The sequence below is a fragment of the Cohnella xylanilytica genome, from assembly GCF_014212175.1.
Lineage (GTDB): Bacteria > Bacillota > Bacilli > Paenibacillales > Paenibacillaceae > Cohnella > Cohnella xylanilytica.
The window spans coordinates 1-57,671 of sequence record NZ_JACJVR010000129.1; the positions used below are offsets into that span (position 1 = coordinate 1).

At 62.7% G+C, this 57,671-nt stretch carries 40 protein-coding genes, 3 tRNA genes and 1 rRNA gene (1 of these 44 running past the window's edge); 35 read left to right on the forward strand and 9 right to left on the reverse strand.

Annotation, left to right across the window (positions count from 1 at the left end; all coding sequences use genetic code 11):
* The first annotated feature begins 90 nt into the window (after positions 1 to 90).
* From rrf to H7B90_RS29305, 4 genes are all read left to right on the forward strand, one after another.
* Positions 91 to 207 (forward strand): 5S ribosomal RNA (gene rrf, locus H7B90_RS29290).
* Positions 208 to 235: 28 nt separating this feature from the next.
* Positions 236 to 309, forward strand: a tRNA-Asn gene (locus tag H7B90_RS29295).
* A 32-nt stretch (positions 310 to 341) separates the two neighbouring features.
* Positions 342 to 427, forward strand: a tRNA-Leu gene (locus H7B90_RS29300).
* A gap of 6 nt (positions 428 to 433) precedes the next feature.
* A tRNA-Gly gene (locus H7B90_RS29305) sits at positions 434 to 508 on the forward strand.
* A gap of 145 nt (positions 509 to 653) precedes the next feature.
* On the opposite strand, the gene arfA is transcribed toward H7B90_RS29305, so the two are convergent.
* Complete coding sequence (arfA, locus tag H7B90_RS29310) at positions 654 to 2,171, reverse strand: arabinosylfuranosidase ArfA (RefSeq protein WP_185139448.1); 1,518 nt, start codon at positions 2,169 to 2,171, stop codon at positions 654 to 656.
* Positions 2,172 to 2,301: 130 nt separating this feature from the next.
* On the opposite strand from arfA, the gene H7B90_RS29315 reads away from it, so the two are divergent.
* Positions 2,302 to 3,207, forward strand: coding sequence for an ArsR/SmtB family transcription factor (locus tag H7B90_RS29315; protein ID WP_185139449.1), 906 nt, complete (start codon positions 2,302 to 2,304; stop codon positions 3,205 to 3,207).
* A gap of 13 nt (positions 3,208 to 3,220) precedes the next feature.
* Here the strand turns inward: H7B90_RS29315 and H7B90_RS33530 are convergent, their stop codons facing one another.
* Both H7B90_RS33530 and H7B90_RS29325 read right to left on the reverse strand, forming a co-directional pair.
* Positions 3,221 to 5,809, reverse strand: coding sequence for a winged helix-turn-helix domain-containing protein (locus H7B90_RS33530; protein WP_185139450.1), 2,589 nt, complete (start codon positions 5,807 to 5,809; stop codon positions 3,221 to 3,223).
* A gap of 172 nt (positions 5,810 to 5,981) precedes the next feature.
* The gene (locus H7B90_RS29325) at positions 5,982 to 7,244 is read right to left on the reverse strand and encodes a WD40/YVTN/BNR-like repeat-containing protein (RefSeq protein ID WP_185139451.1); all 1,263 of its coding nucleotides are present in this window, start codon (positions 7,242 to 7,244) and stop codon (positions 5,982 to 5,984) included.
* Between the two features lie 301 nt (positions 7,245 to 7,545).
* Here H7B90_RS29325 and H7B90_RS29330 point away from each other — a divergent pair, with 301 nt between their 5' ends.
* Positions 7,546 to 8,229: a queuosine precursor transporter gene (locus H7B90_RS29330; RefSeq protein ID WP_185139452.1), complete on the forward strand. Its 684-nt coding sequence runs from the start codon at positions 7,546 to 7,548 to the stop codon at positions 8,227 to 8,229.
* A 165-nt stretch (positions 8,230 to 8,394) separates the two neighbouring features.
* On the opposite strand, the gene H7B90_RS29335 is transcribed toward H7B90_RS29330, so the two are convergent.
* Positions 8,395 to 9,393, reverse strand: a complete 999-nt coding sequence (locus H7B90_RS29335; protein WP_185139453.1) for an acrylyl-CoA reductase family protein — start codon at positions 9,391 to 9,393, stop codon at positions 8,395 to 8,397.
* Between the two features lie 284 nt (positions 9,394 to 9,677).
* Here H7B90_RS29335 and H7B90_RS29340 point away from each other — a divergent pair, with 284 nt between their 5' ends.
* Genes H7B90_RS29340 through H7B90_RS29355 form a run of 4 tightly spaced genes read left to right on the forward strand, consistent with a single transcriptional unit; the run spans position 9,678 to position 12,262 of the window.
* Positions 9,678 to 10,682: an ABC transporter permease gene (locus tag H7B90_RS29340; RefSeq protein WP_185139454.1), complete on the forward strand. Its 1,005-nt coding sequence runs from the start codon at positions 9,678 to 9,680 to the stop codon at positions 10,680 to 10,682.
* Positions 10,676 to 11,467 (forward strand): ABC transporter ATP-binding protein, encoded by a 792-nt coding sequence (locus H7B90_RS29345; RefSeq protein WP_185139455.1) that lies wholly within the window; start codon positions 10,676 to 10,678, stop codon positions 11,465 to 11,467. Before H7B90_RS29340 ends, H7B90_RS29345 begins: the two co-directional genes overlap by 7 nt.
* A 13-nt stretch (positions 11,468 to 11,480) precedes the next feature.
* Positions 11,481 to 11,903, forward strand: a complete 423-nt coding sequence (locus tag H7B90_RS29350) for a FixH family protein (RefSeq protein ID WP_185139456.1) — start codon at positions 11,481 to 11,483, stop codon at positions 11,901 to 11,903.
* 14 nt (positions 11,904 to 11,917) lie between these two features.
* Complete coding sequence (locus tag H7B90_RS29355; RefSeq protein WP_185139457.1) at positions 11,918 to 12,262, forward strand: hypothetical protein; 345 nt, start codon at positions 11,918 to 11,920, stop codon at positions 12,260 to 12,262.
* Positions 12,263 to 12,285: 23 nt separating this feature from the next.
* Here H7B90_RS29355 and H7B90_RS29360 read toward each other — a convergent pair whose 3' ends face one another.
* Positions 12,286 to 12,858, reverse strand: coding sequence for a TlpA family protein disulfide reductase (locus H7B90_RS29360; RefSeq protein WP_185139458.1), 573 nt, complete (start codon positions 12,856 to 12,858; stop codon positions 12,286 to 12,288).
* A 312-nt stretch (positions 12,859 to 13,170) separates the two neighbouring features.
* Between H7B90_RS29360 and H7B90_RS29365 the strand changes: the two genes are divergently transcribed.
* From H7B90_RS29365 to H7B90_RS29385, 5 genes are all read left to right on the forward strand, one after another.
* The gene (locus H7B90_RS29365) at positions 13,171 to 14,478 is read left to right on the forward strand and encodes an O-acetylhomoserine aminocarboxypropyltransferase/cysteine synthase family protein (RefSeq protein WP_185139459.1); all 1,308 of its coding nucleotides are present in this window, start codon (positions 13,171 to 13,173) and stop codon (positions 14,476 to 14,478) included.
* A 146-nt stretch (positions 14,479 to 14,624) separates the two neighbouring features.
* Entirely contained in the window at positions 14,625 to 15,698 is a 1,074-nt protein-coding gene (locus H7B90_RS29370) for an ABC transporter substrate-binding protein (protein WP_185139460.1), read from the forward strand.
* A 161-nt stretch (positions 15,699 to 15,859) separates the two neighbouring features.
* Positions 15,860 to 17,089, forward strand: coding sequence for an MFS transporter (locus tag H7B90_RS29375; protein WP_246578637.1), 1,230 nt, complete (start codon positions 15,860 to 15,862; stop codon positions 17,087 to 17,089).
* A 590-nt stretch (positions 17,090 to 17,679) separates the two neighbouring features.
* A complete protein-coding gene (locus H7B90_RS29380; RefSeq protein ID WP_185139462.1) occupies positions 17,680 to 18,135 on the forward strand; it encodes an RrF2 family transcriptional regulator in 456 nt (151 codons plus the stop codon).
* 158 nt (positions 18,136 to 18,293) lie between these two features.
* Positions 18,294 to 18,920 carry an FMN-dependent NADH-azoreductase gene (locus tag H7B90_RS29385; protein ID WP_185139463.1) on the forward strand — a complete coding sequence of 209 codons (627 nt, stop codon included), beginning with the start codon at positions 18,294 to 18,296 and terminating at the stop codon, positions 18,918 to 18,920.
* 105 nt (positions 18,921 to 19,025) lie between these two features.
* On the opposite strand, the gene H7B90_RS33260 is transcribed toward H7B90_RS29385, so the two are convergent.
* On the reverse strand, positions 19,026 to 21,935 hold the full coding sequence (locus H7B90_RS33260) for an alpha-mannosidase (RefSeq protein ID WP_246578636.1): 2,910 nt from the start codon (positions 21,933 to 21,935) through the stop codon (positions 19,026 to 19,028).
* 258 nt (positions 21,936 to 22,193) lie between these two features.
* Here H7B90_RS33260 and H7B90_RS29395 point away from each other — a divergent pair, with 258 nt between their 5' ends.
* The 6 genes from H7B90_RS29395 to H7B90_RS29420 all read left to right on the forward strand — a co-directional run bounded on the left by H7B90_RS29395 (position 22,194) and on the right by H7B90_RS29420 (position 33,859).
* A complete protein-coding gene (locus tag H7B90_RS29395) occupies positions 22,194 to 23,828 on the forward strand; it encodes a response regulator (RefSeq protein ID WP_185139464.1) in 1,635 nt (544 codons plus the stop codon).
* Entirely contained in the window at positions 23,821 to 25,623 is a 1,803-nt protein-coding gene (locus H7B90_RS29400; protein ID WP_185139465.1) for a cache domain-containing sensor histidine kinase, read from the forward strand. Before H7B90_RS29395 ends, H7B90_RS29400 begins: the two co-directional genes overlap by 8 nt.
* A gap of 143 nt (positions 25,624 to 25,766) precedes the next feature.
* Positions 25,767 to 26,693 carry an ABC transporter permease gene (locus H7B90_RS29405; RefSeq protein ID WP_185139466.1) on the forward strand — a complete coding sequence of 309 codons (927 nt, stop codon included), beginning with the start codon at positions 25,767 to 25,769 and terminating at the stop codon, positions 26,691 to 26,693.
* 222 nt (positions 26,694 to 26,915) lie between these two features.
* A complete protein-coding gene (locus H7B90_RS29410; protein ID WP_185139467.1) occupies positions 26,916 to 27,803 on the forward strand; it encodes a carbohydrate ABC transporter permease in 888 nt (295 codons plus the stop codon).
* A 74-nt stretch (positions 27,804 to 27,877) separates the two neighbouring features.
* Positions 27,878 to 29,458, forward strand: a complete 1,581-nt coding sequence (locus tag H7B90_RS29415) for a DUF3502 domain-containing protein (RefSeq protein WP_185139468.1) — start codon at positions 27,878 to 27,880, stop codon at positions 29,456 to 29,458.
* A 117-nt stretch (positions 29,459 to 29,575) separates the two neighbouring features.
* Positions 29,576 to 33,859, forward strand: a complete 4,284-nt coding sequence (locus H7B90_RS29420; protein ID WP_311772834.1) for a glycosyl hydrolase family 28-related protein — start codon at positions 29,576 to 29,578, stop codon at positions 33,857 to 33,859.
* Between the two features lie 79 nt (positions 33,860 to 33,938).
* On the opposite strand, the gene H7B90_RS29425 is transcribed toward H7B90_RS29420, so the two are convergent.
* Positions 33,939 to 34,268, reverse strand: coding sequence for a hypothetical protein (locus H7B90_RS29425; protein WP_185139470.1), 330 nt, complete (start codon positions 34,266 to 34,268; stop codon positions 33,939 to 33,941).
* Between the two features lie 507 nt (positions 34,269 to 34,775).
* Here H7B90_RS29425 and H7B90_RS29430 point away from each other — a divergent pair.
* The 3 genes from H7B90_RS29430 to fucU all read left to right on the forward strand — a co-directional run bounded on the left by H7B90_RS29430 (position 34,776) and on the right by fucU (position 37,441).
* Complete coding sequence (locus H7B90_RS29430) at positions 34,776 to 35,999, forward strand: enolase C-terminal domain-like protein (RefSeq protein ID WP_185139471.1); 1,224 nt, start codon at positions 34,776 to 34,778, stop codon at positions 35,997 to 35,999.
* A 32-nt stretch (positions 36,000 to 36,031) separates the two neighbouring features.
* Positions 36,032 to 36,880, forward strand: a complete 849-nt coding sequence (locus H7B90_RS29435; protein ID WP_185139472.1) for an NAD-dependent epimerase/dehydratase family protein — start codon at positions 36,032 to 36,034, stop codon at positions 36,878 to 36,880.
* A 129-nt stretch (positions 36,881 to 37,009) separates the two neighbouring features.
* Positions 37,010 to 37,441, forward strand: a complete 432-nt coding sequence (fucU, locus tag H7B90_RS29440) for an L-fucose mutarotase (protein ID WP_185139473.1) — start codon at positions 37,010 to 37,012, stop codon at positions 37,439 to 37,441.
* A 385-nt stretch (positions 37,442 to 37,826) separates the two neighbouring features.
* Here fucU and H7B90_RS29445 read toward each other — a convergent pair whose 3' ends face one another.
* Positions 37,827 to 38,990 (reverse strand): ROK family transcriptional regulator, encoded by a 1,164-nt coding sequence (locus tag H7B90_RS29445; protein ID WP_185139474.1) that lies wholly within the window; start codon positions 38,988 to 38,990, stop codon positions 37,827 to 37,829.
* A gap of 166 nt (positions 38,991 to 39,156) precedes the next feature.
* Here H7B90_RS29445 and xylA point away from each other — a divergent pair, with 166 nt between their 5' ends.
* From xylA to H7B90_RS29460, 3 genes are all read left to right on the forward strand, one after another.
* The gene (gene xylA, locus H7B90_RS29450; RefSeq protein ID WP_185139475.1) at positions 39,157 to 40,476 is read left to right on the forward strand and encodes a xylose isomerase; all 1,320 of its coding nucleotides are present in this window, start codon (positions 39,157 to 39,159) and stop codon (positions 40,474 to 40,476) included.
* A 97-nt stretch (positions 40,477 to 40,573) separates the two neighbouring features.
* Positions 40,574 to 42,070, forward strand: coding sequence for a xylulokinase (gene xylB, locus H7B90_RS29455; protein ID WP_185139476.1), 1,497 nt, complete (start codon positions 40,574 to 40,576; stop codon positions 42,068 to 42,070).
* A gap of 262 nt (positions 42,071 to 42,332) precedes the next feature.
* Entirely contained in the window at positions 42,333 to 42,743 is a 411-nt protein-coding gene (locus H7B90_RS29460) for a hypothetical protein (protein WP_185139477.1), read from the forward strand.
* A 70-nt stretch (positions 42,744 to 42,813) separates the two neighbouring features.
* Here H7B90_RS29460 and H7B90_RS29465 read toward each other — a convergent pair whose 3' ends face one another.
* Positions 42,814 to 43,386 (reverse strand): TetR/AcrR family transcriptional regulator, encoded by a 573-nt coding sequence (locus tag H7B90_RS29465; RefSeq protein ID WP_185139478.1) that lies wholly within the window; start codon positions 43,384 to 43,386, stop codon positions 42,814 to 42,816.
* A 194-nt stretch (positions 43,387 to 43,580) separates the two neighbouring features.
* Here H7B90_RS29465 and H7B90_RS29470 point away from each other — a divergent pair, with 194 nt between their 5' ends.
* The 8 genes from H7B90_RS29470 to H7B90_RS29505 all read left to right on the forward strand — a co-directional run.
* A complete protein-coding gene (locus H7B90_RS29470; protein ID WP_185139479.1) occupies positions 43,581 to 45,053 on the forward strand; it encodes an MFS transporter in 1,473 nt (490 codons plus the stop codon).
* Positions 45,054 to 45,208: 155 nt separating this feature from the next.
* The gene (locus tag H7B90_RS29475) at positions 45,209 to 47,518 is read left to right on the forward strand and encodes an FAD-dependent oxidoreductase (protein ID WP_185139480.1); all 2,310 of its coding nucleotides are present in this window, start codon (positions 45,209 to 45,211) and stop codon (positions 47,516 to 47,518) included.
* 138 nt (positions 47,519 to 47,656) lie between these two features.
* Positions 47,657 to 49,471 carry a cache domain-containing sensor histidine kinase gene (locus H7B90_RS29480; RefSeq protein WP_185139481.1) on the forward strand — a complete coding sequence of 605 codons (1,815 nt, stop codon included), beginning with the start codon at positions 47,657 to 47,659 and terminating at the stop codon, positions 49,469 to 49,471.
* On the forward strand, positions 49,449 to 50,930 hold the full coding sequence (locus H7B90_RS29485) for a helix-turn-helix domain-containing protein (RefSeq protein ID WP_185139482.1): 1,482 nt from the start codon (positions 49,449 to 49,451) through the stop codon (positions 50,928 to 50,930). Before H7B90_RS29480 ends, H7B90_RS29485 begins: the two co-directional genes overlap by 23 nt.
* A gap of 223 nt (positions 50,931 to 51,153) precedes the next feature.
* Entirely contained in the window at positions 51,154 to 54,744 is a 3,591-nt protein-coding gene (locus H7B90_RS29490; protein ID WP_185139483.1) for a golvesin C-terminal-like domain-containing protein, read from the forward strand.
* 93 nt (positions 54,745 to 54,837) lie between these two features.
* The gene (locus tag H7B90_RS29495) at positions 54,838 to 55,794 is read left to right on the forward strand and encodes an ABC transporter permease (RefSeq protein ID WP_185139484.1); all 957 of its coding nucleotides are present in this window, start codon (positions 54,838 to 54,840) and stop codon (positions 55,792 to 55,794) included.
* Positions 55,788 to 56,648, forward strand: coding sequence for a carbohydrate ABC transporter permease (locus H7B90_RS29500; protein ID WP_185139485.1), 861 nt, complete (start codon positions 55,788 to 55,790; stop codon positions 56,646 to 56,648). The genes H7B90_RS29495 and H7B90_RS29500 overlap by 7 nt, the downstream gene beginning before the upstream one ends.
* 75 nt (positions 56,649 to 56,723) lie before the next feature.
* Positions 56,724 to 57,671, forward strand: partial view of an extracellular solute-binding protein gene (locus H7B90_RS29505; RefSeq protein WP_185139486.1) — the 5' portion only. The gene runs 597 nt beyond the window's last position; the window shows 948 of its 1,545 coding nt (coding positions 1-948); its start codon is at positions 56,724 to 56,726; its stop codon lies beyond the right edge, outside the window.

A 57,671-nucleotide genomic window follows, 5' to 3' on the forward strand; every position in this document is an offset into this window, starting at 1 on the left:
ACGTTTCGTATCCGGTTATCAGGGTGTAAGCAACAACCGTACCCTAGCGACGTTCGTCGCGGTCGGTTGTCGGCAAACCTTGAATCCTTGTCCGGTGATGATGGCAGAGGGGTTCCACGCGTTCCCATCTCGAACACGACCGTTAAGCCCTCTAACGCCGATGGTACTTGGACCGCAGGGTCCTGGGAGAGTAGGAAGTCGCCGGGCAAGCTACAAGCTACAATTCAGTTTCCATTCCCTGATCAGCTCAATCTGTAGAGCGCTCGGTTATTCATCGAGAGGAAGCAGGTTCGAGTTCTGTTCGGGGAGCCGTTTGGTTATCGGGGGATCATCTCGAATGCGCGGTCGTGGCGGAATGGCAGACGCACCAGCTTGAGGGGCTGGCGGTAGCAATACCGTGGAGGTTCGAGTCCTCTCGACCGCACCATCATTCGCGGAAATAGCTCAGTGGTAGAGCATCTCGTTGCCAACGAGAAGGTCGCGGGTTCGAATCCCGTTTTCCGCTCCATACTTCCCGATACCAATCCGAGAAGCCCATAAAGGGCTTCTTTTTGCATGTCTTTGCCTAAACGAAGGCGGCCAAGGGATATCCCTTGGCCGCCTTGTTTGATAGCTTGCCGCTTGCTGCGCGCGCGAGAGAGAAGCAGCCTTCGTTACAACTTGAACCGGATCACGTTCCAGGAGGCCTTCGGCAGCTGCGCCGAGAACGAGGTGCCGTCCGCCGCCACGCTGCCTTCGCTCCGGCGAGGCTTCACCCGGTCCGGCTGGTCCGCCGTATTGGCGGCTTCCAGATCGTCGCTCTCCATGACGAGATGCTCGATCAGGCTCGCGTTCCCGAAGCTTCTCAGGTCGATGTCGAAGCCGAGCGTATCCGTCAGGTGACGGTTGACGGCGAACACCGTCAGCTCGCCGGCGGCTTCGTTATGGACGGCGACCGCTTCGACGTAAGGAACGTCCGTGTAGTCTTGAACGTCGTACTTCGGAGACTGGACGAGCGGGACGAGGACGGTGCCGCGTCCGAATACGCTGGCGTGCAGGTACGGATAATAAATCGTCTGCTTCCAGGCGCGTCCGCCGTTCTCCGTCATGATCGGGGCGATGACGTTGACGAGCTGCGCCATGCAAGCCATTTTCACCCGGTCCGCCCTCTTGAGCATGCTGATCAGCATGCAGCCGACGACGAGCGCGTCCTGATGGTTGTAGACGTCTTCCAGCTGGGGAGGCGCGATCTGCCAAGGCTCCAGCTTCCGGTCCGCCTCGTTCGAGTGGTACCAGACGTTCCATTCGTCGAACGAGAGATTCACCGTTTTCTTGCTGCGCTTCTTCGCCTTGATATAGTCGCAGGTCGCGACGACCGTCTTGATGAAGTCGTCCATGTCGAGCGAGCGGGCCAGGAACGTCGGCGTGTCCCGCTTATGGTTGTCGTAATAGCGGTGGAGCGAGATGTATTCGACATGCTCGTACGTGTGGTCGAGCACGGTCGCTTCCCATTCCGGGTAGGTCGGCATATACGTGCTGGAGCTGCCGCAAGCGACAAGCTCGATCGTCGGGTCGACCCACTTCATCACCTTGGCGCTCTCCGCCGCGATTCGTCCGTATTCCGCCGCCGTCTTGGCTCCGATCTGCCACGGGCCGTCCATCTCGTTGCCCAGGCACCACGTCTTGATGCGATGAGGCTCCTTGTAGCCGTGGGAGATGCGAAGGTCGCTCAAGTACGTGCCGGACGGATGGTTCGCGTATTCCACCAGCTCGCGCGCCTCGTTCGGGCCGCGGGTGCCGAGGTTGACCGCCATCATCGCCGTCGTGTTCGCCTTCCGGCACCAGTCCATGAATTCGTTCAAGCCGAACGTGTTCGGCTCGATCGTGCGCCAGGCGAGCTCCAGTCGTCTCTTACGGTTCTCGGCGGGCCCGACGCTGTCCTCCCAATTGAAGCCCGATACGAAGTTGCCTCCCGGATACCGGACGATCGGGACGTTCAGCGATTTGACGAGCTCCAGCACGTCGGTGCGGAACCCTTGCTCGTCGGCCGACGGATGTCCCGGTTCGAAGATGCCGCCGTACACGGCCCGGCCCAAATGCTCGATAAACGACCCGTACAAGCGGGGATCGACTTCGCCTACTTGGAAATCCTTCTCCACCTTCATCTTAGCGTTAACGGCAGCGCTTGACATGCGATCACCTCATGAAATAATATAAATATTAATCGAATTACAAAAATGTTATCTAACTTATATTTAACATAGGCGAAGGCCGTTTGGCAACGTCTTTTTTGCAAGCGTTATATAGAGGGGGACTACAGGAATGATCCGCGCGAACACGGGGCGCAAGTGGCTGCCGACGTATGAAGCGCTGGCGAGCGAGGTGCGGCTGTCGGTGCTTGAGCTGCTCGCCGAGCGAGAGATGAACGTCAAGGAACTGGCGAAGGCGCTGGAGCTGAGCGGGCCCATCATGACGATGCATATCCGCAAGCTGGAGGAAGGGGGGCTTATCCGGACGCAGATGGTCCGCAGGGACGGAGGAACGCACAAGATGTGTTCGCTCGCGACGGACGGAGTGGAGATCGCCTTCCCGAACTCGGAGCCGCGCCATCGCCGTCCGATTCAGGAAGCGTCGGTGCCGGTCGGGCACTATACAAGGTACGAGGTTCATCCGACGTGCGGTCTCGCGACGCGGGAGAAGCTGATCGGGCAATTCGACGATCCCCGGTACTTCCTGGAGCCGGAGCGGATGAACGCGCAGATTCTATGGTTCGGGAGAGGGTACGTGGAGTATCAGATTCCGAATTACCTGCTGCCCGGACAGCAGGCGCGCGAGATCGAGATCTCCGTCGAGATCGGTTCCGAGGCGCCCGGCGTGAGCAAGAGCTGGCCCTCGGACATTCATTTCTATCTGAACGGAGTCTTGCTCGGCGTCTGGACGAGCCCCGGCGACAGCGGAGAAGGGCGGGGTCAATTGACGCCCGCCTGGTGGCATGATGGATTGAATCAATACGGGTGGTTGAAAATCATCCGAATCGACGACAACGGAACTTACGTCGACGGACAGCGGGTATCCGACGTCCGCCTCGCGGACGTCCCGTTGTCCCGGAACGACTGGACGATCCGGTTCGCGGTTCCCGCGGACGCCGAACGCGTCGGAGGATTGACGCTGTACGGGGAAGCGTTCGGCAACTACGAGCAGGACATCGCGTTCCGGGTGTACGGGTAAGCCTCGCGTCCCCCTATTCGAGCTCGAATAGACGAAGCTCCTCCGCCCGGTGCAGCGCCTGGATGCGAGAGGACACTCCCAGCTTCGCGTAAACGCGGCTTAGATACACCTTGACCGTGCCCTCCGTCAGATGAAGCCTCTCGGCGATCTCCCGGTTGACGGCGCCGCGCACCGCTTCGAGCAGCACGGCTCTCTCCTTGGCCGTCAGCGGCTCCGGCACATTGGGACGGGCGATCGGCTGCTCCTTCGGCGCGAACCGGGTCAGCAGATCGGACACATAGCCGAGCGCGGCTTCCTCCGGCTCGCAGACGAGGCCGGTCCGCTGCTTGAGCCGGTAATCCCGGAATTGGCGAAGCAGGGACAACATCGGGTCCCCTTCGTCCAAGAAGGTCCGAATGTAGCCGTTCGGGTGCCCGATGTCGAGCGCCTGCTCCAGATAACCGAACGCTGCGCTCCGGTACCCGCGCTGAGCTTCGATCAACGCCCGGAGGGCTGCGACCTCGGCCATGCCGATCAAGCTGCCCTCCCGCTTGTTCAGGCGCATAAGCGTCTCCAGCAGCTGGAGGGCTTCCTTCTCCTTGCGCCTGGCTCCGAGCAGGCGGGCAAGGGTCGTATACTCCATCACCCGGAACAAGGACGGCTTCTCGGGCTGCAGACGGAGCCGGTTCAGCTCCTTTTCCGCTTGCGCCAGATTCCCTTCCCGGATAAGGAGATGTGCCCGGGCGGCACCAAGGACGCTTAGCCAATGGTCGGCGTCGGGGTAATCGCGGACTTCTACGGCGGCCTCCTCCAGCGCTTCGAACGCGGCATCCCGGCTGCCCTCGGCCCATCGCAGCCGGGAGAGCACGATCCGGTTCGGAACGAGCAGTCCGCCGATCCGCTGCCGCCGGGCGACGGGTTCGACCCGGCGCAGCAGCTCTTCGCCGTCCCGCAGCCGGTCCCATTCGTAGTAGCCTTCCGCCACCGACTGAACGATATATTGGGCGAACAGCGAATGTCCCCAGCCGCGGGAATCCAGAATCGAGATGATGCGATGGCTAAGCGCTTCGATCCCGGGGGGCTGCTCTCCGCGCAGGCCGAATACCGTTCGTCTCACGAGCGGTTCGTTCGTGTTGTAGTTCAGGTAGTAGAACATCGGGCTCTTCGGAAGCATGTCGGGCAGCCGTTCGGCATAAGCGTACCACTGGTCGTAATCGCCGGCGGAGAAGGCCAGATTGATCTTCACGAAGAATAATCCGCTCTGAATCTCCCGCGCTTCGTCTCCTTCCAGCCCCTCCGCCACTCTCTCCAGGCGACTCAGCTCCGCGCGGGCCCGTTCGAACTGTCCGGTCACGATCAAGACGAACGAGTGAAGCAGCGCGAGCGGATGCGGGACCGCTTCCGGCGGGAGCTGCCCCATCCAGCGAAGCAGCGTCGCCAGTTCCCCGTTGCGCAGCACCGTCTGGACGTGGCCGGCCAGCAGGCCGGCCGCCATCGCGGAATCCCCCGCGGCCAAGGCGTGCTCGATCGCTTCGTCCATCAAGCCGCGGCCTGCGAAATGAAGCGCCGCGAGCCGGTTCAGCTCGGGCCAGAGTCCGGGCTCCTCCGCCTGCAGCCGGTTGCGGAGGAACAGCGACAGCAGATGGTGGTACCGGTACCAGGTGCCCGCGTCGTCGAGCGGAGACAGCAGCAGATTGCGCTTCCGCAGTTCCTCGAGCACCCGCCCGGCGTTCCCGGTCAGCGCCAGAGCGTCGCAGGCCGGAGCGTCGAACCGCGACAGCGCCGAAGTCCGAAGCAGGAAGGTCCGCAATTCGTCGGGCAGATGGCCGAAAACTTCCTCGAACAGGTACTGCATCAGGTTCCGGTCGTCGCCCCGGTATTGATCGAAGAAGCGTTCCGGATCGTCGTGCTCGCTCAGCCTTAGCGAGATCAGCTGCAGGCTGGCCGCCCAGCCCTCCGTCCACCGCATCAACTGCCCGATCCTCTCGTCCGACAACGCCAGCCCCGCCGAATCCCGGCAGAACCGCCCCGTCTCTTCGGGGGTGAACGACAGCTGCTTCGCCGACAGATCGAGCCGTTGCCCCCTCGCGTTCCACTTGGCCGTGGATACGGGAGGCTCCGTCCGACTCGAGATCGTCAGATGGACCCGGTCCGGCAGATGGTCGATCGCGTAAGCGAGGCTGTCGTGGATCGAGGCGTCCGATAGGGTGTGGTAATCGTCCAGCACGATCGCCAGCCGATCGGGAGCCTTCTCTTCCAATTCGCTAAGCAGGATGTCCAGAATCGAACGGATCGTCGCGTTCGGATACGCCAGAAGCAGCGGCTCGAGCCGTTCCGGAAGCGCGGGGGAGACGAACGGCGCGACGGAGCGGACGAACGTTCGCCAGAACTTCATCAAGTCGTCGTCGGTCTCGTCGATCGAGAACCAGGCGACGGGAGCCGGGGATTGACGCGCCCACTGGCTGAGCAGCGTCGTCTTGCCGAAGCCGGCGGGAGCGCATACCAAGGTCAGCCGCCCGTTCAAGGCCTCCGTCAGACGCCGGGCGAGCCGGTCGCGCGCGATGCCGTTGTCCCTCGGGAGGGGCGGACGTATTTTCGTCTGGAGGATCACATCTTGCCGCACGGATTTTCCCCGCTTTCCTCGACTATTCTCTCTTCCATCATAGCCTACTTGCGGCGAACGGGGCGATTATTTTGTCGAACGGCGGCGGTCGAACGAGGATGGCGGCATCCAAAAAACGAAAAGAAGCTGCTCCCGAGCCGCATTCGCGGCCGTTGGAGCAGCTTCTTCTCGTTTACGTTCCGGACGAGGACTTCGCGAACGTATGAGCCTTCTTCCAGCTCTTGCCCCCATCGGAGGAAGTGTACAGGACCGAAGGCTTCTCGCTGTCCGTCGCGACGAACCAGAGATGGCTTGCATCCGCCGCCGCGAGATATGGTTCGCCGAAGCCGTCGAATTCGCTCTTGCGGGCCGCCCAGCTCTTGCCGCCGTCGGTCGTCTCCATGATCGAATTCGGCTTGTCGCAGGCAGGGCATTCGCCGCCGAGGAACGCCGTCTGCGGGTTGACGACGTACAGCGCTCCGGGCTTGGAGCCGGAGGCCTTCGGATACTTGTCGTCGTCCATCGAGAAGCCCGGGGCGGGACCGGCTCCCGCGGTGTTGTTGACGATAGCCGGCAGCCAGCTCTTGCCGCCGTCTGTCGTGTGGAACAGCGCGTAGGACGTCTGCGACATGCCCGATCCGCCGACGACTTCGATCCAGGCGTCGTTCTTGCCGGCCGAGCGGATAAGGGTTCCGGTCACGCCGTTGCCGTCCTGGATCTTGCGCGTCATGACCGTCTTCCAGGTCTTGCCCGCGTCGGCGGAATGGAGGAAGCTGTACTTGTCCGAGCTCGCCTGCACCGCCCAGCCGTTGGCCGCGTCGTGGAAGTAGACGTCCCCGACGACGCCCTTCGGCACGTTCAGCGTCTTCCACGTCCGGCCGCCGTCTGTCGTCGTCGCGTTGCCGCTGAACGCGGTCTTGTCGTCCGTGAAGTGGAGGAATGCCCGGTTGGGCACCGTTCCGACGGCTTCCCAATGCTTGCCGCCGTCCGTCGAGCGGACGAGGCGGGCAGTCTTCGCGTCTTTGCCTTCTGCGAGCGTCGCCCACACTTTGTTCCCGTTCAGCGCGAACAGCTGGTTCACGGTGAACGACCCGGTATATTGCTTCGTCCAATGAACGCCGCCGTCGTCGGTCCGGGCGATCCAGCCCTTGCCGCCGGCCCAGCCGCTCTTGGCGTCGGCCAGACGCAGCGCCGTGACGGTTCCCGCCGGTTCGGTCGACGGCTTCGTACCCGTCCCGACGGGAGACGCCGAAGCTCCGCCGCCGCTCGGCTCGGCCGAAGGCGAAGCCGAAGGGGATTCGGAGCCGGCCGGCGAGGAGGACGGGGAGGCCGAAGGGGAGGCCGACGGCGAGACGGAGGGGCTCGCCGAACCGCTGTCCGTGGCCTGCGGAGACCCTGCGGGCGTATTGCCGGAGCCGGAACATCCGGACAGGGCCAGCGACATCGCGACGGTCATCAATAAAATTCCTTTACCTAACGCCCGTTGCTTCAACAAGGCGTCCACCACCTTTTTTCTCATGATGTTTAAAAGCTTAACCGTTCAGTCGTTAGACGAACCGGGGTGGAGAAGAGTTGCAGGCGGGCCGATACGTAATGTTGCCAGCAGCATCTCTCGTTCTCGAGCGAGCCGGTTGTGGCGCGTTTGGATCGCCGCCCCCTCTATGGACGTTCTGTGCTATAATGATAGGCATTGTCCCGGGACACGGGGCCGCGGTTCGAGACCTCCCGCGTTATCAAAACTAGGAGTGATAAGCTTTATGTACAATTTTCTATGGGGCGTCTTCTTCGTGGCCGTCAACTTCGCCCTCTTCCTGGCCTGCTATCGCCTGCTCGGCAAGAACGGTCTGTACGCCTGGATCGGAGCGGCGACGGTGCTCGCCAACATCCAGGTGGTCAAGACGATCGAGATGTTCGGCGTCGTCATGACGCTCGGCAACACGATCTACGCGACGATCTATCTCACCACGGACTTGCTCAACGAGAAGTACGGGGAGAAGGAAGCGCGCAAGGCGGTCTGGTTCGGCTTCTTCAGCATGATCATGGCGCTGATCCTGATGCAGATGGTGCTCGCGTTCAAGCCCGGCTCGGACGATATTTCGCAGGAGGCGCTCGAGACGATATTCGGACTTACGCCGCGAATCGCGCTCGGCAGCCTGTGCGCCTACTTCGTCAGCCAATTCCTCGACGTTCGTATTTTCAGCCGCCTGAAGGTCGCTTATCCGAACCGCTCGCAGCTGTGGATTCGCAACAACGGAAGCACGGGCCTTAGCCAGCTCGTCGATACGCTGGTGTTCTGCTCGATCGCGTTCATCGGCATCTACCCGTGGGACGTCTGGTGGCAGATCGCGTTGACGACGTACGTGCTCAAGTTCGTCATCTCCGTCGCGTCGACGCCGGTTATCTATATCGCCAGAAGCTTCAAGTTCAAGGAAGAAGGTTGACGTCATGCCCCGGACCGCCGCGCGCGGTTGCGGGGCTTTAATGTTTGTTGGGGGGCGAAGAGAGGAACTGGATTGCGTACATAGGCAGGGAAAAGGGGCCGCATGAAAAGCCCCGGCGGAGTCCATCTGTCATGGACCCCGTCGGGGCTTCGCGCCTAGCGGCGATCAATCGCCGAGCGCGACGACGGCGCGGCCTCGCATCTGGCCGCGCAGCACTTGGCCGAGCGCTTCCGGCAGCTCGGCCAGCGCAATGACGCGGGCGATGGCGCCGACGAGCGCCTCGCCCGGCTTCCATTCCGCCGCGAGCCGGTCCCACACCGCGCGGCGGACGTCCATCGGGCAGAAGACGGAGTCGATGCCCAGCAGGTTCACGCCGCGCAGGATGAACGGATACACCGTCGCGGCGAAGTCCGCGCCGCCCGTCAAGCCGCTCAGCGCGACGGAGCCGCCGTACCGCACGGAGGCGAGCACGTGCGGCAAGGTCGGGCCGCCGACCGGGTCGACCGCGGCCGCCCATCGCTCGCGCCCGAGCGAGCGGCCCGCCGGCACCTCCAGCTCCGCAGGCGTCACGATCTCGCTCGCCCCGAGCTCGCGCAAGTACCCGCTCTCGCCGGCTTTCCGGCTGCTCGCGGTCACCTCGTAGCCCGAGCGCGCGAGCAGCGCCACGGCCCAACTGCCGACGCCGCCCGTCGCTCCGCTCACGAGCGCGGGTCCCCGGCCCGGAGACAATCCGTTCTCCTCCAGCCGGTGCACCGACAGCGCCGCCGTGAACCCGGCGGTGCCCAGAGCCATCGCCTCCAGCGCCGTCAGCCCCTTCGGCAGCGGCACGACCCAATCCGCCGGCACGCGCGCGGCTTGGCTGAAGCCCCCGAACCGGGATACGCCGAGCCCGTATCCCGTCACGAGCACCTCGTCCCCTTCGCGGAAGTCCGGGGACGAGGAAGCGAGAACCGTGCCCGCCAGGTCGATGCCGGGCACGTGCGGATAGCTTCGCACGATTTTCCCGTCCGGAATGGAGGCCAGTCCGTCCTTGTAATTGACGCCCGAGTAGGCGACGCGAATCGTCACGTCCCCTTCCGGCAGCTGATCGATCGCGTACTCGCGCACCTCCGCGGCCAGCTCCGACCCCTGCCCGTCCACCGTCAACGCCAGAAACTTCTCCATCTCCGCATCCTCCCGTCTCGCCTCGTTCGTTCTTGCCATCCGATTCCCGAATACAACCCCATCATAGCACTCCGCGCCGGCCGGTTAAAGCGGCGTTCCGATTAGGTGTTGACAGCGGCGAACGGTCGGTGCTATTGTTAAACCATTCCAAATTACCTACTAATACAATCGGAATTATACAAGAAAGTCGACCGGACTGCCGGAGACCCTCCCTCATCCCGAGGCAGGGTCTTTTTCTATGATTCCGAGGAAGAGAGACGAATGGAGAGGAAGTGCTTCGAACGATGGAATTAACCCGACCCGTCAAGCTGTCCGCCGCCCCCGGCGGAAGAACCGCCCTGTCGGCCGCCTCGGTCGCGGTCATTCTGCTGCCGGCCGCCCTGCTCGCCCTCGCGCTGACCGCGCACGAGGTGCTGCCGAACAAGCAGCCGGTGCTGCATTCGGCGCAGTACGGCTATTTGCTCATTGTCCTATTCGGGGCGTACGCCCTGTGGGCCATCTTCGCCTTCGCTTCGGAAGGAGCCTTCCGCAGGCTGAGGACGCAGGCGCCCATAACCGCGCTGATTATCGGGATCGTCGGCGTCTGGGAGCTGCTGACGCTGAAGCTGGACTCGCTGCCGCTGCCGTACTTCCCTTCCCCGGTCAAAATCGCCGACGCTCTCATCGACGACCGCGAGAAACTGCTGATCTGCACGCTCTACTCGCTTCGCCTGCTGTTCCTCGGCTACCTGATCGGCGCCTTCTTCGGGCTCGTCACGGGCCTTCTGATGGGCTGGTATAAGCAGTTCCAATACTGGATCAACCCGTTCCTGCGGTTCATCGGGCCGATTCCGGCCACCGCGTGGATCCCGGTCGTCCTGCTCGTCTTCCCGTCCAGCTTCACGGCGAGCCTCTTCCTCATCGCGCTCGGCACGTGGTTCCCCGTGGCGGTCATGACCTGGTCGGGCATCGCTGGCGTGAACAAATCGTTCTTCGAAGTCGCCAAAACGCTCGGAGCGAGCGAGAGGTATCTCGTCTTCAAAGTAGCCTTCCCCGCGGCGTTCCCTCTCGTCTTCATCGGCTTGTTCATGGGGCTCGGCACCTCGTTCGTCACGCTTGTCGTGGCCGAGATGCTCGGGGTGAAGGCCGGCCTCGGCTTCTACATCACGTGGGCCCAGGGCTGGGCGGAGTATTACAAGGTGTACGCGGCGCTGCTCATCATGGCCGTGCTGTTCTCGACGATCATGACGCTGCTGTTCAAGGCGCGCGACCGCGTCCTGATCTGGCAGAAGGGGTTGATCAAATGGTGACCAGAGCGCAGGGAGGCCGCATCGTCATCCAAGACGTCTCCCGAACGTTCGAGGACCGCGGCAGCCAGGTCGTCGCCCTCGGCAACGTCAACCTGGACATCGAGCCGGGAGAGTTCATCTCCCTCATCGGCCCGAGCGGCTGCGGCAAGTCGACGCTGCTGCGCCTCGTGACCGGGCTCGACCGCCCCTCCTCCGGCGAGATCCGGCTGGACGGCGAGGTCGTTCGCGACTCGCACTATTCGCGCGGGCTCGTGTTCCAAGATCCGACCTTATTCCCGTGGAAATCGATCTGGGGCAACGTGGCGACCGGACTGGAAGCGCGCGGGGTTCTGAAGGAGCGGAAGGGGGAGGTGGACAAGTTCCTCGAGCTCGTCGGCTTGAAGGGCTTCGAGCGGGCGTATCCGCACCAGCTGTCCGGAGGAATGGCGCAGAGAGCCGCCCTGGCCCGCGCGCTCGTCAACCATCCGAAGGTGCTGCTTCTCGACGAGCCGCTCGGCGCCTTGGACGCGTTCACGCGGATGAACCTGCAGGACGAGATTCTCCGCATCTGGCAGGAGCGGAGGACGACGATGATCTTCGTCACGCACGACATCGACGAGGCGGTCTACCTGAGCGACCGGGTCGTCATCATGACGCCGCGGCCGGCCAAGATCAAGGAGATCGTGAAGATCGACCTGCCTCGTCCCCGCGCCCGCAACGGAGGAACGTTCTTCGAATACCGGTCGCGCATTCTCGAATCGCTGCAGCTCGCGCCCGAGGCCGTGCAGCCCGAATACATCGTGTGAGGCGGGGGAAGACATGAACGGATCGAGACAAGGGAGTCTATGGGCCCTCATAGCCGCGCTGTTGGCTATGGCGCTGCTCTCCGCCTGCTCGGCCGACGCCGGCGCTTCTTCCGGAGGCGGGGACGACGGGCGGTACGGCATCGCGTTCTCGGCATCGCCGGAGACGCCGAAGCTCGGCGAGAGCGTGTCCCTGACCGTCGACGTGACGCAGGGCGGCAAACCCGTGAAGGGCGCGGAGGTCGTCCTGGAGCTGTGGCCCCAAGGCGCGGAGCCGGACGGACACGCCCAATTGGCGGCGAAGGAGACCGGCGAAGGCTCGTACGTGCTGAAGGGCGAGTTCTCTCAAGCCGGCAAGTATTACGTCATTACGCACGTCACTCCGAAGGAGACGGGGCAGATGACGATGGCCAGCTTCGAATTCGAGATCGAGGATTGAAGGAGGGGACGATATTGGCGCAGAAAAGACGAAAAATAGGGCTGCGGCTGTCCGCGGCCCTGCTCCTTGCGTTGTCGGCGGCGTCTTGGCACGCGCACGGGGCGGAGGCTTCGGCCGCGGAGCCGGAGCCTTCTCCGACGCTGCCCGCCTGCCACTACCTGCCGCCGGACGACGGGCAGCCGATCCGGGTGGCCGCGACGGCGAAGACGGCGAAGGCGGAGACGGCCGGGAAGCAGCCGAGCGAGGAGGAGGGCGGCTCCTCCGTCTTGAAGAGCGGCGTCGGCGCGGCCGGAGCCGTCTCCGCGCTCGTCCTGATCGCGGCGGCGGCGGCCGTATACCGGCGCAAGAGGAGGACGTAGCGGGGCGCGCTGCGGCTTGCGGCTCAGGACGAGGCCGGACGGAGCAGCCGCTCCGTTCTCTCGCTGAGATCGTCCCAGGACAGCGCGCCGAGCACGCCGTCCTGGATGACTCCGTTGGCGTCGATGAAGAAGGTGGTCGGGATCGGACGGATGCGGTAGCGATCCGCCGCCGCGCTCTTGTCGTCGAGCGGAACCGGGAAGTCGAAGCCGTACTTCGCGGCGAATGCTCGTGCCGACTTCTCGCTGTCCCCCGCGGTCAGGTTGACGGCGACGATCTGCACCCGCGAGCCGAGTTCCTTCTGCAGCTTGACGAAGTTCGGGGCTTCTTCCTTGCAGGGGCCGCACCAGGACGCCCAGAAGTTCAGAACGACCGGCTTGCCCCGGAACTGATGCAGGCTGTATGCTTGGCCGTCCATGCCCGTCAGGGCGAAGTCGGGGGCGTAGGCGCCGATCTCCGGCGCTTCCCGCACCGTCTTGGCCGCGGCGGCAGAGTCGGCGCTCGCGGCAGTCGGGGATTCCGCGGCGTACGAATAGACGACGACGCCGATCAAGGCGGCGGCGCCGAGGGAGACGATCCAGGCTCTCATTCTGTTCATGAAGGGGCCACGCTCTCTTCCGGATTTATTCCGATAAACATCATCGGCTTAGTTGAAGTTAACAACGAACCTTTATAAATGTCAATATCAACCTCTTCATCAAAAATAAAACATTTCGTTGACAAACCCGGATTCCCGGCCTAATATAAAGACGTAAATTCCGGGACGATTACTAGAATATTAGGGGCTGTCGCCCGATCCAAGTTGACCAGACCGCTGGAGACTGAATCCATCCGATCGACGGATGCGTTCGGTCTCTTTTTTTGTGGACTGCGGACGACGCTTCAGAAGCCGAGAAGGAGACGATTCAGAATGAGCGACGAGAACAAGAAGCCATGGAGATTCGACACGCTGCAGGTGCATGCCGGGCAACGGCCGGACCCGACGACGGGAGCGAGAGCCGTCCCGATCTATCAGACGACTTCGTTCGTGTTCGAGAGCGTCGAGCAGGGCCAGCGCCTCGCCAGCTTCGAGGAGGAAGGGCACCTGTACTCGAGAATCGGCAACCCGACGAACGACGTGCTCGAGCAGCGCATCGCCGCGCTCGAAGGCGGAGCCGGGGCGCTCGCGGTCGCGTCCGGTTCCGCGGCGGTCACCTACTCGATCCTGAACATCGCAGGAGCCGGCGACGAGATTGTGGCGGCCCGCACGCTGTACGGTGGCACGTTCAACCTGTTCGACGTCACGCTGCCGAAGATCGGCATTACGACCCGGTTCGTAAACCCGGACGATCCCGAGAACTTCCGCAGGGCGATCACGGCCAAGACGAAGGCGGTATTCCTGGAATCGATCGGCAACCCGGGCATCAACCTCGTCGACATCGCGGCCATCGCCGACATCGCGCACGAACGCGGAATCCCGCTGATCGTCGACAACACGTTCGGCACCCCGTACCTGATCCGGCCGATCGAGCACGGAGCGGACATCGTCGTCCATTCGGCGACGAAGTACATAGGCGGCCACGGGACGTCCATCGGAGGGCTTATCGTGGACGGCGGCCGCTTCGACTGGGCGAACGGGAACTTCCCGGCGTTCACCGAGCCGGACAAGAGCTACAACGGCATCCGGTTCGCCGAGAAGTTCGGCGAGCTCGCCTACATCACGAAGGCGCGCGTCCAATGGCTCCGGGACACGGGCGCTTCGATCAGCCCGTTCAATTCGTTCCTGCTGCTGCAGGGACTCGAGACGCTGTCGCTGCGGGTCGAGAAGCACCTGAGCAACGCGAGGAAGGTCGCGGAGTACTTGAACAATCACCCGGACGTCGCGTGGGTGAACTACCCGGGGCTGGAGGGGAACCCGTATTACGCCCTCTCCCAGAAGTATTTCCCGAAAGGGCCGGGTTCTATCTTCACCTTCGGGCTGAAGGGCGGATTCGAGGCGGCGAAGCGGGCGATCAACGGGCTGAAGCTGTTCTCCCTGCTGGCCAACGTGGCGGACGCGAAGTCGCTCGTCATCCACCCGGCGAGCACGACCCACGCGCAGCTGACCGAAGAGGAGCAGGCGAACGCGGGCGTTACGCCGGACCTGATCCGGCTGTCGATCGGAATCGAGGACCCGGACGACCTGATCGAGGATCTGGAACAGGCGATCCGCCAGGCGGCCGCGGTGGCGGCCGGATAACGGCGTTTACCGGGGCGCAAGGCCGGAGCCGGAGAATGCCGACCGAGACTGAGAGAGGGGGGCGAAGCCGGGGAACGTGAACGTTGTTGGCAAGCCGCCGGGTTAAAGAGGTTCATTGGAAGGGAATCGGAGGGAGAGAGGTCCACATGTACAATGTTTTCGCGAAAAAGAGATGGTGGCTGTCATCCGCCGCGGTCGTGATGGCCGTCGGGGTTCTGTCGGGCTGCGGCGGGAAGAACGAGAATGCCGCATCCGGCCCGTCCGCGGGCGCTTCTTCGTCGCCGGAAGGATCGGCTTCCGCGACGGCCGCCGGAGGGAAGGCGCTGAAGAAGGTCACGTTCGCCTACGCGGGCGGCACCTGCGAAGCGCCGATCTACACGGCGATCGAGAAGGGCTTCTTCAAGGAAGAAGGACTGGACGTCGAGCTGATCCAGCAGGACTTCGAGACGCTCAAGTCCGGCATCGCGTCCGGGAAGGTCGACGGCACGGTCGGCAACTTCGCCTGGTTCAAGCCGATCGAGCAAGGGCTCGACGTGAAGCTGACCGGCGGCCTGCACGCCGGCTGCATCCAGCTCGTGACGCCGAGCGATTCGGGCATTGCGTCGGTCAAGGATCTGAAGGGCAAGACGATCGGCGTCGACGTCATCGGCGGCGGGCCGCAGATCACGCTGTCCATCGCGCTCAAGCAGAACGGCCTCGACCCGCAGGCGGACGTGCAGTGGCGCGCCTATCCGTCGCAGCAGCTGTCCACCGCCGCGGACAAGGGCGAGATCCAGGCGTTCATCGTCTGGGATCCGGCCGCGCAGCAGGCGATCGACGAGAAGAAGTACGTCCGTCTGCTCAGCAACGGGCACGACGAGCCGTTCAAATCCGGCTACTGCTGCTACTCGGTCATCAGCGGCAAGGTGACGGAGGAGGATCCGGAGAAGGCGGCGGCCATCACCCGGGCGCTGCTCAGGGCGGCCGAGTGGGTCGGCAACAATACGCGCGAGACGGCCGAGATCGAGACGAACAAGAAGTACGTGCCGGCCGACGTCGCCACGAACGAAGCGCTCTTGGCCGATTACCATTGGAAGCCGGGCGTGAAGACGGCGGAGGAGAGCGCGAAGTTCTTCATCAAGTATCAGAAGGAGCTGGGCATTCTCGACTCGTCGACGGACGAGAGCGAGCTGCTCGAGCGGGCGTTCTTCAAAGCCATTCCGGACTTCAACGGAAGATAAGCGGTTGAACGCGAACGAAGCGCCAAGGCGGGCTTGCCTTGGGCTTCTTGCTTTTTTTTGGCCGAATATGGCTGTTGACTCCGCGGGACGCCGCTCCTACACTTGATTACCATACGACTAAGTGGATGCTTCTCCCAGATCCGCCTCAAGAGGTGACGCAAGTGTCTTCTCCGGCAACCGAAGCCCGAGGCTCCGCGGCCGCGGCTTCCCTGACCGTCCTGCCCGTGCTGCTGGCGATCAGCTTCGTGCACATGATGAACGATTCGATGCAGGCGGTCGTGCCCGCTCTGTACACCGTGCTGGAGAAGTCGCTCGACCTCTCGTACGCCCAGCTCGGCTGGATCTCGTTCGCGCTCAACATGACGTCCTCCGTCCTGCAGCCCGTCGTGGGGACGTATACCGACCGGACGTCGAAGCCTTATATGCTGCCGTTCGGCATGGGCTTAAGCCTGCTCGGCATGGTCGGCATCGCGCTGGCCCCGTCGTTCTGGGTCGTGCTGATCGCCGTTCTGTTCATCGGCTTCGGCTCGGCGATTTTCCATCCGGAAGGGTCGCGGGTCGTCTACTTCGCGGCGGGCGGGAAGCGCGGCTTCGCCCAGTCCGTGTACCAGGTCGGCGGCAACGCGGGCAGCTCGCTGGCTCCGCTAATGACGCTGTTCGTGTTCGTGCCGCTCGGCCAGATCGGCGCCCTGTGGGGCACGCTGTTCGCGCTGGCCGCCATCGGCGCCTTGCTGTGGGTAGCGCCTTGGTACAAGAGGCAGCTCGCCGATTGGAAGGCGAAGGGCGCCGTCAAGAAGGGCGGCCGGAGCGTCGCTTCTTCGCTGACGCTGAGCCGCGGGCGGGTCGCGATGGCGATGGGCCTGCTCGTGTTTATCGTGTTCGGGCGTTCCTGGTACCATGCGGGGATCGGCAATTATTATCAGTTTTTCCTGATCGAGCATTACGGCCTGACCGCCAAGCAAGCGCAGGTTCCTCTGTTCCTGTTCCTGCTGTCGGGCGTTCTCGGCACTTTCTTCGGGGGCGTTATGGCGGACCGGATCGGGTTGAAAAAAATGATCGTGCTGTCGATCGCGGGCGCCGTCCCGTTCTCGCTGGCGCTTCCGTACCTGCCGCTTGAGTGGGTGTATCCGGTCATCTTCGTGCTCGGCTTTATCCTGCTGTCCGGCTTCTCGGTCGCCGTCGTGTACGCGCAGCACCTGATGCCGACGAAGGTCGGGATGGCGTCCGGGCTGACGACCGGCCTCGCCTTCGGCATGGGCGCTCTCGGCGCCGTCGTGCTCGGGAAGGCCGCCGACGTGTTCGGCATGGTCGACGTCATGCGGAGCATCGCGTTCCTGCCGCTGATCGGGCTGCTGGCGCTGCTGCTGCCTTCCGACCGAAGGAAGGCATAAGGAAGGCATAAGGAAGGCATAAGGAAGGCATAAGGAAGGCATAGGGGAGCGTGCAGGGGAGGCTGGGATGGAGCCATGGCTTCGTCCCGGCCTCTTTGCGCTACCGTGTGCACTCACGGCCGGCAAAGAGCGCAATCCAGTTGCTGTCTTTCGCCTAAATCGCCTCTTTCCCACTCATGTGAGTAATCCAGTTACTCTCATTCGTCCCCACCGCCGCTTTCCCGCTCATGTGAGTAATCCGGTTACTCTCTTTCGCCCCCATCGCCGCTTTCCTGCTCATGTGAGTAATCCAGTTACTCTCTTTCGCTCACATCGCCGCTTTTCCGCCCATGTGAGTAATCCAGTTACTCTCATTCGTCCACATCGCCGCTTTCCTGTTCATGTGAGTAATCCAGTTACTCTCTTTCGTCTTCACCGCCGCTTTCCCGCCCATGTGAGTAATCCATCTTCCGCGCATTCGCCCGGAACCTATGCAGCCGCAGCGACTTTTCCCTTTGTGAATGATTTGGGAATATCCTCGAGGCGCGATTTGAGCTATACTATAAGGAACGACGCGCCGGGAAGCGGCTGCGGGAACGGGGGAGAGTCCGGTGAAGAACGAGAAATGCGGAGGCGCGGCGACGCCGAGATGGTTCGGATACGCTCTGCAGTCGCTTGTCTATCTGGCGCACCATGCCGAGAACGACGTTCGTTGCCCGAGCGGCGAGATCGCGACGAAGGTATGCACGGAAGCCACGCTGATGCGGCGCATCCTCGCCCGTCTGGCCCGAGCCAACATCGTGGAGGCCAGGGAAGGCCGCGACGGAGGTTATTTCCTGCGCAAACCGCCGGAAACGATTACACTGGCGGAAGTGTATCGCGCCCTCGAGATGACGGAGCCGCTGTGCACCGGCCTGATGGATACGGCGAGCGACGGCATGATCGGGATGGAGATCAAGGGCGCCTTCTCCGGAATTATGAAGGAGACCGAGCAGCTCATGATGACGTTGCTGGAGAAGCGGACGGTGGCCGATCTGGTCAAGGAAGTTTACGAGGTAAAAAAGTAAGTAACTGCAATTGACATAGGGGCTTAACTTGTTTTATACTGTGTTCAGTTGCCACACAGTAATTGGCTTCACGCAGGGCTCGCCAGCCAAGGCATGGAAGCGACTGTAACTGTGACAATAATTAGCATAATTACATTCATCAGGAGGAATGAACGACTATGGCTAACGTCCTTTTCGTCAAAGCGAACGGCCGTCCGTCCGACCAAGCCGTCAGCGTAAAGCTGTACGATGCATTCGTGAGCGCGTACCGGGAGAAGAACCCGGGCGACACGATCACGGAATTGAACCTGTTCGAAGAGAACCTGCCTTACTTCGATAACAATATGATGACGGGGCTGTACAAGCTGAACAACGGCATCGAAGCGACGGCCGAAGAGAAGCAAGCCGCCGAGATCGCCAACGGCTACCTGGATCAGTTCCTGGCCGCCGACAAAGTCGTGTTCGCGTTCCCGCTCTGGAACTTCACGATCCCGGCTCAGCTGCTGACCTACCTGTTCTATCTGAACCAAGCGGGCAAGACGTTCAAATACACGGCGGAAGGCCCGGTCGGCCTGGCCGGCGGCAAGAAGGTCGTGCTGCTGAACGCTCGCGGCGGCGTGTACTCCGAAGGCCCGATGGCTTCCTTGGAGATGTCCGTCAACTACGTGCGCAACACGCTGGGCTTCTGGGGAATTACGGACGTGGAGACGGTTATCGTCGAAGGCCACAACCAATTCCAAGACCGCGCCGAGCAAATCATCCAAGCGGGGATCGCCGAAGCGGCCAAGGTCGCTTCCGGATTCTAATCCGCCGCTGAATAGTCATAAGCCCTCGGGAGCGTCCGGCTCCCGAGGGCTTTTTTTGGCTTATGCGATTTACCGGCGGCGGCATGAATCGCGCTCCCGCGCGTTCTAGCTCTCCCAGCCGAGGGTTACGATTTTGTGGCCGCCGACCGGAATCGGCCCCGTCGGCAGAATGTCGCCTTTAGCTTCCAGAATCGTGCTGGCATAGACGGAGCCGCCCGCATCCGAATCGTCGAGCGAGACTTCGAGCGAAGTGCCGTCGCCCGCAAGATTGTACCACCGGGCTACCCAGTCGCCGCGCTCCTCGTTCGCCTTCAAGCTGGAGAAGGCGAGGCCATCTCCCTGCCACTCCAGGAACCGGCGCGCGGGAGGAAGCTCCCCGGCATGCAGGCCGGTCTGCACGACCGTGTTCGGAACGGGGAAGCGGTAGGCTTCCCGGTAAGCGGCGAAGCGGGAAGAGCCGCCGGCGTGCGGAACGATCATCCATTCCGCCTCGTTCGGGCCGAGACACTGCGCTTCGGGCGTCGGGAAGACGCCCCAGTCCCCGAGCTCCCCGACCGAGCGAAGCAGCGTTACCGCGATCGTGTTCCGGCCGTCCTCCAGCACCTCGTACTCGTTCAAGCCGAGCCCGGCCACGGTCAACCCGCGGCCTTCGGTATCGGAGTGGACGTCGACGAAGCTCTGCATGTGCTGGCAGTTGCTCGGATTCTTCCATTCCGGGAACGGACGCGTCGCTCTCTCGGCGACTTCGAAGATGGAATCGGCGAAGTGGGTGTCCGCGCGGACGTCCGTCGGCAGCAGAACCCGAAGCCGGTGGTCGAGGGCGGCATTGTCGAACGTCGCCCGAACCCTCACTCCCCGGCCGGAACGGTCGAGGCTCACCCGCGTCGCGATGACGAGCGGTACGGTGTCGGACGAACGCCCCGCCCGGCGCTCCATGAACGGCACCATCGTCGCGACTTCCCGCGCCAGCCGTTCGTCCGCGCTCTTCGGCACGTCCAGCCGGCGGACGATCTCGATCGTCGCCCGATGCGGAAGGTCCTCGACCAGGCGAACGTCCGCCGGCCGGCCCTTCGTCGTGATCGGCACATCACCCTTAGGCTGGAAAAAAATATATTCGTTGCCGATATCCCCGACGTCCTCGTAGTGGCCCAGATCGGCGTAAACCTGGCCGCTCCGTTTATCCAGCACGGTTAGGCCGCCGTCTTCCGCGACCGTCACCTTCAGGTATTCGTTCTCCAGCGTAGAAGGAGCGCTCGCGAGGGAGGAGCGCGCCGCCGCAATCGGGCTCAACGCCCCATTCGCCTCGACTTCCGCATCTCGGCCCGCATCCGCGCCTCCGCTTACTCCCGCGACTCCCGCATCTCCGCCTGCATCTGCATCCCCGTCTGCTCCCGCAACTTTCGCATCTCCGCCAGCCCCAGCAATTCCCGCCATTCCTGAAACCCCCGCCGCATCCGTCCGAGCCGGAATCCAGGCGAACGTCGCATAGCCCATCGCAGGCAGGTCGGCCGCTTCGAACGCGATCCGCAGGGCGCGCGCCATGTACGGCTGCCGGAATTTATCCTTCGGGAGCTCGTAGCCGAACCGTACGCCGAGGTCCTCCGCGACGGCTTCGACCCGATTCCCTTCCGCGTCGACCAGGTACCCTTCCGCATGGGTCCGCCCGCGCACCTCCTCCGCGATGGCGGTCGGGTCCTCGCTCTGGTTGAAGAAGCGCCTTCCCCATTCGATCTCCGCGCCGACCACGGCCGCTCCGCCATATCCGCTCGTTCCGAAGACGACGAACGGGACGGCCGCCTCCCCGAAGCGACCGAATCCGGTCGTGTCCGCTTGCGCAGCCACCGCCTTCGCGCTCTCCGAGGAGACGGCCTTCGCGACTTCCATGCTCTTGGCGAACCGGGTCTTCATCTCCCGGTACACCTCGTCGACGCTGCAGCCGCAGATGCTGTCGTGCGGGTGATTCTGCATGAGCGTCTTCCACGCGTATTGCAGCAGCGCGTGGGGATAAGGCGCGCCGAGGCGATGGGCGATCGCCGCGAGCGGCTCCGCGACCTTTTCCAACAAAGTTTGGTTCTTCTGGTTGAGCTGCTTGATGTAGACGCGCGCGGAGGCGGTGTTGACGAGGGTGAACCACCCGTCGGTGCGCTGGCCGCGCAGCTCCCCCTTCGCGACGCTAAGCTCGGCGGGAACCGATCCCCGAACGGCGCGGACGTAGTCGTCGAAGTTCGAATGCACGAAGCGGTAATCCGGGTACAGCTCCCTCGCGACGCGCAGAGCCTCCGACAGGTCGGTCTGCACCGGCTGGTGGTCGCAGCCGTTCATAAGCAGCAGGTGCGGCGTCGACGCGTACTTCTCCGCCATCGCGAGCCGATGGTCCCAATAGTCCTTGGCCCGGGCCGGATCGGTCGGGATCTCCATCCCGTTGTTGTACCAGTTGGCGAATAGAATGCCAAGTACCCGGGAGCCGTCCGGCGACTCCCAGATCAGCTCGGAGTAGGGCGATTCGTGGCTGCCCTCTTCCCCGACCCGGTTATTGAAGCCGGTCGCCTTGACGCCCCGGCCGAACACGGCGGTGCCGATGCCGGCTTGCGCGAGAAGCTGCGCCGCCTGTCCCATGTTCCCGAACGAGTCCGGGAAGTAGCCGAGCTTCGAGACGGGGCCGAAGCCCGCCGCGTCGCGGTGCCCGATCTGCAGGTTCCGGACGTTGGCCTCGCCGCTCGTCAGGAACTCGTCCTGCAGCACGTACCAAGGTCCGGCCGACAGCTTGCCTTCCGCGCACAGGCGCTTCAGCAGCTCTCTTTTGTCCGGATAGATCTGCAAGTAGTCCTCGAGCACGATCGTCTGGCCGTCCAGATAGAAGCTGCGGAACTCCGGATCTTCGTCGAACGTGCGAAGAAGCGTGTCCATCGTCTCGATCAGCTTGACGCGATGCGCCTCGTAAGGCATGTACCATTCCCGGTCCCAGTGAGTGTGGGAGATGACGTGCACGGTTCGAAGCGGCTTGGATTGGCTCATGAAGATCCCCCGTTCTCGGCGATAGATTGTCGATACGATTCATAGTAAAGGGAAGGAGCGGCCCGGGACAGGAGCGAATAACAAACTTTGCCGGGCATTCTTAGCGTATTCGCCGGAGGTCCGAACCAGAAGGAGATTGGAATCCCCCATAAGAAGCCAAGAATGACGCATTGCGCTCCGGCGTCTCTAACGATATGATTTTCTAGCTGAAGGTCGTCCTTTGTCTATACGTCGCGGAGAAGGGGAAGGGGAGGACGCATGCTGGTTCTGATCGTCGACGACGAGATGGAGATTCGGGAAGGACTGCGCGCGAATTTTCCTTGGCGGGAGTACGGCATCGACGAAGCGATCGCCGCCGACGACGGGGACACGGCGCTCGCCGTCGCCCGGGAGAGGAACCCGGACCTGATCGTGACCGATATCCGGATGAAGCGGATGTCCGGGCTGGAGCTGCTCGAGACGTTGGCGTCCGAACGCCCCGAAGGGTGGAAGTCGATCGTGGTCAGCGGATACGACGACTTCGGGATGGTCCGCCAGGCGATGAAGCTCGGCGCGATGGACTACATTCTCAAGCCGATCCATACGGCGGAGCTCGGGGAGATCGTGCGGAGAATGATCGACCAGCTGCGGAAGGAGAAGATGGACCGGGACAACCGGAACCAGATGAGAAGCCATCTGCAGAGCGCTCTTCCGAAGATGCGGGACGAGGTGATGCGCGAGCTGATCGAAGTGCCGTACAATCCGTACCGGGAGACGCGGATCGCGCACCGGCTGCGCACGCTCCAGCTCGAATGGGTCATGGAATCGAAGCTCGCGGCGATGCTGATCGAGGTGGACGATCTGAAGTCGATCGAGAACCGGGGCGGCTCGCGGATGGAGAAGGAGCTGATCCTGTTCGGGATCGGCAACGTCGTGAAGCAGACGCTGGAGGAGGAGTGCCGGCTGAAGTCGGTGCTGTACCCCGATTCGCACAACCGCTGGGTCGCCGTGCTCGAATGCCCGGACGCCGATCGGCTTGAATCTTATAAAGAATTAGGGACGCTGTGCGTTCAGCGCGTCAATCGATACGTCAAAGTGAACGTCACCGTCGCTCTCTGCTCGCAGGCCGAGCCGGCGAGCCGGCTGCACGCGCTGTACGCCGAGACGGAGGACGTTCTGGAGCATAAAGCGGTGTACGGCGGCAACCGGCTGCTCACGGGCCACGGCTGGGAGAACGAGAAGGAGCAGGGGAACCCGTCGATCCAGCAGCCGGAGGAGGCGCTCGACCTCGTTCGCTACGGGACGGACGAGGACATCCGGGCGGCGATGGAGCGGTTCGTCGAGATGGTCCAGGGATGGGGGATCGCCGCCATCCGGGACATCCAGCAGCGGATCTTCGAATGGCTGCTCGACCTGTTCAAGAAGGCGGCCGCCGTCGGGTGGACGGACCGGAGCTGGGAGCGCAACCCGATGCTCGTCTGGGAGAGGCTCGAACAGTACGATACGCTAGAGTCGCTGCGCGACCAGACCGAGCAGTTCCTGCTGGCGATGGCGGCCGACTTCCGGACGCACGCGACGGCGCCGGGCCAGATTATCCAGGAAGCCGACCGGATCATTCGCCGGCGCTACTCGGAGAGCCTGACGCTGCCGAGCGTCGCCGCCGAGGTCCACGTGACCCCGGTATGGCTGAGCAAGCTGTTCAAGAAGGAGCTGCGCAAGACGTTCCTCGAGTATCTGACCGACATCCGGATGGAGAAGGCGAAGAAGATGCTGGCCGACGTCCAATACAAAATTTACGAGGTGTCCGCGCAGGTGGGCTACAAGGATCCCGTTCACTTCACGAAGCTGTTCAAAAAGCAGACGGGGCTCACCCCCAAAGAATACCGCAGGCTGCAGGGGATCGCCGATGAATAGGCGCCTCTCCTTCCGCCTGGCGTCGTCGTTCCGGAACCGGATGATTCTGATCTTCTTCATGATCATAATCGTCCCTTTTTTATTGTTCGCCTATTATTCGCACGTCAAGGCGATCGAAGGCATCTCGAACGCGAACGTGTCCATGACGACGAACTACCTGCTTCAGGCGCGCAAAAGCTTCGAAATCTACCTGAGCGCCCTGAACGACCAGGTGAACGGCCTGATCGGCAACCAGCAGCTGCAGGATTACCTGGAGAAGGAGCCCGCCGATTCCGCCGAGGAGGACGCGTTCACGGTCAATCTGCTCAGTCTTCTCTATCAGAAAACGTCCTCGATCGACGCCTTCCGCGTGCGCGTCTATCCGATCGATCCGTCCAAGTATCCGGACTACATGAGCACGATCGGCGAACCCGCGTCGGTCGCGAACGAGGAGTGGTTCCGCCAGTCGGCGTCGACCGTCAGCCCGACGTGGCACCTGTCCCTTCCGCGGAAGGGGAAGCTGTACCGCCCGGTACTGACGTACATCAAGCGCTTCTCGGGACTGTACGATCAGATTCCGCGCGGCATCGTCGCCACCGATCTGACGGAGGACCAGCTCAAGCGGTACTTGTCGCCGGTCGGGCAGGAGACGGGGCAGCGGCTGCTTCTGCTGACGGGCGAAGGGACGGTGCTGTACGATTCCCTCGAGAGCCGGTGGACCGGCAGCGAGTTCCCTTCCGGGAAGTTCATGGAGGAGCTGAGCATTCGGAAAATGGGCTCTCGGAACGTCGCGATGGACGGAACCGATTATTTGGCCACGTACGTCCGGATGGACAGCCAGCCGTGGACGATCGTCAGCCTCGCTCCCTTGCGGGAGCTGACCGGCTCGATCCGGGAGATCAACCGGGTTCTCGTTTTTTTCCTGATCGTGTATTCGGTGTGCTGCATCGGCGTCGTGCTCTACATTACCGCCTTCTACACCCAGCCGATCGCGCGCCTCGTCCGGTACATGAGGAAGCTGGAGACCGGGTTCCGCCAATCGATTCCGTCTTCCTCCCGCCAGGACGAGGTGGGCTGGCTCTATCGCGGGTTCGGGAGCCTCATCCGCCAGGTGGAGAGCCTCGTCGAGGAGACGTCTCGGGCGGAGCGGCGGAAGAAGGAGCTGGAGTTCCAGGTGCTCAGCCATCAGATCAACCCGCACTTCCTGTACAACACGCTGGAATCGATCCGCTGGAAGGCGGAGAAGCACGGCGGCGGCGAGATCGGCGAGATGGTGTCGGCGCTCGGCAACCTGCTGCGGCTCAGCCTGAACCAGGGCAAGGAGATCACCACCCTCGGCCGCGAGATCGAGCAGGTGAAGGCGTACGTGCAGATCGAACAGGCCCGCATGGGGCGGACGATCCGGATCCTCTATTCGCTGGAAGAGGAGCTCAAGGACTTGCCGTTCATGAGGCTGCTGCTGCAGCCGCTCGTGGAGAACGCGATCCAGCACGGCATCGGCGACAACTTCGAGAACGGGAAGATTCTGGTCACCGCTCGGCGGGAGGGCGGCGATATCGTCATCGACCTCATCGACAACGGCTGCGGCATTCCGCCGGAGGCGCTGGAGAAGCTGAAGCTGGACGAGGAGGAGCAGGGGAAGTTCGCCGACGGGACGAAGGGAGTCGGGCTTCGCAACGTTAACGCGAGGCTGAAGCTGTATTTCGGGGAGCCGTACCGGCTCCGCATCGAGACGGGACCCGGCCAGGGGACCCGGATCACGCTGCGCCACCCCGTGCTGACCGAAGAAGAAGGGAGAGGAAGCCGCCCCGGCTGAGGGCGGCTTCTTGGCGCTTGCGGCGGCTCGGCCCCGGGCAACAGGCTAATACGAACCTGCAAAGGATAAGATTCGCTCATGGAAGCGGCCGGGGTCCGACCGTATCATTAGGTTATCACACGAGAGAGAAAGGGAAATGGCCCATGAAACCGAACGGCGTGGTCCGGGAACTCGCGCGCAACTACCAGCTTCTCATCATGTTTCTTCCCGTCGCGGCTCTGCTCTTCCTGTTCTGCTACTTGCCCTTGTCCGGCCTCGTCATTCCGTTCAAGGACTTCGACTTCAGCAAGGGCATCTTCGGGAGCGACTGGATGGACCCGCTGCTGAACAACTTCGACTACCTGCTCTCGTCCGACGTCGCGTACCGGGCGATCCGCAACACGGTGCTGCTGAACGCGCTGTTCATCGCCGTCGGCCTCGTGTTCGAAGTCGGGTTCGCGTTGATCCTGAACGAGCTGAGGAACAAGTTTTTCAAACGAGTGACGCAATCGCTTACATTCCTGCCGTTCTTCATCTCCTGGATCGTCGTCGGCGTCTTCACCTACAACCTGCTCAACTTCGAGAACGGGGCGGTGAACCGGTTCCTGGAGTGGCTCGGCCTCGAGTCGGTCGACTTCTACAGCAAGGCGAGCTGGTGGCCGGTCATCCTGACGATCGCGCTCCGCTGGAAAATGACCGGCTACGGCACGATCGTCTACCTGGCGGCTCTCACCTCGATCGACAACTCCTACTACGAGGCGGCCTCCATCGACGGGGCGTCGAGGTGGCAGCAGATCCGCTACGTCAGCCTGCCGATGCTGAAGCCGACGATCATGATTCTGACGCTGCTCGCCATCGGGCGGATCATGAACGCGGACTTCGGAATGTTCTACGCGATGGTCGGAGACGCGACGCTGCTGTTCCCGACGACGGACGTCATCGACACGCTCGTCTACCGAAGCCTGCGCAAGTCGGGCGACATCGGGATGGCTTCCGCGGCCGGCTTCCTGCAGTCGATCGTCGCGTTCGCGCTCGTGCTCGCCAGCAACTACGCCGCGCGCCGGTTCGATCGGGATTCCGCCATTTTCTAAGGTAGTTGGTGATAAGAGGCAGCCGTGGAGCGAATCGTTCTTCCGATCGCTGTTGCCCTCGGATTCCTAGGATTGATCACCCCATAAATGGTTGGAATCCGAGGGCAAAGGCGACCACTCCGTTTCTCCAGAACGATTTCGCTTTTTCCGCCAAACCTTTCACCAAAGAACCAATTCAATGCCTAACGTTCCAATTCACCCCCACAAAGGAGGCCGCCGCCGATGGTCGCCCGCAACCGCTTTTCGATCAGCCAGACCGTCCTCGTCATCGTCGTCACTCTCTTCAGCCTGGCGTGCCTGTTCCCGTTCCTGATGGTCATCGCGGGCTCTCTCAGCACGGAGAACGACATCGTCAACTACGGCTACACCTTGATACCGAAGCACATCACGTTCGACTCGTACCGCATCCTGCTGCTCGGCTCCAACCGGATCGTCGACGCCTACGGCATCAGCATTCTCGTGACGGTCGTCGGAACGGCGCTGTCTATTATCGTCAACGGGATGGGCGGCTACGTCATGGCGAGACGGTCGTTCAGGTACCGCAACGTGCTCTCCATCTACGTCATCATCACGATGCTGTTCAGCGGCGGGCTCGTCCCGTGGTACATCATCTGCGTCCGCTACCTCGACCTGAAGGACACCCTGTGGGCGATGATTCTTCCTCCGCTCGCGAACGCGTTCAACATGTTCCTGATCCGCAACTTCATGCAGGGAATCCCGGAAGACTTGTACGAATCGGCGAAAATGGACGGGGCCAGCGAATACCGGATTTTCTTCCGGCTGATCGTTCCGCTCTCGGTGCCCGTGCTCGCCACGGTCGGCCTGTTCGTCGCCCTGGGCTACTGGAACGACTGGTTCCTCGGGCTCATGTTCATCGACAAGCAGGAGCTGCAGCCGCTTCAGCTGCTGCTGCGGACGCTCGTCTCCAACGTCGAGTTCCTCAAGAGCTCCAGCAACGCGGCGGCGATGCGGCAGATCTCGGCGACGATTCCGTCCGAGTCGATCAAGATGGCGCTCACCGTCATCACGATCGGGCCGATCGTGTTCCTGTACCCGTTCGTGCAGCGCTACTTCGTGAAGGGACTCATGGTCGGGGCGGTCAAGGGCTGACCCGACGGCACAGTTGGCTATAACGGCATCCAAGCCGTATAGTATAAATCACATTTTCCAGGGGAGAGGTTCAGATGCACAAAGGGAAAAGCCGAGCGGCCCTGCTCTTGTCCGCCGTCGCGCTGTTCGGCCTGCTGGCCGGCTGCAGCGGGGGGAACAAAGGCGGCAACAACGGCGGTAACGGCGCGGCCCGCCCGCCCGCTTCTTCGCCGAGCGCCTCGGGCGGTTCGTCCGAGAGCTCCGGGAAGCCGGAGGAGGAAGTCACGCTCAAGTTCTACTTCGGCGGCGACAAGAAGGCGGCCACCGACGAAGTCTGGTCCGCGGTCAGCGACTACGTCAAGCAGAAGGGCCTCAACGTCAAGTTCGACATCAACTTCATTCCGTTCAACGACTTCAAGGACAAGATGCTCGTCATGGCCGCTTCCGGCGACAACTGGGACATGAACTTCGACGGCGATTGGCTGTCCTACAAGCAGATGGCCGCGAAGGGCTCCTACATGGCGCTGAACGACCTGCTGCCCAAGTTCGCCCCGAACCTGTACAAGAAGTACGAGGAGCAGGGAACGCTGTCCGCCGCGACGGTGAACGGCCAGATCGTCGGCCTGCCGTGGACCATGAAGATGAACCAGCGCCAATTCGCGACGTGGCGCTCCGATCTCGCCGACAAGGCGGGCATCAAGGTCGCTCCGGATTCGGTCAAGACGATCGAGGACGTCGACAACCTGCTGCGCCAGCTGAGGCAGGCGTATCCGAACGAGAAGCTGAACCGGGCCGGTCCTCTGTCGATCTACATGATCCGCGACGAATGGGTCGACCTGAACTTCCACGGCCTCGGCTTCTACTTGAACGATCCGAAGATTACGATTCAGCCGGTCGAGCAGCAGCCGTTCTACAAGGAATCCGCCGTCAAGGCCAAGCAGTGGTACGACGAGAAGCTGATCAACCGCGACGCGATGATCGACAAGACCGACGGCGCGGCCGAATGGCGCAACGGCAAGACGGTGTTCACGCTGACGTCCCACGAATGGGTGAACGCCGACCCGGGCTTCTCGGATCCGTCGTTCAAGCTGCAAGCTTCCTTGCTGTATCCGGACAAAAAACAAGTGAACCGCACGCCGCTCGCCAACGTCGTGGCGATCAACCGCAACTCCAAATATCCGGACCGCGTGCTGCGCTTCCTCGACATGATCGAGACGGACCGCGCGCTGTACGATCTCGTGCAGTACGGCATCGAAGGCAAGACGTACAAGCTGGACGGCGAGACGGCCGTCTACCCGGACGGAATGGACACGACGACGAGCAACTACATGGAGTGGGGCGGCCAATGGGCGTTCTGGAAGCCGCAGTTCATGCGCCCGACGAGCACGTACCCGAAGGACTTCTGGCTGCGCGAAGCGGAGTTCGCGAACGAACCGATGAACGTCAACTCCCCGCTCGACGGCCTGTTCATCGCCGAAGACGCGATGAAGAACGAGCTGGCCAAGCGCGACCAGACCTCGGAGGAGTTCAGCCGGCCGATCGAGTTCGGCAACGTCAAGGACGTGGATAAGGCCGTGGCCGACTACATCGAGAAGCAGAAGAAGAACGGCCTCGACAAGATCATCGCGGAGACGCAGAAGCAGATCGACGACTACCTCGCCTCCCAGCAAAAATAAGACGACCCGCAAGAGGGAAGCCTCTCCTAGCATTCTATAGCCGTCTATAGCATGAGGAGGACGGCTTCCCTTGCCTTTATTGAATCCAAACCGAACCGATGCAAAGGAGGAACGATCGTGACCGACAACCGAATATTCCGCCCCGTTCGTACGTTCGTCTCTTGTACGCTCGCTTTGCTGTTGCTTCTGGGAGGGACTCCATGGGGACCGTCGGGTCCGGGGACGGCTTCCGCGGCAGATGAATCCGACAGCGTTAGCATCGCTCTCGGACCCGATCCCGCCGAGAACGGGATCACGGCCCGGGCGGGCGACAATCCCGACGGCCTGACGACCGGGACGCTGGACGGCAAGGGCTATTGGCAGACGAACCGCGCGGCGCCCGGCGGCCGGACGCTGTACCTGTACATGAACGTGGACGACGGCTTCCTGTACGACAACAAGGACAACGACGTCTACGTCACGGTCGAATACCTGGATCGGGGAAGCGGCAGCTTCGTGCTCCAGTACGACGCCTTGTCGGCTCCGTTCAAGGACGGTCCTCTGTTCAACTACAAGAATAGCGGCCTGTGGAAAACGAAGACGTTCAAGCTCTCCGACGCGAAGTTCGCGAACGGGACGAACGGCTCCGACTTCCGGATCGGCATCAGCGGGGGCGGCAACCCCGACGACAACCCGGATCTCGCCGTCGCTTCGGTCGCGGTGAAGAAGGTCAAGCGCTCGGCCTCCTCCTCCCAGGCGAAGGCGTACGACACCGTCTATCCGACGGACGACGTCGTCGTCGCGGACTATAGCGTGGCGGACTTCGGGGCGAAGGGGGACGGCGTCGCGGACGACACGCAGGCGTTCCAGGATGCGCTCGACGCGGCGAGGAGCAACGGCGGCGGGGTCGTGTTCGCGCCCTCCGGCACGTACCGGATCGACGGGACGCTGCTCGTTCCGACCGGAGTGACGCTGCGCGGCGACTGGGCGAATCCGGACGCGAACGCGGGCGTGGTCAAGGGGACCGTGCTGGCGGCATACGCGGGCCGAGGCAGCGAAGACGGAACGAGCTTCATTCAGCTCGAGCCGGTCAGCGGCGTGACGAATCTGTCGATCTGGTACCCGGAGCAGTCCGCCGCCGATCCCGTTCCTTACCCGTGGACGATCGAACAGCTGTCCGGCGACAGCGCGACGATGAAGAACCTGACGCTCGTCAATCCGTACAACGGCATCAAGATCGGGCCCGTCTGGAACGAGCTTCATTACGTGAAGAACGTGTACGGGACGGCGCTCCATACGGGCATCTTCCTCGACTTCACGACCGACATCGGCCGGATCGAAGGCGTCCGCCTGTCGCCGGCGTACTGGTCGGCCTCCGGTCTCCCGGGCGCTCCCGGCGAAGCGGCGCTGCGAGGCTATATGACGACCCATGCGGAAGGCATCGTCATGGGGCGGTCCGACTGGGAGTACATGTCGGACATCCGGATCTCGGGCTTCAAGACCGGGATGAGAGTGACGACGAGAACCGGCTCGCTGGAGACGGCGAACGCGCAGCTGTACAAGATTCGGATCGAGGATTGCAACGTGGCGCTGAAGATCGAAGGCGTCAACGACTACGGCCTGCTCGTTACGGACAGCCGGTTCGAGGCGAGCGTCGGAGATTCCCCGAAGGCGATCTACGCGACCGAGGGCTTCCATTCGATCGTCCAGTTCAACACGGTGACGGTCGGCGGCAGTCCGTCCAGCGCGGTCGTGAGCGAGGGCAGCGGGGTTCTGTCGTTCGAGAACAGCTCGTTCGAGAACTGGAACGACGGGGCCGGCGGCTACGCCATCGAGCTGAAGGGCGGCTCGCTCATTCTCGGCCAATCGGAATTCGCGAAGCCGGGCCGGCATGTGCGCCTGACGGGAGCGGTGCAGACAGTGAACGCCGTCAATTCCGGGCGCGACGGCACGCTTGACGTCGCGAACGAGAGCGCGGGGGCCGAGGTGAACGTCACGCAGGACGCGCGGTACGCGCTGGAGACGCTGCCGGCAGTCGCGAGCACGGACGCCGCGGAGCGGCCGAAGCCGGCGACCCGCCAGCTGTTCGACGCGACGGCGGCTCCCTATCGCGCCGACAGGAACGGCGGCGCGGACGCGTCTTCGGCGATCCAGCAGGCGCTCGACGCGGCCGGGGCGGCCGGCGGAGGCACGGTGTACCTTCCGGCGGGCGTCTATCGCGTCGATTCGCCGCTGACGGTGCCGAGCGGCGTGGAGCTGCGAGGCTCCTGGGACGTGCCGCACCATACGGTCGGGGGAGGGAGCGTGCTTTTCACCCGGTACGGGGAGAATCCGGGAGCGGGCACTCCCGCGCTGATCTCGCTGGAGGCGAAGGCGGGCGTCCGCGGCTTGTCGGTCTATTACGACGAGCAGGACTGGAACGCCGTCAAGCCCTATGCGTGGACGATCCGGGGCAAGGGCGAAGGGGTCTACGCGATCGATACGACGCTCATCAACTCGTACCAGGGCCTCGACTTCGGCACGTACGACACGAGCGGCCACTATATCGATTACGTCGCGGGCTCCCCGTTGAAGGAGGGCATCTTCGTAGGAGGCGGCTCGGAGGGCGGCATCGTGCGCAACGTCCAATTCAACCCGCACTATTACGGACGGAACAATTATCCGAACCATCCGTCCACGGACGCCGACTTCGACAAGGTGTGGAGCTACCAGAAGGAGAACCTGGACGCGTTCCGGGTCGGGGACGCGAAGGGAGAGATGATTTTCAACACGTTCGTCTACGGTTCGGAATACGGCATCCACTTCGTTCCCGAGAGCTCGGGGGGACCGGAAGCCGTCGTCATCGGCCACGGAACGGACGGCAGCAAGAAGGGCGTCTATCTCGAAGGAGCGGGCGAAGGCGGCCTGTCGTTCGTCAACACCGAGCTCGTGTCGATGAGCACGACGGACAAAGTGTACATCACGCTCGAGGACGGCTTCGATTCGGTTGCCCGATTCTTCAACACGTCGATGTGGGGCGATACGACGAGGTCGATCGACATCAAGTCCGGCACGGCGAGAATCCAGCAGAGCAACTTCACGACCGTCGGGGAGAAGGGGATCAACGCGCTGGGAGGCGACATTACCCTCTACGACTCCTACTTCCAGCAGCCCCGGACGACGCATGTGTACGCCGGCCCGGGCATCGACAGGCTGGTCGTGACCAACAACCTGTTCAAAGGCGGCCTGCAGCTCGCGAACGAGGCCGGAACGAAGGTAAGCGGAACGAACCTCGTTCCCGTATCGCTGCGGCTGACGCGGACCGCGCCCGATCCGGCGCATCCGGAGCGGGCGAACGCGAAGCTGACGCTAGCCAATGAGGCGTCGGAGTCCCCGGTCGGCGGCAAGATCGAGCTGATGCAGCCTTCCGGGTATGCGGGCAAGTTCGTGCCGGTTCGCTTCGCCAAGCTGGCGCTCGGGGCGAGCGTCGCGATCGACTTGCCTTATCTGGCGAGCGATTCCCTCAAGTATAAGGTGACGCTGGACGACGGACGCGAGTATGTGGCCGCCGTGAAGCTGGGGCAGTCGTTCGCCGGCCGCGCGGCGGCCGGGGGCGGCGGGCCGCGAGCCGGCGGAGGTCCGGTCGGAGGAGGGAAACCCGGAGAAGATGCGAGACCCGGAGGGGCGTCGGACTTCCCCGCCATCCAAGTGGCTTCTCCCGACCAATATGCGGGCGGCGCTTGGAAGGGGCCGGACGATCTGAGCGCGACGGCGGCCGTGTCTTGGGACGAGAAGAAGCTGTACGTGAAGGTGGACGTGCGGGACGACAAGCAATCCCAGACGTTCAAAGGCGTCGATATCTGGCAGGGAGACAGCATCCAGCTCGGCATCGACTTGTCGCGCAAGGATGGGGCGGCCAGCCGGAACGTCAGCGAGCTCGGATTCGCCTTGAACGACGACGGGACGATCTCCAAGTGGCGCTGGAGAGCGCCGGAAGGGCTGCCGACCGGCGATCTGGGCGACGCCGTCTCGGCGACGATCGCGCGGGACGCCCGAGCGGGCGTGACGCGATATGACATCGCGATTCCGCTGTCGGCTCTGCACGGAGCGGGTTATGGATTCGATCCGTCGGCTCCGCTCGGCTTCTCGCTGCTGATGAACGAGAACGACGGCAGCGGGCGCGCCGGCTTCATGGAGTACAACCAGGGGATCGGCACGAGCAAGGACTTCACGCTGTACGGCGACCTGTATTTGATCCGCGGCAAATTCGCCGATTGGACGGTGCCTTCCGCCGAAGCGGCGGTCGCCAAGGCGAAGAAGAGCAGGGACCTGACCTCGATCGACGCCGCGCGCAACTTCGTCGCCCTGCTCCCGGACGGCGGCAAGAAGACCGCGCTTACGGCGCAGCTTAACGCCCTCGAGAAGCGGCCGCCGCGGCCGTAGCGAAGAAGTCGCCGGGGATGGCGCGATAGCAAAAGAGAGGCCGGCCCGACATTCCGTCGGGTCGGCTCTTTATGTTGAATTATCCCCTCTTGCGTTTGGACGCGTTCGCCCGGACGCGCGACAGTTGCTCGCGAAAATCGTGCAAGTCCTTGATTTTCCTCGCGATATCCTCGATGCGGGAGCTGGCGATTTCATGCATCTCGACGAAGGAATCGAATTCCTTCGTCTTTCTTCGTTCCTTCCATTCGTCTCTCAATTTGCCAAGGCGGTCAATCTCCATTAGTAACGATTCCATAATCGCGTCGAATCGATCGCTCGTCCAAATCCATTGCAGCAGATGGCGTTCATACTCGTTGACTCTCAGGGGCGTGCGGTCGGCGGATTTGGGCAACGGTTTAAGAGGGTTCATGGCGGATAGCTCCCTTTCGTTACGAAAGTGATTAATTTGTATCAGTATCGGATTTTTTAGATCCATTTTGAATCTGTTTTGTAACGAAATTTTGAACTAAAAGTAGCTTTTTATTCTGGCTGCTTTTAGGGGGTTATACAATGAGGGATGCGATTCGCAAGCTGCTGGTCGCCTTCGTCTTGCTGACGGCCAATCCGTCCGCAAGACTACGGTCACGCTCGCAAGAGTCCCGCCGATCGGATCGATAGGAGCTAAACGGCAAGAAGGGCCGCCTCGAGGCGGCCCTTTCCATTTCGCAGATCCGACCGTGAGAGTAATCAGGTTCCGCCATTCGCCCAATCCGCCGCGGACCCGCCCAAGAGGGTAACCAGGTCGCCTACATCCGGCCAAGCCGGCCTCAGCGCCCGAAGAGGATAAGAATGGCGAGGAAAGTTTGGGATCGCCCCCTTTGGCGGGCGGGCGAGGGGGATTAGAATGGAGGCATACGCAGGGGAGGGACGAGAAGCGATGGCGAAAATAACCGGCATCCGATGCATACGGACGAGGAAAAACGGCACCTGGACGATCGTAAAGGTGACGACCGACCAGGACGGGCTCTACGGGCTGGGCTCCGCGAACGATCTGTACAACCCGGAGGCCGTCGTGCAGGCGATCGAGCAGCTGCTGGCCCCGCAGCTGATCGGAAGGGACGCGGCCGACATCGAGGATCTGTGGCACACGATGAACCTGAGCGGCTACTGGCGCAACGGCTCGATTCTGCAGACGGCCATCGGGGGCATCGACATCGCCCTATGGGATATCAAAGGGAAGGAAGCGGGCCTTCCCGTTTATCAACTGCTCGGAGGCGCGACCCGGGATGCCGTGCCGTGTTACGGGCATGCGGGCGGGTCGGACATCGCCGAGCTGAAGGAAGACGTCCGCCGGTTCCTGGACGAAGGCTATACCGTCGTTCGGGTGCAGATGGGCGGCTACGGCGGAGGAGGCTTCATCGGCCCGGAGAAGGCCAACGTCCCCCGGAACGCCCGGACGAAGGGGGCGGTGTTCGACGAGCAGGCTTACTTGAACGCCATCCCTCGCATGTTCGAGCAGCTGAGGCTCGAGTTCGGGCCGGACGTCGCGTTCACCCACGACGCCCACGAGCACCTCTCGCCGATCAACGCGATCCAGCTCGCCCGCCGGCTGGAGCCTTACGGCCTCTTCTTCCTGGAGGACGCCCTCCCTCCCGAGCAGATCGGCTGGTACCGCCGGATGCGCGAGCAATGCTCGACGCCGCAGGCGGTCGGGGAGCTGTTCTCGAATCCGCAGGAATGGGTGCCGCTTATCTCCGAGAGGCTGATCGACTTCATCCGCGTGCGGGTGTCCAAGGCCGGGGGCATCACCGCCTGCCGCAAGATAGCGGCGCTGGCCGAAGCGTTCGGCGTCCGGACCGCCTGGCAGGAAGGCGGGGAGAACGATCCGATCAACCAGGCGGCGGCGGTCCATCTCGACATGGCGATCTGGAACTTCGGCATCCAGGAGGTCAACCACTTCCGGCCGGAGGAGAAGTTGGCTTTCCCGGGGCATATTGAGAGACAGGGCGGGTACTTGTACGTCTCCGGCAAGCCGGGGCTCGGCGTCGATCTGGACGAGAAGCTGGCGGAGAAGCTGCTCGGGGACGGCTGGCAGCCGCGGAGCTATCACATGCCGTACGCGCTGGACCGCAAGGCGGACGGCACTTTGGTTAGACCCTGATCGGGGCCCCGGAAAAAGAGGAGGACATCGACATGAGAACCGTCGCGGTGACGGGCGGCAGCGGGAAGCTGGGCCGATGGGTGATCGAGGAGCTGATCCGGCGGCAATACCGGGTCGTCTCCCTGGACCACAAGCGGTCCGACTCGCTGCGCTGCCCGCAAATCCAAGTGGACATGAACGATCTCGGGCAAGTCGCGAGCGCCTTGAGAGGAGCCGACGCGGTTATCCATCTGGCGGCGATTCCGGCTCCCGTCGGCTATCCCCACAACTACATTTTCGCCAATAACGTCCTGGGAGGGTTCAACGTGCTGGAAGCCGCGTCCCTGCTCGGCATTCGCCGGGTCGTCCTCGGCTCGAGCACGTCCTGCTACGGCTTCGCGTGGGCCGAGAAGCCGCTGTCCCCCGTCTACCTTCCCGTCGACGAGGACCATCCCCATCTCGCGCAGGAAGGCTACGGCTTGTCCAAGACGCTGAACGAGCTGACGGCGGAGATGTTCCATCGCCGGACCGGCATGCAGGTCGTCAGCCTGCGCTTCTCGCTGATCGCCGCTCCGGGCGAATACGCGGGCTTGGCAGAGGCCGCCCGCAACCCGGAGAGCTTCCGCAAGATTCTGTGGAGCTGCGTCGACATCCGCGACGCGGCCGGCGCCTGCGTGTCCGCGTTGACTGCCGAGCTGAACGATGGAGCGGTCGCGCTGAACGTGACGGGAGACGACGTTCTGAGCGAGTGGGCTACGGAGCGGCTGATCGCCGAATTTTATCCGGAGACGAAGGAGCTGCGCGCCGAGCTGAGGGGCCGGGAGCCGCTGTTCTCCAACGAGCGGGCCAAGAAGACGCTGGGCTGGAGCCCGGTCCATTCGTGGAGGGACGGGGACGGCTGATTTTCGAGGATCAACAGGGTTCCTCCGATCGGCTCAGGGGTGAAGGTTCAAAGCCGGAACCGACAAGCGGCGGAGAGGTGTGGTACAATCAGGTCGTTGTCATCCTGATCGCTATTGGAGGAATTGGACATGTTGTACGGAATCTCCCCCCTGATCTCTCCCGAATTGCTGAAGGTGCTCGCCGAGATGGGCCACGGCGACGAGATCGTGCTGGCGGACGGCAACTTCCCGGCGGCCAGCCACGCGGCGCGTCTTATTCGCTGCGACGGCCACGGCGTGCCGGTGCTGCTGGATGCGATTCTGAAGCTGTTCCCGCTGGACCCGTACGTGGAGCGTCCGGCCGCTCTGATGCAGGTCGTTCCCGGCGATACGGCCGAGACGCCGATCTGGGACGAGTACCGGACGATCGTCGAGTCGCACACCGGAATCGCCGAGCCGTTCGAGCAGGTGGAGCGGTTCGCGTTCTACGAACGGGCGAAGAAGGCCTACGCCATCGTCGCGACGGGAGAGGGAGCGCTGTACGCGAACCTGATCCTCAAGAAGGGCGTTATTAAGGGTTAAAGATATTTCGATTCGCACTTGTGTATGAAAAATCGTATAAAATTCGCCTCAAGAAGGTGCACGGTTTGGTTTGTGTGAAAAACCATACAAAATCTACCTTTTGACGGCGTATTGCTTAAGTTTTATATGAAAAATCATACAAATTTCATCTGCTTGCGATTATTTCGACGATTTTATACGAAAAATCACACAAGTTAAACCGCCTGCACTCAGATTCTGCACGGTCCAAGCTATTCTTGGATGCGGACCTGAACATGGAAAACCAAGTCTGTATGTGAATGAGACAATTGTAGAAAAAAAGAAGCCGGGCGTTCTCTTGAGCGGAAGAGAACCCGGCTTCTTGTCTATGGCGTGCTTCGATCGCGCGGGGACGCTAAGAGCAGGCTTACGCCGACTTCAGACGGTCGAAGAAGGCGGAGATGGCCAGCTCGGCTGCGCCCATGACGGCCGAACGCTCGCCGAGCTCCGCGTAGAGGAGATGGACGTTGCGCAGATGGAACCCGAGAGCCCGCTGCTCTACCGTCCGGCGCACCGCTTCTTCGAGCCAAGGGTGCGCCTTGCTCATCCGGTTGCCGATCACCACCGCGTTCGGGTTAAACACGTTAACGATGTTCGAGATGCCGACGCCCAGATACTCGCCGATGCCTTCGAGCAGCTTCCGCACCTTGGCATCGCCGGCGGAAGCGGCCGCGAGCAGCTCGTCCAGGTCGCGCGGGTAGCCGAGCTCGGCCGCTTGGTCGAGCAGCGCCTGCTCGGAGGCGTACAGCTCCCAGCAGCCGCGGTTGCCGCAGCGGCACGGCTTGCCATGGGCTTCCACCGACAGGTGCCCGAGCTCGCCGGAGAAGCCGGACGCTCCCTTGTACAGCTCGCGGTGGAGAATAAGTCCCGTTCCGATGCCTATGCCGACGCTGACGTACACCATGTTGGAGATGCCGCGGCCGATGCCGTACTTCTGCTCTCCGAGCGCGCCCACGTTCGCTTCGTTGTCGATCAGGACGGGGATGCCGAACGTCCGGCCTAGCGCCTCCTTCAACGGGATGTCCCGCCAGCCCATGTTCGGCGCGTACAGCACGGTGCCGCCGCGGTCGACGAGACCGGGCACGCCGACGCCGATGCCGACGACGCCGAAGGCGCTCGCAGGGGCGTCCGCCATCAGCTCTTGGATGAACGGGCGAAGAACGTTGAACGCTTCGTCCGCGCCGGGCGAAGGCAGGGGCGCCTGGCGCTCCGCCACGATCGTTCCGCGCAAGTCCGTCAGCACCCCGCGCAAGTAGTTGACGCCGAGGTCGATCCCGACCGCGTAGCCGGCGGAAGCGATGAACTCGAGCAGCACCGGCTTGCGGCCGCCGCTGGAGACGCCGGTCCCGATCTCGCGCACGAGCCGATTGTCGATCAGATCCTGGACGAGCGAAGAGACGGTCGCCTTGTTGAGACCGGTCAGCTCGGATATTTTGGCCCGGGACAGAGGCTCTTCCCGCAGAATCGCCTCCAGCACGATGGCCGTATTCATACGCTTGATGAGCGCTTGGTCGCCTGTGGTTGTTTTCATGAAGAATAAAAACTCCTTAAGTTGAAGCCGCGAATAGGAATGCCTCCATCATACCACAATAAACGAGGTTGGCAACTTTGTTTATTGGATAGACAAACTAACTTTCAAGTGATATGCTAGAGCCATAGCAACGCCATCCCACCCTTTATTAGGAGGCCGTACATTCATGAGCTTTTTCCCTAATGTCCCTCAGATCAAGTATGAAGGCCGCAACTCCAAGAACCCGTTCGCTTACAAGCACTACAATCCGCAAGAAGTCGTCCTTGGCAAAACGATGGAAGAGCACCTCCGCGTAGCCGTCGCTTACTGGCATACCTTCAACGCGAACGGCACCGACCCGTTCGGCGCCGGCACCGCCGTGCGCAGCTGGGACTCGCTGTCCCCGCTGGACCGCTCCAAAGCCCGAGTCGAAGCCAACTTCGAGCTGCTTGAGAAGCTGGGCGTTCAATATTACGCGTTCCATGACGCCGACATCGCTCCGGAAGGCGCGACGCTGGCCGAGACGAACAAGAACATCGACGTCATCGTCGCCAAGCTGAAGGAATTCCAGCAGTCGACCGGCAAGAAGCTGCTCTGGAACACGGCGAACCTGTTCACGAACCCGCGCTACGTATTCGGCGCGAGCACGTCCAACAACGCCGAAGTATTCGCTTACTCCGCCGCGACGATCAAGAAGATGCTGGAAGTCGGCAAAGAGCTCGGCGCCGAGAACTACGTCTTCTGGGGCGGCCGCGAAGGCTACGAGTCCCTGCTGAACACGGACATGGGCCTCGAGCTCGACAACCTGGCCCGCATGCTGCACATGGCCGTCGACTATGCGAAGGAGATCGGCTTCACCGCCCAATTCCTGATCGAGCCGAAGCCGAAGGAGCCGACCAAGCACCAATACGACTTCGACGCCGCTACCGCGCTGAACTTCCTGCGCAAGTACGGCCTGAAGGACTACTTCAAGCTGAACATCGAAGCGAACCATGCGACGCTGGCCGGCCACACGTTCGAGCATGAGCTGCGCGTAGCCCGCCTGGACGGCGCTCTCGGCTCCATCGACGCGAACCAAGGCGACTACCTGCTCGGCTGGGACACGGACGAATTCCCGTTCGACCTGTACAGCACGACGCTGGCGATGTTCGAGATTCTCAAGAACGAAGGCGGCCTTGGCAAAGGCGGCGTCAACTTCGACGCGAAGGTTCGCAGAACGTCCTTCGAGGACGAGGACCTGTTCTTCGCCCACATCGCCGGCATCGACGCTTACGCGCACGGCCTGAAGGCTGCCGCGAAGCTGATCGAGAACCGCATCCTGGACGACATCGTAGACGCCCGTTACAGCAGCTACCGCGAAGGCATCGGCGCCGAGATCGTCGCCGGCAAGGCTTCCTTGAAGTCGCTGGAAGAGTACGTGCTGAACAAGCAACAGCCGATCAAGAACCAATCCGGCCGCCTGGAGCAAATCCGCGCGACCTTGAACGAAGTTATTTTCAGCGTTTAATCATCGGCGTTCCAAGAAGAAGACCATCAAATAGATACCGCATGTCCGCCCCCCGGAACGTTCCGAGGGGCGGCTTGTCGCGGGGGAGGACAACGGGATGAAGTATGTCGTCGGCGTCGACCTCGGCACGAGCGCGGTCAAGACGCTGCTGGTGTCGCAAGACGGAACGGTGAAGGCGGAGGCAACTCGCGAATATCCACTGTACCACGAGAAGTCGGGGTGGAGCGAGCAGGAGCCGGAGGATTGGGTAACCGGAACGTTGGAATCGCTTAAGGGGCTGGTCTCGGGCTCCGGCGTAAGCGCGGAGGACATCGAGGGCATCAGCTTCTCCGGCCAGATGCACGGCCTCGTGCTGCTGGACGCGGACAATCGGCCGGTTCGCCGGGCGATTCTATGGAACGATACGCGCACGACCGAGCAGTGCCGCGAGATCGAGCGGACGCTCGGGGACAAGCTACTCTCCGTCACCCGGAATCCGGCGCTCGAAGGGTTCACGCTGCCGAAGATTCTATGGGTGCGCGAGAACGAGCCGGAAGCGTTCGCCAAGGCTAGCCGCTTCGTGCTGCCGAAGGATTACGTCCGCTACCGCCTGACCGGCGAGATTCATATGGATCTGTCGGACGCGGCCGGCACGCTTATGCTCGACGTGGCGAACAAGACGTGGAGCGCCGAAGTTCTTCGCGCGTTCGAGCTGCCGGAAGCGTTCTGCCCGCCGCTCGTCGAGGCCGGCGGGTTCGTCGGCACGGTGAGCGCGGAAGCTTCGGCTTCGTCGGGCCTCGCCGCTTCGACGAAGGTATTCGCGGGCGGAGCCGACAACGCTTGCGGCGCGATCGGCGCCGGCATTCTGAAGCCGGGGCTGACGCTGTGCAGCATCGGCACGTCGGGCGTCGTGCTGACGTACGAGCCGGACGCTTCCGCCGACTATGCGGGCAAGGTCCACTTTTTCAACCACGGCAAGGAGAACGCCTTCTACGCGATGGGCGTTACGCTGGCGGCGGGCTACAGCCTGAGCTGGTTCCGCAACACGTTCGCGAAGGGCGAATCGTTCGATTCCTTCCTCGAAGGCGTCGGCGACATCGCGCCGGGGGCGGACGGCCTGCTGTTCACGCCTTACCTGGTGGGAGAGCGGACGCCGCACGCGGATTCGGTCATTCGCGCCAGCTTCATCGGCATGGACGGAGCCCACACGCGCGCCCACTTCGCCCGCGCCGTCATGGAGGGCATTACCTTCTCGCTTAACGAGTCGGTGGACCTGTTCCGCCAGGCCGGCAAGACGGTCGACACGATCGTCTCCATCGGCGGCGGAGCCAAGAACCCGGTCTGGCTGCAGATGCAGGCTGACATCTTCAACGCGGAGGTCGTGGCGCTCGAGAACGAGCAGGGCCCGGGCCTCGGAGCGGCCATGCTGGCCGCCGCCGGCTGCGGCTGGTTCCCGAGCCTCGACGCGTGCGCCGAGGCGTTCGTGAAGCGCTCGACCTCGTACCGTCCGGATCCGGCGCGCGCCGCCCGTTACGCCGAGCTGTTCCAAGTGTACAAGCAAGTGTACGGGGCGACGAAGGGGCTTAACGAGTCTCTGGCGGCTTTCCGAAAATAAGTTTATTGGGTAATATGAGAGGAGGCGGCGGCCGTTCCGGCGCGTTGCCTCCCTTTTAGCGAAGAGCCTCCGTTATTTCGGCCGGTAACCGAAGGAGGCTCTTTGCGTTATGCATGCGAAACGGCGAAGAACGATCGCGGACGAGGGGGCCGTACAACCGAAGAAACGTTAGCTGGAACGGGTCCTCTTGTGCATGCGAAGGCTGAGAGCCGGACACCCTACTCGGGACATATCCATCTGCGAAGACGGGAGAATGATTCCGATGAGCCATGCTTCGATAATGTTCCGCTTCCCGAACGATTCCGCCGCCCGCCTCGCCTACGACACCCTGGAGGAGTTGGGCTACGACCCGCAGCTGCATGAAGGGGCGCGGGTCCATATCCACGTGATCGACGAGGACCTGACCTCCGCCCTGGAGATCGCCCAGAGCCAGGGAGGGGAGCTCGTCGAGAGGTCCGAGTCCGAAGCGGAGGCGCTGACCAACGTCTCGTACGGCCTGGACTGCATCCCGATCCCGGCTCACCTCGTCAACGAGGACTGGACTTTGGTGCCGGACGGACCGGGAGCGACCGGGAACGAGCACGGGACGCTGAGTCCGTACGAGAGGGAAGAAGTCGAAGTTCGCGAGCTTCATCCCGACTCCGGCACGTACGACACCTTCGAAGCGAGATGACGAAAGCGGCTGGAAGCGACACGGAGCCTTCGCCCGGAAGTTTGACGGGAGAAGGCTTTTTTGGGTCTTTCTACCGGACCAGCCGGTCTTCGATGAGCATCTTGGAGGCGATGGAGAACGACTCCGGCCGGAACTCCTTCTTGTTGATATAGGCAACCATGACGGCGCCGCTCCACAGCATGCGAATATGATCGGCCAGCTCCTTGGAGTCGGGAATCCCCGCCTCCTTGGCCATCGCCGCGACTTCCGCCCACAGCGCGTTCCGGCACTCGAGCGCCTTCGCGTGGACGGGATGCCGCTCATCGGGGAACTCGACGACGGCGTTCATGTGCACGCATCCCCGGTAGTCGGGCTGCTTCATCCCTTCTGCGAGAATATCCATCAGCGAACGCAGCTGCTCCAGAGCGGAATCGGGATGCTCCCGCCGGACCCGATCGAAGTTGCCCATGGATCGTTGGAAGCGCAGCTCCAAGTAAGCGACGACCAGGTCGTCCTTCGTCGGGAAGCTCCGGTAGAAGCTCGCTTTGGCGACGCCCGACTCCTCGATGATCCGGTCGATGCCGACCGCCCGAATCCCCTCGCGGTAGAACAACCCGTCCGCCACCTTCAGGATCCGTTCCTTCGCGGATTCTCTTTTCTCCATAACGACAATGCCTCCCCGACCTCAAAAATAGATAACCTCGTCGATTGGAATCCACATCTTGACATGAGACAGATCTGTCTGTATCATCTCTCCACAGAGGGCATGAGACAGATCTGTCTCCCTCATTTTAAGAAAAAGGCGCCGTCGCTGTCAACCGGCCGGGCCTATTCCCAAGAGAGAGGTGCTTCGAGCTTATGAGTCTAGTTAACGGCGCCGGCCAAGCGGCCGATCCGCGCAGGTGGTTGTCGCTCTCCATCATTATCGTGGCGGTGTTTATGGTCGTCCTCGATACGTTCATCGTTAACGTCGCCCTTCCGTCCATGCAGCAGGACCTTCATGCCGGCTTCGATAAGCTTCAACTGATCGTCGCCGCCTACGTCATTGGTTATGCCGTTCTTCTCGTGACGGGGGGGAGGCTGGGCGATCTGTACGGGAGGAAAACGATCTTCCTGATCGGCGTCGCAGGCTTCGTCGCCGCTTCGGCCTGGTGCGGCTTGGCCGGATCGGCGAACGCGCTCATCGTCGCCCGCGTCTTCCAAGGCGTCTCGGCCGCCGTGATGGTTCCCCAGGTGCTGTCGTTTATTCAGCTAATGTTCCCCGCCGAGGAGAAAGGGAAGGCGCTCGGCATCTACGGCGCCGTTCTCGGACTCGGCGCCATCGCCGGACAACTGGCCGGAGGCCTGCTTCTGAAGGCCGATTGGTGGGGACTCGGCTGGCGCCTGGTCTTCCTCGTCAACCTTCCGGTCGGCGCGCTCGCCTTCTTGTTCGCCGCGAAGCTTCTGCGGGATTCGCGCGCTCCGGAGCGGAAGCGCATGGACACGGTCGGCGTCGTCCTGCTGACGGCCGGGTTGGGTCTCTTCATCTACCCCATCGCCGTGGGAAGCGAATACGGCTGGCCGCTGTGGGCGTTCGCGAGTCTGGCGGCCGCCGCCGTTCTGCTGGCCGTCTTCGTCCGCTTCGAGCACGGCCTGCTCCGCAGGGGCTTTTCGCCGCTGATGCCGACGACGCTGTTCCGGATCCGTCCCTTCCGAATCGGGATGTTCATCGCTCTCGCCTTCTACAGCGGGAACGCCGCGATGTTCTTCATTCTGTCCATGTACTTGCAGAACGGACTCGGTTCGACTCCCCTGCAATCCGCTTATGCCTTCGTTCCGCTAGCGGCCGGTTACTTCGCCGCGTCGCTGCTGGCCCCCAGATTGAGAAGAAGATGGGGCAACCGTGTGCTCCAAGCGGGAGCTCTGCTGATGGCGTTCGGCTACGTAGGGCTGATCTGGGTCGTCGGCCGCGAATCCGAGCCCGGCTGGCTCATGATGTTCCTCCCGCTCCTCGTCGCCGGGGCCGGCCAAGGGACCGTCTCCACTCCGCTTATCCATACAGTGCTGGCCGGCGTTCATGGGGAACATGCCGGAGCGGCTTCCGGCGTGCTCAACACGTTCACGCAGGCAGCCCAGGCGCTCGGCATCGCTATCATCGGCACGTTATACCAGACGTTCCTCGCTCATCTCGAATCCCACGGCCGAACGATGCAGCAGTCGCTCATCATTCTGACCGCGCTCGCGCTGCTAACCTTCGCGCTGCTGACGGCGCTGAGCTTCAAGCGCAAGGCCTCCGCGAGCCGGACTGTCGACGCCGGGGCCGCACCCGTATCCGCCGAGCCCGAACAATAAGGCTGCGTTCGAGCGCGAACAACCCGTCTCGAAGAAGGCAAGGCGGGTTGTTCCAAAGGATGTGCACGGATTCGCGAAGAAATGTTGATCGACCCCGCCGCCTTCCTTCCTTACAATGGATACGCTAGGAAATTCGTTGGTTGGGGGAATCGGCATTGGGCTCGAAGAGAACGGAAAGGTACGACGTCGTCGTATGCGGCGGGGGACTGGCGGGATTCTGCGCGGCGGTGGCGGCGGCCCGGCAGGGGGCGAGCGTCTGCATCGTCCAGGAGCGGCCGGTATTCGGAGGCAACAGCTCCTCGGAGATCCGGGTAACGCCGCACGGAACGGCCCAATTCCACGCCTATGCAAGGGAAACCGGCATTATATCGGAGCTGCTCGTCGAGGAACGGGCCGCCAACCACGAGAAGGTGCGGGAGAACGGCTGGACGAACAGCGTCTGGGACATGACGATGTACAATATGGCGGTGTCGACGCCCAATCTGACGTTTCGCTTGAACACGACGGTGACGGATGTTGTCATGGACGGCCCGCGCGAGATTCGCGCGGTCAAGGCCCGAGTCGCCGGCGCCGAGACGGAGCTGACGATCGAAGGGAAGGTGTTCATCGACAGCACCGGAGACGGCGTCGTCGCCGATAGGGCAGGCTGCGAATCGCGTTGGGGCACCGAGAGCCGCGCCGAATTCGGGGAACCGCATGCTCCGCTTCAGGCGAGCGGCGCGACGATGGGCAGCTCGATTCACTTCCGGGCGAAGGACATGGGGCGTCCGGTCCCGTTCCGCGCGCCGGAATGGGCGGTGAAGCACGAAGACCCCGCTTACTTCTACAAGCAAGGAAGACATTTCTACGACCTCGTGTCCGGCTATTGGTGGATCGAGATCGGGGTGCCGTGGAATACGATTTACGACAACGAGGACATCCGGCACGAATTGACCCGGCATACGCTGGGAATCTGGGATTGGATCAAAAACCGGGACCCGGAATTGAAGGAGAAGGCGGCTCATTATGCGCTCGATTGGATCGGTCAGGTTCCGGGCAAACGGGAGAGCCGCCGGATTATCGGCCGGTACTTCATGACCGAGCACGACCCGGCGAACCGCACGGTATTTCCCGACGAGATCGCTTACGGCGGCTGGTTCATCGATTTGCACACGGCGGGCGGGCTGCTCGCCCCGACGGCGGAGCCGTCCAGCGCGGAAGGTTACTCGGAGACGAGCGAGTATGCGGTGAAGAGCTACTGCGGACCGTACGGGATTCCGCTGCGGATCATGCTCCCGAAGGACGTCGACAATCTGATGACGGCCGGTCGCAACGTCAGCGTCTCGCATGCGGCGCTCGGGACGGTTCGGGTCATGGCGACGACGGCGCTGATGGGCCAGGCGGCGGGGACGGCCGCGGCGATCGCGCTCCGCGACGGGATCGCGTTCGCGGATCTTCCGGACGCGCGCATCAAGGACGTGCAGCAGCAGCTGCTTCGCGACGGCTGCTTCCTGCCGAACGTCCGCAACGAGGATCCCGCCGACCTGGCCCGGACCGCTCGCGCCGAGGCCGGGAGCGCGGAGCTCGTATACGGCGCGGGTCCCGACAGCCGCGACCGGACGGGCGGCTTCCGTCCGATCGCGGCGCTTGAGGAAGTCCCGGAGCCGCTGACGGAGCGCCGCGGACAATGGATTGCGGTCGGCGCGGACGAGATCCGCGCAATCTCCGTCTGTCTCAGCAACGGGACCGGATCGGATCAGACGGTGGAAGCGGTGCTGCAGCCCGTCGACCATATCTGGGACTACCGCGCCGAAGCGCATCCGCCGCTCGCGTCCGCGACGCTTGTCGTGCCGCCGGGGCGCAAGCGCTGGATCGAATGGCCGGTCGGGCTTCGGGCGAGCGAAGGGCTTGTCTCGGGCCGCTACGTCCGGCTGGATCTGAAGGCCAACCCGAATGTGGAGTGGCATATGGCCGGAACGGTGCTGCCGGGCCACGTCTCGGCGTTCGAGATGGGCGGGGGCCGGATGCGGCGCTACCGGGACGGAGGCACGCTCAGCTTCCGGATCGAACCTCCGCAGCCGGCCTACGGGGCGTCCAACGTTCTGTCCGGCGTGGCCAGGCCTTACGATTATACGAACGTATGGCGCTCCGATCCCGCGCAGCCGCTGCCGCAATGGGTCGGCTTGCAATGGGAGACGCCCCGCCGCATCGGGCGGGTGGAGCTCTCGTTTCCCGGGCACCTGTTCCGCGAGTACCACGGTTACCCGCCCTTTTACCGAGATCCGCAGTGTCCGGAAGAATACGCGATCGAGGCGTACGCGAACGGACAATGGCAGGAGCTCGTCCGGGTAAGCGGCAATTACCGGCAGCGCCGCGGCCATGACATTCCCGGCGGCGTCGACGCGACGCGTCTAAGAGTCGTCGTCTACGCGACCAACGGCGATCCGTCGGCGGCCGTCGCCGAAATTCGCTGTTACGGCTCCTGATCGCAACCGAACGCCCCCGCTTCGTCGCCTCCGGACGAACGGGGGCGCATTTCGGTTTGGGCGGGGCTGTGTTAAACTGCCCTCAGGAGTTCGCGGTCAGGCCGCGCAAATTCCAAACGACGGAACGGAGGCGGAGACATGAAGCGGTTGCGGTCGATTTGGCCGTCCAGCATCAAGAATCGGTTGTTCGTCTCGATCCTTCTATTCGTGCTGGTGCCTTCCACCTTCCTTCAATTGCGAAATATCAGCCAGATGGAAACGATGATGAAAACGAACATCTCCCAGCAAAATGCCGCCCAGCTGGATTCGCTGAAGAACGGGATCGAGAGCCTCCGAATCGGCGTGCTCGGCGGACTGCTTCAACTGGAGCGCGACCCCGAGCTGCGGGCGATGCTGACCGATCCCGGGGCCTTCCCCGAAGAGGACTTGCCCCTGCAAATCGGCGCCCGCCTTCTTACGCTTAAGCAGAGGCTGATGAACGCGCTCGTTCCGGTCCACATTACGTTGGCCGACAAGGACGGCCATGTCTATACGACGACGGAGGAAGGCGCTCCGAAGCGCGACGTGTCGAACGCCGACTTCGCGGCGCAGCCGGAGTATGCCAAGCTGGCCGAGTCCGGCCAATCCTATCTGTGGGAGACGCACGAGTCGCGCGACGTGCTGCAGGATCTTTTTCCCCAATCGGAGCTGTATTCGCTGTTCGGCCGCCTCGAGACGGTGAACGGCGGCACGTTCGGCTACTTGCGCATCAGCATCGATATCCGCACCTGGGTGCAGTCGATTACGAACGGATTCCAGGTCAAGCAGACGTATTACTTGTTCGACGGCAACCGGCAGCCGATCTTGCTGCCGCAGGGCGACCGCACGACCGCGCTGCTTCGCGGCATGCCGGCGCTGTTCGCGAACGATCCGTTCCATTACGCGACGGACGGCAGCAATCAATTCATCTACAACGGCATCTACCTGCCTAATCTGAACTGGACGCTCATCGCGCGTTTCCCGCTGGAAGCGCTGTCCGGCAATATCCGCGCCATGCAGCATCAGGTGATCGTCTCGTTCTCCGCGACCGTCATCGCCTTCATCGCGATCACGTACGCTATCGTCGCCTCCGTCGTGAGCCCGCTTCGCACGCTGCAGCGGAGAATGAAGGAGCTGGTCGACAAGGAGCTGGACGTCAGCATTCCGGAGAAGCGGTTCAAAGGCGAATTGCTTGTGCTGGCGAAGGCGTTCAACGGCATGATCGACGACATTCGGGGCTTGATCTCCCGGCTGCGGGCCGAGGAGCGGCAGAAGGAAGCGTTCCATTTTCAGATGCTGATGTCCCAGATGAACCCTCACTTCCTGCTTAATACGTTGAATACGATCAAGTGGAACGCGCGCAATCACGGCGACAAGGGTACGTTCGAAATTTGCCAGAACCTCGGCCGGCTCCTCGAATCCAGCCTGAACAGCGAGGTCGACCTCGTTCACTTGAAGGAGGAGATCGAACTGGTGAAGGCTTATGCGTACATCCAGTCGTTCCGGTACGATCACAGCTTCAGAACCGAATACGAAATCGGCGAAGAGCTGGAATACGCGCTGGTGCCGAAGCTGAGCCTGCAGCCGCTCGTCGAGAACGCGCTCCATCACGGTCTTGTCCATATGAAGGACAACGGAGTCATCCGGATCGCCGCCATGCGGCAAGGCGACCGGCTGCGGCTCGAGATCGCCGACAACGGCCAAGGCATCGGCGGACAGGGGCTTGGCGGCGAGAAGCCGAGGGCCGGGCGCAAGCGCAAAGGCATCGGCATCAGCAACCTTCGGGACAGGCTGGATTTGCTGTTCAAGGGCCAGGCGGATCTGTCGCTTAAGCCGCTGGAGCAGGGCACGATCGTCGTGCTGGAAATGCCGCTTATGATGGCATCGCCTTACGGCAAGGGGGAATCGGCAAATGTGGAAAATTCTTCTCGTTGAGGACGAGCCGTTCGTTCGCCGCTCGGTCCGGAACGCGATTCCGTGGGAAGAGCACGGCTTTACGATCGCGGGAGAAGCGTCGCACGGGCGGGAAGCGCTGGAGAAGATAAGCGAACTGGAGCCGGATATCGTCATCTCCGATATTTTCATGCCGTATATGGACGGCATCGAACTGCTGCGGACGGCGCGCGCCCAAGGGAGCGAGGCCCGGTTCATCATGCTGACGTGCGCGGGCGAATTCGAATACGCGCGGGCCGCGCTCGAACACGGCGCCAGCGGCTACATTCTCAAGCTGTCGATGGAGGACGAGCAATTGCTGGCCTCCCTGGCGAAGGCGAAGGCCGAGCTCGACCGCAACGCGCAGCGGCAAGAACGCATGCAGTGGGATTCCATAGGCGGCCGGCTCGGCTACTTGTGGCGCGACATGCTCGGCAAGGAGCTGAGCGCCTACGAGCGGGAGAAGCTGGAGGAGCTGCAGCGGTACGAATGGAGCGGCGGCCGGCTGACGATCGCCACCGCGCTCAGCGGCGCGGAGCCGTTCGGCTGCGATCGATTGTGCGCGCTGCTCGGCGTGCCGCCGGGGCAGGGCCGGCTCGTGCATTCGTTCGCCCACATGGGGCAGACGACGCTGTTCGTCCGCTGGGACGGAAATCCGCCGGCAGAGACGTTCAAAGTCGCGGACCGGAAGCTGCCGGTCATCTGTCGGAGCGCCGGCGGCGAAAACCTGAGGCGCGCGTGGGAGGCCAATCTGCGCTGGCTTGACCGTTTTTATTACGATCGGCAGACGGTTGCGGAGGCGGGAGGGGAAGAAGCCGGGGGGCCGTCCGTGCCGTGGGAGCTCGAGCAGCCGGTCATCCGCGCCTTCGAGCGCCACGCGACCGACGAATGCGCGGAGCTGCTCGCTTCCCTGTGGGCGTTCATGGCGGAGCGGACGCTGCCGATGGCGGTGGCGAAGGAGACGGCGGAACGGCTGGACAAAATGTTCGCGCGAATCGGCCGCAAGACGCCGGAAGACGCGGCGGAGCTGATGGCGTGCGTGCGGCACGGCGAGCTGCTGGAGCTCGTTGTTCGCAGAATGCGGAGGTACGCCAAGGGAAGCGGGCGCCAGGTTCCGGTCGACACCGACCACCCGGAGATCAACGCCATTCTGCGTTACTTGCAGCAGCATTTCGATACGGAGATCTCCTTGCAGGCGATGGCGCAGCACGTGAATATGGATGAAAATTATTTGAGCAGCCTGTTCAAGCGGAAAACGGGAGACACGTTCATCAACTACCTGCAGAAGCTTCGCGTGGAAGAGGCGAAGTTTTATCTGGAAGAGACGGACCTCGCCGTGGCGGAAATCGCCGAACGCTGCGGCTTTGCGAATCCGAGCTATTTTTTCAAGATCTTCAAGCGTCTGGCGGGCGTGACGCCGAACGAATTCCGGACGGCGCAAAGAAGCGATGCGCAGGGCTAGAGGCGAGCGCAGACGGACGGATCGGCTTGCTTCTCCACTAAGTCTCGACTAAGTCTCGACTAAGGCGGCAGCTCGGCCAACGCGCGATGCCGCCGCCGGACGGGACCGTCGGAATTGTGGATGCGGATGCAAAGAAATGTTGATTTTCATGAGGGGCGCCGTTTAGTACGATGCTTAAGGAAATATGTAAGCGCTTCAAAAATGATGGAACAGGGGTGAACGTATGCTGGCGAAAAGAAGAGGCTGGCGGATCGGACGGCTGACTGCAGCGTTGGCGGTTATTCTGCTGCTCATGGCCGTGTTGCCTCCGATCCCGGGAACGGCTTCCGTCCATGCGGCAGGGGCGGAGGCGGATACCGCCGCGGCCGCGAAGGCGGAGTCTTACCGCTGGGGAAGCGTGCCGATCGGAGGCGGCGGCTATGTGACGGGAATCGTCGTCCATCCGTCCGAGCCCGATCTCGTTTACATCCGCACCGACGTCGGCGGCATCTATCGGTGGGACGAGACAGGCGCCGGCTGGAAGCAGCTCGTCGGCTGGGCGAACCGCGGCGAGTTCAATCTGTACGGCGGCGAGAGCATAGCGATCGACCCGTCGAATCCGAACGTCGTCTATGCGGCGTTGGGCAAGTACGATTATTTGCAGCCGAGCGATATTTACAAATCGACGGACCGCGGCGAGACCTGGACGGCCACGGGCCTGAAGGCGAACGGCAAGCAGGTCCGCATGTCGGCCAACGGGGGCAACCGGACCGCCGGCGAGCGGCTCGCGGTCGATCCGAACGACGGATCGGTCGTCTACTTCGGCTCGCGCTACGACGGCCTGTTCCGCAGCACGGAAGGCGCGGCGCCCGGAAGCTGGACCAAGGTGTCCGGCTTGCCGGCCGCGAACAGCGCGCCCCACGGCGTCGCCTTCGTGCTGTTCGATCCGGCTTCGGGCTCGCCGGGCGAGGGAAGCGCCGTGCTCTACGCCGGCGTGCACAATGCGGGCGTCTACCGAAGCTCCGATTACGGCGCGACCTGGACGCTGCTGGCGGGCAGCCCCGCTCAACCGCTGCGGGCTGCGGTCGATCCATTCGGCAAGCTGTACGTCGCCCATAACTCCGGTTTGGCCGCATTCGCAGACGACGTATGGACCCATATAACGCCAGCCGCGGATGCGGGCCGAACGTTCGGATCCGTGGCGATCGATCCGGCCAACCCGGACCGGCTGATCGCGGCGCGCAAGCTCGACAGCCATGGCAATCCGATCTACCGGTCCCTGGACGGCGGCGCGACATGGGAGAAGGTGCCGTTCGCGCGGGATATCCGCGTGCCATGGATGCCGGACTGGCACTGGTCGTCGGCGACGTCCGCGCTCGCGTTCGATCCGTTCCGGCCGGGGCGCGTCTGGCTGACGGATTGGTACTACGCCTGGCGGACGGAAGACATCTACGCGTCCCCGACCGTCTGGCGCAACGATGCCAGAGGGCTGGAGACGGTCGTGAACGTCGCGAATCTCGTCAGTCCTCCCGGCGGCGGGGCGGTCCTCCATTCGGGCATCGCGGACAACGGCGGGTTCGATCACCTGTCTCTGGACGAGTTTCCGGACGAGACCTATTATACGGGCACAGGCGCCCTGAACGGGCTGACGACGACGGGAATCGACGTGCAGCAGCTTAATCCGGACTTCCTCGTGCGCGTCGGCACGTACGGCTGGAACGGGGATGGCCGGGAGGATCCCGGCTCCGGCGGTTATTCGACCGACGGAGGGAAGACGTACACGGCCTTCGCCTCGCTGCCTTACAAGGGAGCGCAAGGCGGCAAAGCGGCGGTGTCGGCGGCGTCGCCCGACGTCATCGTCTGGGCGCCGCAGGGAGGAAGCCTCTACTATACGTCCGACCGGGGCGAGACATGGCAGAAGGCCGACGGGGCGCCGTCCGGACTGCTCGAAGGAAGCGGCATCTTCGGCAACTATTATCAGCCGTTGTCGGCGGATAAGGTGCAAGGCGACACCTTCTACGTTTATAGCCGCAGCGGGGGATTTTATCGCAGCGTCGACGGCGGCAAGACGTGGACGAAGACCGCGGAGCTGCCGGCGCAATCGGTGCCGTGGCATACGGTGGAGGCGGCGCCCGGCGTGATGGGCGAGGTATGGGTCGGCTTGAACGAGCAAGGGCTGTACCGGTCGAGCGACGGCGGGAGCACGTTCGGACGGGTGCCCGGCGTGCGGCAGGCGTTCCTGTTCAGCTTCGGCAAGCATGCGCCGGGCCGGCTTAATCCCGCCGTCTTCGTGTACGGCCGCGTGGACGGCTTCGAGGGCGAAGGCATCTTCCGTTCCGACGACATGGGCGCCACTTGGGTCAGGGCCAGCGTCGCCAACCCGTTCCCCGGCAACGATCCGAACGCGATGGCTGGCGACCGGCAGGTTCATGGGCGGGTTTACGTCGGGACGAACGGTACGGGCATCCTGTACGGCTCGTTAACCGAGCCGCTCGCCGAACCGGTCTTCGAGGACTTGACGCCTCCGGCAGCGCCAGCCGGTCTGACGGCAAGCGCCGCCTCGTCCCGGTCGATCGATCTTCGCTGGAACGCTTCGTCCGACGGCGATTCCGGCATGAAGGGCTACCGGCTGCTCGATGAAGACGGAACCGTCTTGGCCGAGACGTACGGCACGTCCTACAGCGTATCGGGGCTCGTCCCGCAAACGTCATATTCGTTCCGCGTGCAAGCGATCGACAGGGCCGGCAATGTCTCCGCCCCGAGCGAACCGGCATCGGCCGCCACCCCGGCCGCCGACGTGACGCCGCCGGCGGCGCCGTCGGGTCTGAGCGCCGCGCACGCGGCGGCGTTCCGGATCGAGCTGGCCTGGACGCCGGGGCAGGAGGACGATCTGCTCGGCTATCGCGTATACCGAAGCGGAACTCCCGGCTTCGCCCCGTCGGCCGCCAACCGGATCGCGACATTGGTGACGGAGCCCGAGTACGCGGACGGCGACGGCCTGACGCCGGAGACGGCGTATTACTACCGGGTGCAGGCGGTCGACCGGGCCGGCAACGTCTCGGCGCCTTCGGCGGAGCTGGCCGCGACGACGACTGCGGACCAAAGCGTCGAGGTGATCGTAGACAATCTCGATGCCGGATTTGCTTCGGATACGCCATGGACTCCGAGCACCTACTCCGCCTCCCGCTATGGCGCCAATTACTTCCACGACGGTAAGACGGCGGGCAAATGGGCGAAGTGGACGCCCTACATTACGGTTCCCGGCAACTATAACGTCTATATGCTGTGGAACGCGTCCGCCGACCGGGTGACCGCCGCGCCGGTGGAAGTCGGTCATTCGGAGGGGACAGGACCGATCGTCAAGGTCAACCAGACGCAGAACGACAACCGCTGGGTGTATATCGGCACTTATCCGCTGACGGCGGGATCGGATGCTTACGTCAAAATCGTGTCCCCCGGCGGGAACACGACGATTGCCGACGCGGTGAAGTTTTCCCTAGCCTCGGAGGACGGTTATGGCAGCACGCACCCAAGCACGGCCAACGCCCCCGATTCGTCGGCTCCCGAAGTCCGGTTCGACCGGGAAGACGGAGCGGAAGCCGTCGGCGAATACGTCGTCTGGGGCCGAACGAGCGAGCCGGCGTCGCTTACGATTAAGCACAACGGAGCCGTACTGGCGACTCCCTATAAAACCAGCTGGAGCAACCGGTTCGCCGTTCCCGTCAAGCTGACCGAAGGGACGAACGTCATCGTCGTCGATGCCGTGGACCGCGCCGGCAACCGGTCGTCGCGAACGTTGACGCTGACGGCGAGCGAGCTCGCGGACAAAGTGTGAATCGTGCACTGAATCGCACAAATACGATGATTTCGACCGCTGGCCGGATTCGTTATGATGAGATGGACATAACGAAGAAGCGAGCGTGAGGCTATGGAAGAACGAGCGGCGTTGGGGAGGCAGACAGCCTCGGGGGCGAGAGCGCGCAAGGCTCTGACCGGCATTTGGCAGATGAAGGCGCTTTACTTGATGCTTCTCCCGTGTTTGGCCTGGTACTTCGTCTTTAAGTATTTGCCGATGTACGGGGTCATCATCTCCTTCAAGGATTACAACTTCACGGACGGCATTTGGAACAGCCCGTGGGCGGATCCTTGGTACAAATATTTTAAGCAGTTTTTCGAATCGCCGTACTTCTCGCAGTTGATGACGAGCACGCTGCTGATCAGCTTGTATAAGCTTGCGTTCGGCATGTTTCCGTCGATTATTCTGGCGATCCTGCTGCACGAATGCCGCATCGGCTGGTTCCGGAGATGGGTGCAGACGCTCAGCTATATGCCGCACTTTCTGTCCTGGATCATCATCTACGGCATCTCGATCGCCTTCCTGTCGGAGACGACCGGCCTGTTCAACCGCTGGATCACCGAGGCGGGCGGCCATTCCGTTCCGTTCCTGAATTCGACCGAGTGGTTCAGGTCCGTGCTCGTCTCCACCGAGATCTGGAAGGACCTCGGATGGGGAGCGATCATCTACCTGGCGGCGATCGGCTCGATCGACCCGACGCTGTACGAAGCCGCAAGGGTGGACGGCGCGAGCCGGATCCGGATGATCTGGCACGTGACGCTGCCGGGCATCCGCAACGTCATTACGCTGCTGCTTATTTTGAAGATCGGAAGCATGATGGACGCCGGCTTCGAGCAAGTATTCGTGTTCTACAATCCGCGGGTGTACGAAGTCGGCGACATCATCGATACGTGGGTGTACCGGATGGGACTCGAGGAGATGAGCTTCAGTCTGGCGACGACGGTCGGGCTGTTCAAATCCGTCATCGGGTTCGTGCTGATCATCGGCGCCAACAAGCTGGCCAAAAGGTGGGGAGGAAGCATATGGTAACCGGCACAGCGGACAAGTGGTTCAACAGCGTCGTCTACCTCATTCTGGCCGCCGTCGCCGCGGCTTCCATCTTCCCCTTGCTGTACGTCGTGTCGATGTCGCTCACTCCTTACAGCGAAGTGGTGAAAAACGGGGGCTTCGTGATCGTTCCGCGCAGCCTCTCGTTCGAAGCGTACAACCGCATCTTCGCCGATCCGGCGTTGGGCCGTTCCATGCTCGTGACGGTGTTCGTAACGGTCGTCGGCACCGCCGTCAACCTGCTGCTGACGACGGTCGCCGCTTATCCGCTTAGCCGAAGAAAGCTGCAGGGACGCTCCTTTTTCCTCCTGTTCATCGTCATAACGATGCTGTTCAACGGGGGGCTCATTCCGACGTACCTGATCGTGCAGTCGCTCGGGCTGCTGGATTCGGTATGGGCGCTGATCGTGCCCGGGGCGATCGCCACCTTCAACGTGCTGGTGATGAAGAGCTTCTTCGAGAATCTTCCGGAGGAGCTGTTCGAATCCGCGAGAATCGACGGGGCGCAGGAATTCCGGATTCTGTGGCAGATCGTGCTGCCCTTGTCCGTTCCGTCCGTCCTGACGGTAGGCCTGTTCTACATGGTCGGGCACTGGAATTCCTTCTTCTCGGCCGTCCTGTACATCACCGACAGGGAGCTGTATCCGCTGCAGGTCGTCATCCGCAACATGCTGCTGCTGACGCAATCGAACGAGCTGCAAGCCGAGGTGACCGTGCCGACCGCCGCCATGCAGATGGCCGCCGTCATTGCGGGCAGCCTTCCGATCATCGCCGTTTATCCGTTTATCCAGAAGCATTTCACGAAAGGGATGCTGCTCGGCGCGATCAAGGGATAAACCCGGAAGCTCTCGGGCGGCGGGTTATTCATACTAAAGCGACTTTATTCCAGAAGGCAGGGGTATCCATTGAACATGAGACACAGAAAGAGCTTGACCGTTCTGACGGCGGCCGTCCTTACGGCAGCGCTCGCCGGCTGCGGCGGGAACAACAACGACGGCGGCGCGGGAACGAAGGGCAGCGAAGGAAGCGGGCAGCAGCCGTCGGGCTCCAAGTCCGCGGTGAAGCTGGAAGCGGCCCAAATCAGTTGGGGAACGAATTTGCCGGCCGACGATTTTATCAAGAAGACGCTGGACGAGAAGCTGGGCATCTCGCTTCAGATGACGCTTATCGGCGACAAGGGCGATTATGAGAACCAAATCAACGTCCGGGCGGCCTCCAACAACCTGCCCGACGTCTTCCTCGTCACCGGCAAGCCGCAGCTGCAGAAGCTGGCCAATGCCGGTTCGCTGCTCGATCTGACGCCGTATCTCGACAAGATGCCGGAGTACGCCGCGTTCGCCGGAGAAGACGTTCTCAAGAAGGGGCGGATCGACGACAAGCAATACGCGCTGCCGAAAGCGGGCCAGGCGCTTGCTTATACGTACTGGATTCGCAAGGATTGGCTCGACCATCTCGGCCTGTCCGCGCCGACGACGGTCGACGAGCTGCTCGAGGTCGCCAAGGCGTTCACGGAGCGGGACCCTGACAACAATGGGAAAAACGACACGTTCGGTCTGACGGGCACCAACTTCGACGCGTTCGAGCCGATTTTCGGCGCGTACGGCGTCACGAATATCGCCGACGTCTCGCAATTTTTCGTTCGCGACGGCCAGGTCGTCAACACGTTCTACCAGCCGGAGTTCAAGGAAGCGCTGGGTGCAATCAAGCGGTTCCTCGACGCCGGCGTCGTCGACCCGGAGGTCGTCAGCAACAAGGGCACGATGGCGAAGGACAAGGCGTTCCAAGGCAAGGTCGGCATTATCCATACCGAGTGGGCGCAGATGATGAAGCCGGCCGAAGTGCAGGCGTGGAAGGGGGCC

Bases quoted from the DNA above. Each gene is read 5' to 3' on its own strand.
- H7B90_RS29410 (WP_185139467.1), top strand. From the start codon at position 26,916: ATGGTCGCCCGCAACCGCTTTTCGATCAGCCAGACCGTCCTCGTCATC.
- H7B90_RS29445 (WP_185139474.1), bottom strand. From the start codon at position 38,990: ATGAAAACAACCACAGGCGACCAAGCGCTCATCAAGCGTATGAATACG.
- H7B90_RS29405 (WP_185139466.1), top strand. From the start codon at position 25,767: ATGAAACCGAACGGCGTGGTCCGGGAACTCGCGCGCAACTACCAGCTT.
- H7B90_RS29430 (WP_185139471.1), top strand. From the start codon at position 34,776: ATGGCGAAAATAACCGGCATCCGATGCATACGGACGAGGAAAAACGGC.
- fucU (WP_185139473.1), top strand. From the start codon at position 37,010: ATGTTGTACGGAATCTCCCCCCTGATCTCTCCCGAATTGCTGAAGGTG.
- H7B90_RS29480 (WP_185139481.1), top strand. From the start codon at position 47,657: ATGAAGCGGTTGCGGTCGATTTGGCCGTCCAGCATCAAGAATCGGTTG.
- H7B90_RS29495 (WP_185139484.1), top strand. From the start codon at position 54,838: ATGGAAGAACGAGCGGCGTTGGGGAGGCAGACAGCCTCGGGGGCGAGA.
- H7B90_RS29400 (WP_185139465.1), top strand. From the start codon at position 23,821: ATGAATAGGCGCCTCTCCTTCCGCCTGGCGTCGTCGTTCCGGAACCGG.
- H7B90_RS29500 (WP_185139485.1), top strand. From the start codon at position 55,788: ATGGTAACCGGCACAGCGGACAAGTGGTTCAACAGCGTCGTCTACCTC.
- H7B90_RS29335 (WP_185139453.1), bottom strand. From the start codon at position 9,393: ATGGAGAAGTTTCTGGCGTTGACGGTGGACGGGCAGGGGTCGGAGCTG.
- H7B90_RS29360 (WP_185139458.1), bottom strand. From the start codon at position 12,858: ATGAACAGAATGAGAGCCTGGATCGTCTCCCTCGGCGCCGCCGCCTTG.
- H7B90_RS29460 (WP_185139477.1), top strand. From the start codon at position 42,333: ATGAGCCATGCTTCGATAATGTTCCGCTTCCCGAACGATTCCGCCGCC.
- H7B90_RS29490 (WP_185139483.1), top strand. From the start codon at position 51,154: ATGCTGGCGAAAAGAAGAGGCTGGCGGATCGGACGGCTGACTGCAGCG.
- H7B90_RS29345 (WP_185139455.1), top strand. From the start codon at position 10,676: ATGGTGACCAGAGCGCAGGGAGGCCGCATCGTCATCCAAGACGTCTCC.
- H7B90_RS29385 (WP_185139463.1), top strand. From the start codon at position 18,294: ATGGCTAACGTCCTTTTCGTCAAAGCGAACGGCCGTCCGTCCGACCAA.
- H7B90_RS29340 (WP_185139454.1), top strand. From the start codon at position 9,678: ATGGAATTAACCCGACCCGTCAAGCTGTCCGCCGCCCCCGGCGGAAGA.
- H7B90_RS29350 (WP_185139456.1), top strand. From the start codon at position 11,481: ATGAACGGATCGAGACAAGGGAGTCTATGGGCCCTCATAGCCGCGCTG.
- H7B90_RS29325 (WP_185139451.1), bottom strand. From the start codon at position 7,244: ATGACCGTCGCGATGTCGCTGGCCCTGTCCGGATGTTCCGGCTCCGGC.
- H7B90_RS29425 (WP_185139470.1), bottom strand. From the start codon at position 34,268: ATGAACCCTCTTAAACCGTTGCCCAAATCCGCCGACCGCACGCCCCTG.
- H7B90_RS33260 (WP_246578636.1), bottom strand. From the start codon at position 21,935: ATGAGCCAATCCAAGCCGCTTCGAACCGTGCACGTCATCTCCCACACT.
- H7B90_RS29415 (WP_185139468.1), top strand. From the start codon at position 27,878: ATGCACAAAGGGAAAAGCCGAGCGGCCCTGCTCTTGTCCGCCGTCGCG.
- H7B90_RS29395 (WP_185139464.1), top strand. From the start codon at position 22,194: ATGCTGGTTCTGATCGTCGACGACGAGATGGAGATTCGGGAAGGACTG.
- H7B90_RS29470 (WP_185139479.1), top strand. From the start codon at position 43,581: ATGAGTCTAGTTAACGGCGCCGGCCAAGCGGCCGATCCGCGCAGGTGG.
- H7B90_RS29365 (WP_185139459.1), top strand. From the start codon at position 13,171: ATGAGCGACGAGAACAAGAAGCCATGGAGATTCGACACGCTGCAGGTG.
- H7B90_RS29330 (WP_185139452.1), top strand. From the start codon at position 7,546: ATGTACAATTTTCTATGGGGCGTCTTCTTCGTGGCCGTCAACTTCGCC.
- xylB (WP_185139476.1), top strand. From the start codon at position 40,574: ATGAAGTATGTCGTCGGCGTCGACCTCGGCACGAGCGCGGTCAAGACG.
- xylA (WP_185139475.1), top strand. From the start codon at position 39,157: ATGAGCTTTTTCCCTAATGTCCCTCAGATCAAGTATGAAGGCCGCAAC.
- H7B90_RS29370 (WP_185139460.1), top strand. From the start codon at position 14,625: ATGTACAATGTTTTCGCGAAAAAGAGATGGTGGCTGTCATCCGCCGCG.
- H7B90_RS29465 (WP_185139478.1), bottom strand. From the start codon at position 43,386: ATGGAGAAAAGAGAATCCGCGAAGGAACGGATCCTGAAGGTGGCGGAC.
- arfA (WP_185139448.1), bottom strand. From the start codon at position 2,171: ATGTCAAGCGCTGCCGTTAACGCTAAGATGAAGGTGGAGAAGGATTTC.
- H7B90_RS29435 (WP_185139472.1), top strand. From the start codon at position 36,032: ATGAGAACCGTCGCGGTGACGGGCGGCAGCGGGAAGCTGGGCCGATGG.
- H7B90_RS29315 (WP_185139449.1), top strand. From the start codon at position 2,302: ATGATCCGCGCGAACACGGGGCGCAAGTGGCTGCCGACGTATGAAGCG.
- H7B90_RS29485 (WP_185139482.1), top strand. From the start codon at position 49,449: ATGTGGAAAATTCTTCTCGTTGAGGACGAGCCGTTCGTTCGCCGCTCG.